The organism is Bacillus bruguierae, from assembly GCF_037104725.1.
Classification (GTDB): Bacteria; Bacillota; Bacilli; order Bacillales; family Bacillaceae_G; genus Bacillus_A; species Bacillus_A bruguierae.
In genome coordinates this window covers 1-57,671 of sequence record NZ_JBAWSX010000013.1, presented here as the reverse complement: position 1 = coordinate 57,671, position 57,671 = coordinate 1, and the positions used below count along the sequence as shown (strand labels likewise).

Below are 57,671 nucleotides of genomic sequence, written 5' to 3'. Positions count from 1 at the left end.
TAGCACCAGTTGTTTCTGCGTTATGGGTAAAACTTTCTAAAACAAAAAATGGCGATTTAAAAATCCCAACAAAAATGGCACTTGGTATGATTCTATTAGGAATCGGTTACCTTGTATTAACATTAGCAGTTTTAAAAACAGGTAGTGATGAAGCTCATATTGCTGCAAAAGCGAACTTACTGTTCATTGTTATCACATATGTATTCCATACAATTGGTGAGCTATTCTTATCACCAATCGGTTTATCTATGGTAAGTGCAATCGCTCCTGTAAAGTTAGCTTCTTTATTAATGGGCGTATGGATGGCTGGTACTGGATGTGCAAACAAGCTAGCTGGTATCTTAGCAGCTTACACACAATCTTTAGGTTATTTAGAAGTATTCTCAAGCATTGGTATTATCGTTATTGTATTAGGTTTAATACTTCTTATGTTCTCTAAGAAAATTGCACATATGATGGAATAAATGTAAAAAGCGGAGAATTTTCTCCGCTTTTTTTAATGCTCTTCTAATGCAGTGATGTCTACTTGTACTGTGTCATGTGGTGTTTTTATATCGTGCACATTCGCAAGCCCATTTGTCTCATCACAGCTTTCAATCCAAACAGGCACACCGTGATATGTAACGTCAATTCTACTTGATGATGATAAAATTTGTTTTACTCGCTTTATATCCATAATCGTTCCCTCCTTATTCTTTTTTATATTGCCGTGTCTGAATGAATTTTATCCTCGCCTCTCTCTTTATTTCTCAACAATCTGGAGATAAAGTCTCACTATCTGCGAATAACGGGCGCATGCCAGCAGTTATCCCCCACCTGTCTTCTTTGCTCCCCTCTCCATCTTGAGATAGAAGTCTTACTGCGCGTTAATGCAGGATAAAAAAAATAGGTATGTACAAGTACATACCTATTTTTTGCATAATATTTCAATTTTAAGAAAATAATGTTTTTAAAATTTTATTTACTTTCTCATTGTGCACTTCATAATATACTTCTAAACCACGTCTTTCAAAACGGACAACTTTATTCTGCTTTAATTTTGTTAAATGTTGTGATACTGTAGATTGTGGAATTTCTAATACTTCCTGCAACTGTGTTACATTACAAATTCCACGCTGCACTAGTTCCATTACAAGACGAAGACGAAGCGGATGAGCTAGTGCTCGTAACATTTGTACATCTTCTTCTGAAATACGACAATCAAATTGATTTTGATACATATTTTCCCCTCATTTTTTCTACTTATTTTATATTTATACATGTTTTATTTTTATATTTCTTATTCGTTATTCCATTCTATATCCAATAACTTCCTATAATAAAAACCACATTCCTCCTTTATATAGAGAGAAAACTCTCTTTTGATGTTTGAATATTATACTATACGACTTAGAGAAAAAGCAAAGTATCTACAAGGCTGTTCATTGCTTTCAAAAATAAATTTCTCAACATTTTTGTTATATTTTTTGTATCCCCTCATGATTCTTATGTTTAATTAAGCACATCTCTGAAATGTATAGTAGAGAGCTAAAAATTATACAAGAATATATAAACAACAGATAACATATCCTATCCGTATACACTTTTTGCTGTATATTAATCCCTTTACTTCTCCTAATTTTTTCATGAAATGTAGCGGAATTTTTACAGTTACAGATTCTATGTAATAATTACGCTTTACCAAGTTGACAATAGTGATTAAGGGGACTATACTAAAAATGTAATTTGATTGTGAAATATTTCACATTTTTTGTGAATTTATTCACAAATTATATATAGGAGATGTCGCAATTATGAATACATGGACACAAATTTATGACCCATTACACAATATTTGGCTATCAGCACTTGTAGCCGCAATACCAATTTTATTTTTCGTATTATGTTTAACAATCTTTAAAATGAAAGGATACGTATCTGGATTTTATAGTGTTATTTTAGCTATCATTCTTTCTATATTTTTCTATAAAATGCCAGCAACTATGGCCGTATCCTCCGCTGCCTTCGGTGTAGCCGCTGGATTTTATCCAATTTGTACAATTGTTATCGCAGCAATTTTTCTTTACAAACTAACTGTAAAAACTGAACAATTTAACGTTATTCGCGATAGCATTTCTAGCATTACAAGCGACCCTCGTCTTCAAGTATTATTGATTGCTTATTCTTTCGGTGCTTTCTTAGAAGGTGCAGCAGGTTTTGGTGTACCAGTTGCTATTACAGCAGCATTACTTGTAGGTATGGGATTTGATCCATTAAAAGCAGCGGGTATATGTTTAGTTGCTAACATTGCCGGGGGCGCGATGGGTGCAATGGGTATTCCAATTACAGTACCTGCTCAATTAACACAACTTGACGCATTAACTGTTGGTCGTCATGCAGTTGGGATTTTACCATTTATTAGTTTCGTCTTACCATTCTTACTTGTTGCAATCGTTGATGGTTTCAAAGGAATTAAAGAAACTTGGCAAGGTATTATTGTAAGCGGCGGTTCTTTCGCTATTACTCAATTCGTTGTAACATATTTCCTTGGTGCAGAACTTACTGATATTTTCGCAGCTGTAGTCAGCATGATCGCATTAGCATTATTCTTACGTGTATGGCAACCAAAATCTTCAACAAAAGCAAAAGCAAATAAACAAGAAAAACATAGTTATACAATGAAACAAATTTTATACGCTTGGTCACCATTTGTATTCTTAACTGCATTTGTAACAATTTTTAATTTAAAAGCAGTAAAAGCCTTATTCCTTCCAAATGGTGCATTAAGTAGCTTAGTATGGAATCTTCAAGTACCTGGCCTGCACAATCACGTGATGAAAACAGCGCCAATCGTTAAAGCAAATACACCGTTTCCAGCAATCTTTAAGTTAGATGTATTCTCATCTACAACTACTGCGATTGTACTTGCAATTATCGTATCTTTACTTGTATTCCGTGTAAGCGGTAAGTTAATAAAAGAATTAACTATTGAAACATTAAAAGAGTTAAAAACACCAATTTTTACAATCTGTAGTGTAATTGCATTAGCATATGTAACAAACTATTCTGGTATGTCTTCAACTCTTGGATTAGCTCTATCATCTACTGGTGATGCATTCCCTATTCTTTCTCCAATCTTAGGTTGGATTGGCGTATTCTTAACTGGTTCTGTAGTATCAAGCGGCTCTCTATTTGCACCTCTTCAAGCTGTTACAGCCGCTCAATTAGATATCGTCCCTTCTACTCTCGTTGCCTTAAACGTAGTAGGCGGTACAATGGCAAAAATGGTATCACCACAATCAGTTGCTGTAGCTTGTGCGGCAGTTGGTATTGTTGGTAAAGAATCAGAGCTATTTAAAATGACAATGAAATATAGCTTAATCTTCTTATTCATTATTAGCTTACTTCAACTTAACGCAGTGTTTAATATTTTCTAATTTAAAAGGCTGATGACTCGTTCATCAGCCTTTTTCTTTCGTTTCCATTTTTTTAATCTCTACTCGCTTAATTTGATGAGTATCTTTTTCAAGGATCGTAAATGTCCATTCCCCAACAACAGTCACATCCCCCTCTGCCATTGGTTGTCCTTGCATCATTAACCATCCTCCAATTGTATCTACATCTTGTTCATTCAAATGTAAACCAAACAAATCATTAATTTCACTGACTAACACTTTTCCGTCAACGATTTTACAATCGTCACTAATATGTTGAATAGGCGGATGTTCATCTTCATCATATTCATCACGTATTTCTCCCACAATTTCTTCTAAAATATCTTCAAGCGTAACGAGTCCTGCTGTTCCACCGTATTCATCATATAAAATGGCCAGTGGAATCCGTTTTTTTTGCATACTTAACAGCAAATCATGTATAGGAATGTTTTCCATTACTTCAATAACCGGCCTTGTATATGCCATAATTGATTTTGCTTCTTGTTTTTCTCCATCCATGTAACGGATAAAGAAATCTTTCACATTCACCATTCCAAGCACTTCATCTTTATCTTCCCCAAATAATGGATATCTTGTATATTTTTCTTGCCGAATTATTTCAATATGGGTTTCAAATAAATCTTCCGCATATAATCCAACAATTTCTGTTCGCGGCACCATAATCTCTTTGGCAAGACGATTGTCAAATTCAAAAATATTATTTACATATTTAAACTCTGCTTGATTAATTTCTCCGCTTTCATAACTCTCTGATAAAATGAGGCGAAGTTCCTCCTCCGAATGCGCTACTTCATGTTCAGAAGCAGGTTTTAATCCAAATAAACTTGTTACAAAACGAGCTGCATGATTTAATGTCCAAATAAATGGATACATAATGCGATAAAAATATATCAGTGGCTTTGAAAACATCAGACTGACTTGCTCTGCTTTTTGGATTGCAAATGTTTTTGGTGCCAATTCTCCAACTACAACATGTAAAAAAGTAATAACAGCAAATGCAATAATAAAAGATACAGTATTAGCAATTGGAGGAGAGATTTGAAGTGTAATCAATACAGGCTCTAATACATGTTTTACGGTTGGTTCACCTAACCACCCCAGTCCTAGTGCTGTAATGGTAATCCCGAACTGACACGCTGACAAATACTCATCTAAATTAGAAGTTACTTTTTTCGCCGCTATTGCTCCCCGTTTTTTTTCTCCGACAAGTTGATCAATGCGGCTACTGCGTACTTTCACAATCGCAAATTCAATTGCAACAAAAAAGCCCGTCAACGTAATTAAAGCTGCAACTAGTATTAAATTCCCTATTTCCAAGTATCTCCCTTAGCTGTAGGCAGCTAAAGTTACACCTCCCGCAATGATAAGTTTAACTTTCTTTATTTTCTCTCATTTCCTCACAAGAAAACCTGTATAAATTTCACAAATTTTTATTTCTCATATAATTCAAGGGGCAAACCATCTGGATCTTGAAAAAATACAAAACGTTTTCCAGTTATCTCATCAATTCGAATGCTTCCAGTTTGTATACCGTGCTTCTGTAAATGCGATACAGCTTCTTCTATAGATGAAACAGAAAATGCTAAATGTCTTAATCCTGTTGCTTCGGGAAAGCTTATGCGCTTCGGAGGGGTAGGAAATGAAAATAATTCAATTTGATATGTATTCCCAACACACAAATCCAGCTTATATGATTCTCTCTCTTCTCGATATACTTCACGTAAAATTTGAAAACCAAGTACTTCTGTATAGAATTTTTTTGATGCTTCATAATTGGAACAAATAATGGCAACATGGTGAACAGCAGTAATATTCATCTTCTCTTTCCCTTTCTTGTATATTCTCCATTGAAATGAAAAACCTATATACAAAGTCACCTATAAAGAGGGTTACTATGAAATTTTTCACATTTGGTCTCGGACCCATTGTCGTTTTTTTCTTGCTTTTATAGCAAGTAATAATAGAAAGCACATTAAGTTCAAACCAATTATTATCATGCTTATTATACAATTAATTTTAACGTTCCTACTATTAAATACACAGGTTGGCCTCATCCTCATTACAGCAATTTCAAATTTATTTAATGAGTTATTAAAGTATGCCGCGGTAGGTGTAAACTTTGTATTTGGTGGCTTATTAAACAAAGGTGAAATGTCTTTCTTTTTAAGTGTTTTACTGCCAATTGTATTTATCTCTGTCTTAATTGGTATCTTACAACACTTTAAAATTTTACCATTCATCATTCGCTGAATTGGTTTTTTCCTTAGTAAAATAAATGGTCTTGGTAAATTAGAATTCTAATTGGAATTATTTCAGGAGTAGTAAAAGATTTACATGAAGAACAAGGAAATGTCGTTGCTAGATTCGGTTTGAAACTCCTATACGGAGCAACATTAGTAAGCATTCTATCTGCGACTATTGTTAGTATTATGATTTAAATTAAATCTTTTTTCCTTTATTTTTTGTATACAATCATTCTTAAACAGATGCCTTTTTTATAAGGCATCTGTTTTTCGTGCAAGAACTTTTCATACAATATAAACATCTTTATAATACAATATATTTCATATATTTCATATATTTCATTTTTATGTCATTTAAAAATTTTTAATGAAAACTAATTGTATTTATGTACAATAGAAAGTGTGTCTTTTTTAAAATTATAAGAAAATATATGAATTGATTGTTTAAAGGAGAAATATTAATGAAACCTGATTTAGAAGCGCTAAATAGAGCATTACAAAAAAAACGCTCTAAGAAAAAACGTATACTATGGTTTGTTCTCATTCCTTTATTCCTCTTGATTATTGGAGGAGGCAGCTATTTCTTCCATATATATAATAAAGCACAAGCTGTTGCTAATGGTGCTTACTCAGAATTAGGACGCGGCGATAAATCGGACAAGCGCGAAAAAGCAGTAAAACCGATGACTGATAATATTTCAATCCTAATTATGGGTGTTGATGAAAGTGATACACGAACAAAAGAATACGGAACTGCAACTCGTACAGATGCATTGTTACTTGCAACTATTAATAAAAACGATAAATCCGTGAAATTATTAAGCATTCCTCGTGATTCTCGCGTATATATTCCATCAGAAAAGAAAGAAGATAAGATTACACATGCACACGTATTTGGTGGCGTTGATAGCACAATTAATACAGTAGAACGTTTTCTAGATGTTCCTGTTGATTATTATGTAAAATTTAACTTTAAATCCTTTATAAAAATTGTTGATTCTCTTGGTGGTATTGATGTAGATGTACCAGTTACCTTTACTGAACAAGACAGTAAAGACCAGCAAGGTGCTATCCACCTTGAAAAAGGTCGCCAACACTTAAACGGCGAACAAGCTCTTGCACTAGCAAGAACGCGTCATATTGACAGCGACTATATGCGCGGTCAACGTCAACAACTTGTTTTAGAAGCAATTGCTCAAAAAGCATTATCTGTGAATTCAATTAACAAACTTGGTGACTTACTTGATGCAGTCGATCATGATATAAAAACAAACTTAACTTTCGACGATATGATGGCAATTACAAAAAACTCAATGGACTCCCGCTTAAAGATTGATAAATTGCAAGTAAAAGGCCAGGATAAATATATTGATGGTAAATACTTTTATGTCCCTGAAGAAAAGAGTGTTCAAGATATTACGAAGGAACTACAAGGCCATCTTGGTGTTACAGGTAAATTAGATCATAAGAAATTATAAAAAAACAGCTGTTGTAATACAACAGCTGTTTTTTTATGTGCTTATCTTTCCCCTATAAAACTTATACTTCATGAGACAATTCAAAGAAAACTTCTCTCACTATTCATAGGCAATAAAACCTTCACATCACGAAGCAAAGAAGACAGATTAGAAAGAAAACTCCCACTAGTGGAATTTTCACTTTACTCTGCTGCATAAACTTTCTAGTTATAGGTAATTATATTACAAAAATGTAACGTTTTTTATCAAAATATTACACATGTAATAAAATTAATAGTATACTAGTGTATAAGAATCACTGCTTTTATCATTTATACATTAGAAATATACATATTAATAATCTAAAAAATTTTCTTTTCGGAGGGAAATAAATGAAATTACGCAATTTGATTATTGGTTCTGCGATTGCTGGTGGAATCATTCTTTGTGGTGGTGGTGTTAGCGCTTATCAATATGTGTCCAAATTAAATCAGCAGTTAGATACCTACGTTTTACCCCACACAACATTTGAAGGTATTTCCATAGATAGGAAAAAGAAAGCAGACGTTCAAAAAATAATTCAACAAAAAATTGATGAGTTAAATAAAAAATCTGTGAATTATGCCTTACAGGATGACAAACATACATATACTTGGCAAGAATTAGGGGTTGAATATAACGGTACAGATGTTGCAGATAAAATTTTTAAAGAACAAAAGGGCAATATTTCTAGTCGTTATAAAATGAGAAAACAAGCTGAAACAGGTGAATTAAAACGCGACTATAAGTTAGAGCCTTCTATAAACGCAGCAAAATATGATGCATTTATTAAGGAAAAATATAATGATTCCTTAGTAGAACCTATTAATGCCGACTTATCTATTTCTGGAACAACAATTAATATTAGCGAAAGTAAAGATGGTGAAAAAGTTGATAAAGAGAAGTTAAAATCCCTCACAACAGAAGCCATTACGACAAATAAACAAGATATCCAAGTTCCAATTACAGCCTTGAAACCCGAGCGCTCAACAGAAGATGTAAAAAATATGGGGATTCAAGAAGTAATCGCTGAATACTCTACCCCACTGGCTGGACGAAACTCAAGTCAAACTTTTAATGTAGAACGCGCTGCCGATACATTAACGGGAGTATTTGTTGCACCCGATGAGACATTTAGTTTTAATGGTCGTGTTGGCATAACAGATGCAGCACATGGCTATAAATCAGCAGGTATATATGTAAACGGAAAAGTAGAACAAAGTGCTGGGGGTGGTGTTTGCCAATTAAGCAGTACATTATATGGCGCCGTATTACGCGCTGATTTAGGAGTTGTAGCTCGAAGTAATCATTCTTTACCAGTCCATTACTTACCTCTTGGTCAAGATGCAGCAGTTGCTGACTACGGTCCTGACTTGAAATTTAAAAATAATACTGGTAAATATATTTATATTCAAGCATTCACGAGTGGCAGTAGTGTAACTGCTCGTATTTTCGGTACAAATACAGGAAAAAATGTAGAGGTTTCTTCGAAAGTTATAAGTGAAACTGACAAAAATATTGTGGCTGTAACATATAAAAAAGTAACACAAAATGGGCAAGTGCTCTCGAGCGGTCAGATTTCAAAAAGCACATACAAAAAGGCGGGATGATTCACGCCTTTTTGTTTTGTAATATAGAAACAAAAGTACCGATATGCGCTTTTGCTTCTTCTATTGTCCACATACGATTTCCATATCGTTCAGCTTCTTGCCTTACTTTCTCCCAATCTTCTTTTTTGTGTATTTGAGCAAATTCTTGTAATAATTTTTCCTGCGTTTCTTGTTCTTCCTGTTCTTTAAATTGTTGCATAAGATTAGTCATTTCTTCTTCATATATACTTAATGTACAATACGCTCTAAGAAAATATTGAAATGTTGAATACATAAATTCCCCGCCTTTCTTATTTCTCAGAAGGATAAGAAGTAATAATTTTAAAACCAAGCTGACTCCCTTTATCTCTTTGCAACACAGTTACTGTATTACGAAGTCCATCTTTTACGCGCATATCCTTTTTTAATACCGTTTTTCCAACTGCAAAGTTATGCTTCGTATTCAATACAAGACGATTTTCCTTCGATTCTTTCAACCATTTTTCAATTTCTTTTTCATGCTGCTTTAAGCTATCCTTTACCGCCTTTGTTGCTGTTTCTTTATCATAATATGTACTTGCGGCAGATACATTATCTGTACGTAATCGTTCTTTCAACTGCTCATCTGTTTTGCCAACGTGACGTTCTAGCGTATGACCATTTTTGGGCGGTCCTTCCATTTCATCTAAAATCTTATCACTAACGTTTACAACTGATGCTGCATTATTTTCTTTCGGCTTAGTCTGACTTGAACATCCGCTTAATACAAGTATCATCATAAGCATGATGCTTATCATAACATTCCCTAATCTTTTCATCGTATCACCTCTTTCATGATTATTGTATTATCTTTAGAAAAAGTCAATTTTATCGTACCTATTGTTATTTCCTAGTAATTCTTTCTATAAAAATATGACTTTTTCTTCAAATAAATCTATGATTTCCCACAATTCTATTGTCCTAATATAAAAACTATGATGTAATGCTATATAAATCAATTTTAATTTTTCAGCATATAAGTCGCTTCTATGCCCGGCCAGATGCTCTTGTCTTCTCCAAAAAGAAAGGGGGTTTTATGTCAGTTTTTTAACTTGTATATAAAAAAAGCAAAGGAAAACTAATTTATATGGCAGAAACGATTCATTCTTTTCTTATAGAGCATCAAACAATGGCAATTCCGCTTAGCATCTTATTCAATATTCTTATTAGCCTAGCAGCTATTATTCCTAGTGTTTTTTTGACTGCTATTAACATTTCATTATTTGGGATAACAACAGGAACACTCATCTCAATTGCTGGAGAAGTATTAGGAGCTATTATCTCATTTTATTTATACCGGCTTGGCTTTCAAAACATTGCTCAAAAAAATATAGATAAATACCCAAAAGTAAGGAAACTTCTTTATGTACAAGGAAAAGAAGCATTCTTTCTCGTTTTATCGTTTCGCCTCATACCATTTATTCCGTCTGGAATCGTAACACTATTTGCAGCCCTCGGAACGATGTCCATTCTGACTTTTAGCATCGCTAGTACTCTTGGGAAAATACCGGCTCTACTTATTGAAGTGTATTCTACTTACCAAGTTATAAACGGAACAAGTGAAGCAAAATGGATTATAACAATTGCTGGTTGCGCGGGCTTATTTTATTTGTGGAAAACATGGAAGAAAAAATGAAAAAAGGAGCATATGCTCCTTTTTCATTATATAAAGGGGAGTGGAACCTAGTTCACACCAACTGCATCATAAGACTGCTTCACAGCTGCCACTTCTGCAGAATTTGCACCGTATAAATCAGCTGCTGCTTGTACCAATCCAGCACGAGCTTGACTAAATGTTGTAGATTCAGTGAAATATTGTGTATTTGCACGATAGTAGATTGCACCTACTTTATCTTTGCCAATACCATTTACCGTTACACCATAATGTGTACCACCATTTGCCAATAAGTAAGCAGCTTTATTAATAATACTACTGTTTGTATGCACGCCGCCGTTATCGTCCGTTCCTGTATAGCGTTTAGAATAATGATCTGGGTCACCATATTTTGTTGGATCACTCATAGAGCGAAGCGCATCCCCAGCTGTACCAGGCGTATAAATATCTTCACCAATTTCCCAATCTGGGTTACGGTTATCAGCGTATTCTATTAATGTTCCAAAAATATCAGAGACTGCTTCATTTAATGCACCAGACTCATCTTGATAAACAAGGTTTGAACTATATTCTGTAACGGCATGTGTTAATTCATGCCCAACAACATCTAACCCACCAGATAATGGAACAAATGTATATCCATCTCCATCACCATACACCATTTGTGAACCATTCCAGAAAGCATTATTATAACCGCTCTTATAATGAACTGTTGATTTTAACGGTGCACCAGCATCGTTATAAGAGTTGCGATTAAACGTGTTTTTGTAATAGTCATATGTTACACCTGCATAATAATGTGCATCCACTGCCGCTGCATCACGGCTAGCATTAAAGATATTATCCACATCTGCCCATAATGTTCCTGGAAGAGTAGTGCGATTTTTTCCATCATAAGTGTAAATTGCCGCACCGCGTGTATTATCTTGTAAATAATAGCTAGATCCAGATAATGTTGTATTAATAGATTTTGTATCTCCTAATACTCCTTTACCTGTTCCAACTTTATTTGTTCCTGTTACAAGTTTAATCGGTGTCTTATTCGTAGCATTAGCACTATGAATTGTATTGTATTTATTCAGTACTTTACCACTATCAGCTTCAACGAAATAATAATAGTTTCCTGGCTCTGGATCTAAGAAGTTCAACTTCACAACATATGCATATGTTGTTTCCTCGCCATTTTGATATACAAATAAGTCCGCTGACGGCTCTGCTTCATATTTTGGATTCAGCCCCAAATCTTTTTGTGCAGCTGCAATTGCTTGTTTTCCGTCAATTTTATTTTTATTTTTTAGCTTCTCTTTCTTATCTAAATCAGGCGCAACAGTTCCTGATACAACTTTTAATACACCATCTTTCCCAATATGAGCTACTTGAGTAGAACCCCACACTGGTACACCTTCATACACTTGCTGTAAGCGTACAACTGTTGCTTCTCCTACAGGATCTTTTACAACTTGTTGCACTTTAAAAGATTCTTCTGCACTTTTTTCGCCTAGTTTATAATCTTTTTTCGCAGCGTTTAAATAATCAAATACAACAGATTCTGCTTTTTTCCCAGACGTACCTGTTAAATCACCTGCTACAAACTCTGGAGACTGGACAGTCTCATTGTATTTCTTTGTAGAAAGTACGTTCTTTGAATCTGCAAACGCAGAGCTTGTCCCCCCGAACGTTGTCACTGCCATTCCCGCTGCTAACACAAACGCTAAACTCTTTTTCTTCATCATTCTTTTCCCCCTAACAAAAATTTTTTAAAGAGTAGATTTATAGTAGCATTAAGTTTTCACTATTAAAATACTGAAAATTAAAAAAATTTTTTTCTCAAGTTTTGTAGAATTTTGACGAACAATTATTTAGCCCTCCTGTTTATCAGGACAGAGGGTTTTGCTGTTATTCTATACTCACATTAACTTGATTCCAATATGATAAACGAGCTGCAATCTTAATATTTAAATATTTTTATTTCTCAAGTTTTGTAGAATTTTGACGAACAATTTAAAAACAGGAATAAAAAAACTGACTCAAAAGGCCGTTTTTTAACGACATTTCGAGTCAGTCTCATTCCCAATGGTCACCTTACATATTTATTGTTTCAACTGTATTAGTAGCTTGTCCAAAAACATCTGGTTTATAAGCATATTGCGTATCAGCCATTACAACTAATGCCACCATTGTTAAAACCATACCTATTACTACTTTTTTCATCCTTATCCCTCCCGTATCGTTTCGAGCGCTTCAATTGCTAACTTATAATAATGATTGCTTTCTGTAAATTGCAAAGAATTCGTGAAATATTCAGCGAGTTCTATATATACTTTCTTTAATTCTTGTATATTTCCTGCATTTTTAAAAAAAGGTATTGCTTCTGTTTCTAAAAATACTTTATATACACTTGGCTCTGTAAAATACTTATAACGAAGCATAAGGAGTAAATACAACTTCGTATTACATCTTTCATCTCTCTTAGCAGAAATAATCCCCTTCTCAATCCACTCTTTTGCTTCTTCTAATTGTTCAAGGTGGATACATTGAAGGGCCATCTCATACAACGTCTCGACGTAGTTCACATCTTCATCTCTTTGATATTGTAAACTTTCTACATAATATTTTTTGGCTTCTTCATACTTTTTCATTTTATAATGTACATTGCCAATATTACTTAATACCATTGCCAGCAATACATCCTTATCAGAAAAAGCGTCTACTTCTCGTAGTATACTCTCATAAATTTTTAACGCTTCATCATACTGTCTTCTTTCAATATAGCTCAACCCAACAATGACTTGACAATTAATCACATTTCGAAATTTATATTCATTTCGAAATCCTTCCATGGCAATATTAGCAAAATGAAGTGCCATATATGGAATTTCCAAATGAGTATATGCAACCGCTAAATTATAATAAATTCCAGTCTCATAATAATTTTGTTCTTTTGCCATTAACTCTGTTTGAATTAGAAACCGTAATCCCTCTTGCCATTTATGCTGTAGGCAATAGCATAAAGCCTGACTATACTGATATAGCAGCTGCTGAAATGGAGAATATTTTTTATAAACCTTTTTTAGTTTCTCCAACTCCTCTTTAAGGGCTGGTATATTTCTCTTCATAATTAAATATCGTGTATATAACAACTTATAATAATTTACAATCTCAAAATCAACAATTTGTTGCATCTCTACTTCTAGTTCTTTATATAACTCTTCAACTTTATATTTATCTAAGTGAACTAGTGCTTTTAACCACTCCTCTAACTTTTCTTTCACCTCAGCTTCAATATCTCTTAAATCCGAAACTGCAATCTCTAATCTCGTACATAATAACTGCAATATTTCTTCTGAGGCCTCAATTTTTCCATTTTCAATTTTACTTAAATATGAGACGGAACAAATGCCTTGACAAAGTTCTTCTTGTGTCATTTTTTGTTGGAGTCGTTTGTAAAAAATTTGCTTACCCATTTTTTCTAGATTTTGTTGCATAGTCCCCTCCTCCATTCTAAGTTATCCCCTAGTACTTTAATAATACATAAATTTTACCAAAATATAAATTGATAAATAAAAATATTCCGAAGGATTTTTTATTTTTAATTTATAACATTTATGATATGTATAGTTTTTAGCAAAAAACTTCAAAAAAGAGGTATACTATAACCAAAATATGGAGGTGTTTATGTTATGGGACATTATAAAGACGATAGCTACGCCTTACACACAGACTTATATCAAATGAATATGGCCTATACATATTGGAAGGATAATATTCATAATCGCCGGGCAGTATTCGATTTATACTTTCGTAAGCTGCCTTTTGAAAATGGTTATGCTATTTTTGCAGGGCTCGAAAAGATTATAGAGTATGTGGAGAACTTTCGGTTTACAGAAAGTGATATTGCTTATCTCAAAGAGCTGCAATTTGAAGAAGATTTTTTACATTACTTACAAAATATGAAGTTTACTGGCTCCATTCGCAGTATGCAGGAAGGCGAGGTTGTCTTTCATAACGAACCCCTTTTGCGTATAGAAGCACCACTTGGAGAAGCACAAATTATTGAAACCGCACTTTTAAATATTGTGAACTACCAAACATTAATTGCTACAAAAGCTGCACGGATGAAGCATGCAGCTGGTGATGATGAACTTCTTGAATTCGGAACACGCCGTGCTCATGAATTTGATGCAGCACTTTGGGGAACAAGAGCAGCATTCATCGGCGGTTTTTCTTCAACAAGTAATGTTCGAGCTGGAAAACGATTTGGTATTCCTGTTGCTGGTACACATGCTCATTCATTTGTACAAGCGTATCGCGATGAGTATGTAGCCTTCAAAAAATATGCGGAAACACATGAAAAATGCGTTTTTCTCGTTGATACATACGACACATTAAAATCTGGTGTACCAAATGCGATCCGCGTCGCAAAAGAATTTGGTGATCACATTAACTTTTATGGCATCCGCCTTGATAGCGGAGATATGGCGTACTTATCTAAAGAAGCGCGTAAAATGTTAGATGCAGCTGGATTTACCAATACAAAAATTATTGCTTCGAGCGACTTGGATGAATACACGATTTTACATTTAAAATCGCAAGGAGCCAAAATTGACGTATGGGGTGTTGGAACAAAACTAATCACATCGTTTGAACAGCCAGCATTAGGCGCTGTTTATAAATTAGTTTGTATCGAAGATGAAAACGGTACACTAAACGACACAATTAAAATTTCGTCCAATCCTGAAAAAATTACAACACCAGGATTAAAGCGTATCTATCGTATTATCAATCGTATCAATCAGCATGCAGAAGGCGATTATATTGCATTAGAAACAGAAGAACCGCAGCAAGAAGAGCGTTTAAAAATGTTCCACCCTGTTCATACGTATATTAGTAAATTTGTCACGAACTTTGAAGCCAAAGAGCTGCATCATGATATATTTGTGAACGGGCAGCTCACATACGAATTACCTGACATCCTTCATATTCAGCGCCATGCACAAAGCAGCTTATCATGCTTATGGGAAGAGTATAAACGGACGCTTAATCCAGAAGAGTATCCTGTCGATTTAAGCCAAGCGTGCTGGGATCATAAAATGAATTATATTCAAACAGTGAGAGAGCAAATTGCAAATTCTATGAAAAAATAAGGAGAGAAGCCTTCGCTTCTCTCCTTTTACAATTCTTTTACCCGTAATACACGCATCGCATTTAACACAGCCAGCAAAGTTACCCCAACATCTGAAAAAACTGCTTCCCACATCGTTGCAATGCCGAATGCCCCTAATAAAAGAACAACTCCTTTTATCCCTAAGGCGAAGATGATGTTTTGCCATACGATACTACGCGTGCGTTTCGCAATTTGAATAGCCGCTCCTATTTTCGAAGGTTCATCTGTCATAATGACAATGTCGGCTGCTTCAATTGCTGCATCTGATCCTAAACCACCCATCGCAATCCCAATATCCGCTCTTGCTAATACAGGTGTATCGTTAATACCGTCTCCAACAAACGCAATTTTTTCTTTCGGATGTTTCGTCGCATCAATTTTCTCAATTTCTTCTACTTTTTGCTGCGGCAACAGTTCTGCATGGACTTCGTCAATCCCCAGTTGTTTCCCAACTGCTTCTCCGACTGATTTTGCATCGCCGGTTAACATAACGGTTCTTTTTACACCAAGTTGTTTTAACGATTGAATTGCTTGCTTAGCATCCTCTTTGATTTCATCAGAAATGACAATGTATCCAGCATACATACCATCTACAGCTACGTGTACAAGTGTTCCAACAGTTTGCGGTTGTTGGAATGGAATATTTTCTTTTCTCATTAACTTTGCGTTTCCAGCAAAGATCTCTTTTCCGTTCACTTTCACAACTGTGCCGTGACCAGAAATTTCATTATACTCTTCAATTATATGCTCATTGATTACTTTTCCATATGCAGCTCGAATGGACTGCGCGATTGGATGATTCGAATATACCTCTGCAAATGCTGCATACTGTAACAATTCTTCTTTCGTCACAAATTCGCTTGGCTGCATATCTGTTACTTTAAAGACACCTTTTGTTAACGTACCTGTTTTATCAAATACGATATGTTTTACATCATTTAATGCTTCTAAATAGTTACTGCCCTTTACTAAAATTCCGCTCTTAGATGCTGCGCCAATACCTCCGAAGAACCCAAGTGGAATCGAAACAACCAATGCACAAGGACAAGAGATAACAAGAAAGACGAGCGCTCTATAAATCCAATCTGAGAACGTTGCCCCCTCTATAATAAGCGGTGGAACAAAAGCTAATACTGCAGCTGTAACGACGACAGCTGGTGTATAATAACGAGCAAACTTCGTAATAAAGTTTTCTGTCGGTGCTTTACGACTACTTGCATTTTGCACTAAATCTAAAATTTTTGAAACAGTAGATTCACCGTACTCTTTCGTTACTTCAATTGTTAATACACCATTTTGATTAACAAAACCGCTCAATACATCACTGCCGACCTCTACTTCACGAGGTACAGATTCTCCTGTTAGCGCCGATGTATCTACCATTGATGTTCCTTCGATTACTTTACCGTCTAATGGTACTTTTTCACCCGGTTTAACGATAATGAAATCACCAATTTGTACATCTTCTGGCGACACTTGTTTCGTTTCATTTCCTAGCTTTAAGTTTGCATAATCAGGTCGAATATCCATTAATGAACTAATCGACTTACGGGAACGATTTACCGCAATGCTTTGGAACAGTTCACCTACTTGATAAAAGAGCATTACCGCAACAGCTTCTGAATAGTTTTGAGTCCCAAAAGCACCAAGTGTCGCAATCGCCATTAAGAAATTTTCATCAAACACTTGCCCGCGTACAATATTCTTTACAGCACGTAAAACTATATCGCCGCCTATAATCATATAAGCAATCACGAAAAGTGGAATTGTGATCATTTGCGGTAATGAAGCTAGTGCAGCAATAGCAGTTAAAATCGCCCCAATCGATAACCGCCAAATCATTTTTTTCGTATTCGCTTCTCCGTGATCATGACTATGATGATGTTCTGTTTGCTCTTTCTCACGCACTACGTTCACTTCGGGTTCTAATTTCTGCACGACTTCTTTTATATGTGCAACAGTTGTCTCTAACTCTTGTTTATTTGCGATTTCTACTCTTAATTTTTTAGAAACAAAATCAACAGATGCCGATGTAACTGCAGGCATTTCGCCTACTTTTGTTTCAATTTTCATCGCGCAGTTTGCACAATCCAAACCTTCTAGTATAAATGTTTCTTTTGCCGCTCTCGTTTTTTGTTCTTCTTTCACATGAATATGCGGTTCTAATTTATTTACAAGTTGCGTTACTTCCTTGACAACATGTTCTTCGTTTTGTTTCGCTGTTTCTACCGTCATCGTTTTCGTGACGAAGTTAACAGAACACGATGATACATCCTCTAATTCTCCTACACCTTTTTCAATTTTCATCGCACAGTTTGCGCAGTCTAATCCGTCTAACACAAGTTTCCGTTTTACCAATGCTTCCCCCATTTTTCTCCCTCCTTGTGCTGCTTCTATTTTTCCTCGTTTACGTGCTCAAATGCTTGCTCGAAAATATGAATAACGTGGTGATCTGCAAGTGAATAGTACACTACTTTTCCCTCTTTACGATTTTTAACAAGCTTTGCTTGCTTTAATACACGTAGTTGGTGGGAAATAGACGACTGCGTCATTCCGAGTAAATATGCTAAATCACATACGCACATTTCTGCCTCAAATAAGGCGTGTAAAATACGTGTGCGCGTACGATCTCCTAATACTTTAAATAACTCTGCTACTTGACTTAAGCTATCATCCTGTGGAATCGTTTGTTGTACTTTTTCTACAACTTCTTGATGAATGACATTTTGTAAACACGTTTCTTCATTTGTTTCTACTTTTTGTTCCGTCACAATAGCTCACCTCTTCACTTGAACATATGAGTAATTGTTCATATATTTTATATTTTTATTATATGAGTGATTGTTCATATGTGTCAATCATTTCCGCTTTTATTTTTTGAACATTATGTAAAAAACGGAGAAAGCATTATGAAAAATAAAGTGAAACTTCCATCAGTGGAGAGTTTTTTTCATCTCCCACTGATGGTTAGTTGAACCAATCGGGCTTTTACGAGCAGTTATCCCCCACCTATCTTCCTCGTTTCTCTCTGAATCTTGAGGTGGGGGTCTTACTGCCCGTTAATGCGGGATAAACGAAACCTAAAGTGGACTTTTGCGCATTCGGTATGTCGAACATTGCCAAAGGATCTTTATATTATGTCGAATCGCCGATATATATTAAAGAACGGTCGATATATTAATGACATGTAAGAAGGAGCTGACTCAAAAGGCATCTATCTCTCTTTTGAATCAGCTCCTTCTTTATTTTATATGTTGATTTTCTATCCAAAAGAAAAACTATGCGTTTTTCCTTTTATTTACGTTTAACCGCATCGACAATCAACGAAACAAAACCAAGTTGTCCATCTTGATTGCGATGATCGAAACGTTTTGAGCGATAAATAAGGCCGTCTTTTTCATTCCAGTCATTATAATGAAACGCTCCGTTTTCATCACAATGCTCCAGTAATTTCACTTCAAAACCAGCCTCTTCAAACATCGAAGTCATCGTTTTATAATTATGAACAATTTTATGACTCGCTGCCGGATGATCTAATGGACCTGGTCCGCCGACTTGTACGCCTGCTTGATAATCTTCATCTGGGAAAAATGCATCTGGTACGGCACAGCGAAGATGACCACCCGGCTGTAAAAATTCATAACAAATTTTTGCTGCTTCTCTTCCTTCTTCATATGTTAAATGCTCCCACACATGCTCTGCTAAGATTGCTGCTATAGAGTTTGGAGCAAATTTTTTCACCCAATCTTCTCTTTTTAATAAATTTAGTTCATTTTCTTGTGTATGTAACCACCCTGGATTGTTATTATATCCTTCTGCACCAACTACAACTTTTACTCCCTCTTCCACAACCATTATTATCCCTCTTTTCCATATTTCGACATATACATTTCTATGAGGTTTCCTAGAATCCCTTCAAAAACATAAAAAAACCTTATGCGCTCCCCAACGCATAAGGCTTTCTTCCCTTTAATTTGCTTGTTTTAAATGATCTTGCGAACTTTTATCTTGTTGCAGGTGGCTGTGTTTCTTAGAGTATACGAAGTATACGATAACTCCTAGTACAAGCCAAGCACCGAAGTATAACCATGTTGTAAGCGGTAAGTTTACCATTAAGAACAGACAACATGCGATTGAAATAATCGGTAATACTGGTACAAGCGGTACCATAAAGCCACGTTGTAATTTCGGATGTGTTTTACGAAGGATCAGTACAGAAACACCTACCATCGCAAATGTTAATAATGCTCCAATATTCGCTAAGTTTGACAATTCTTTTAAATCGACAAATCCGGCAATTAAAGCACTTCCGATACCTGTTAACCATGTTGAAAATACCGGCGCTTCTGTTTTTTGGTTAATTTTCGCAAATGATTTTGGAAGTAAACCATCACGGCTCATCGCAAAGAATACACGTGTTGTCGCGTAAATATAAGCAAAAATTACGGCCATAATCCCAATTACTGCACCAATTGCGATAACACCTGCTACTTTATCTTGCCCAACAACTTCTAATACATAAGACATCGCTTCTGGTACATTTAATTCTTTGTATGACACCATTCCTGTCATAACAAGACAAACTGCAATATAAATAACTGTACAAATAGCAAGCGATGCAATAATACCAATCGGTAAATCACGCTGTGGATTTTTTACTTCTTCAGCTGAAGTTGCTAATGCATCAAATCCTAAGAAAGCAAAGAATACTGCAGCTCCTCCGGCAAAAATCCCACTTATACCATACGGTGCAAATGGCGTCCAGTTTACTGGTTTTACATAGAATACACCCACTGCAATAAACAATACAACAATACTAATTTTAATTAATACCATTGCATTATTAACACGTTTACTTTCTTTCGTACCGCGAGATAGTAACCATGTTAATACTAACGTAATACAAATCGCTGGAAGGTTCACAATTCCGCCGTGAGCTGGAATCGTTAACAGTTGTTTCGGAATTTCTAATCCCAATCCGCTTACTAAATTATTAAAGTAACCCGTCCACCCGCCGGCTACCGCTGCTGTTGTTAAAACATAAACTGACAATAATGTCCATCCCATTAAATGGGCAACAAATTCTCCAATTGTTGCATATGCATACGTATATACACTACCTGATACAGGAAGTGCTGTGGCAACTTCTGCATAACATAATGCTGCAAAGCCACAAACAATTGCTGCAATCATAAACGAGAAAATAACAGCTGGACCAGCATCTCTTGCTGCTACTAATCCAGTTAATACAAGTACTCCTGTACCGATAATCGCTCCAATTCCTAACATCGTTAAGTCAAATGCCCCTAATGTTTTTGTCAAAGTTTTACTTTGACTTTGGCTTAACAATTGTGTCACGGATTTCTTTTTAAATAAGTTGGCCACGACTCTTGCCCCCTTCTAGTTAAAAAGAGCTAAGAGGCACTTCTCTTAGCTCTCATCTTGTTGTATGAAAATATTGTTCGATATTTAGATTAGCAAGATACTGCTTCTGCTTCTAATAATTCTTTTGCTGCTTTATATTCTACACCATGTGCTTCTGCAACAGCTTCGAATGTTACATAGCCTTCTAATGCGTTAATGCCTTTTAATAATGCAGTGTTTTCTAAGGAAGCTTTTTTGTAGCCTTTGTTTGCGATTTGTACTGCATATGGTACTGTAACATTTGTTAATGCAAGTGTAGATGTACGTGGAACCGCACCAGGCATGTTTGCAACTGCATAGTGAACTACGCCGTGTTTTTCATAAGTTGGGTTGTCATGTGTTGTAATACGGTCAGTTGTTTCGAAAATACCACCTTGGTCGATTGCGATATCAACTACAACAGAACCTGGCTCCATAGACTTGATCATTTCTTCTGTTACAAGTTTTGGTGCTTTTGCTCCTGGAATTAATACTGCACCGATTACAAGATCAGACTCTTTTACAGCTTGTGCAATATTGTAAGGATTAGACATTAAAGTTGTCACTTGGTTACCGAAAATATCATCTAATTGACGAAGACGATCTGCGCTTAAGTCGATAACTGTTACGTCAGCACCTAAACCAACTGCAATTTTAGCAGCATTTGTACCAGCTTGTCCACCACCGATAATTGTTACTTTACCGCGTTTTACGCCTGGAACGCCTGCTAATAAAATACCTTTTCCACCTTTATTTTTCTCAAGGAATTGTGCACCAAGTTGTGCTGCCATACGACCTGCAACTTCACTCATAGGCGCTAATAATGGTAGAGAACGATTTTCTAATTGAACTGTTTCGTAAGCGATTGCTGCTACTTTATTTTCAATTAACGCTTTTGTTAATTCTGGTTCTGGAGCTAAGTGTAAGTAAGTGAATAAGATTAGGCCTTCACGGAAATATTTATATTCGCTTGCAATTGGCTCTTTAACTTTCATTACCATTTCCATAGCCCAAGCTTCTTCAGCTGTTTCTACGATTTTTGCTCCTGCTTCTACATATTGCTCATCAGGAAAACCTGATCCTAATCCTGCACCCTTTTGAATGAATACTTCGTGATTGTTACGAATTAAATGTACAACACCCGCTGGTGTCATAGCTACACGGTTTTCGTTATTTTTAATTTCTGCTGGTACCCCAATACGCATAATGAAATGCCCCCTTATAATTAACAGAAAAAAGTAATTCTTTCTTCTTTTTGTAATAGTTAATAACTTATGAACTTATTCTAGCATAACTTCCAATCTATGAAAACGCTATCATATAAAAAAATAAAAGTTTTTATATTTGAAATAGTGTAAATAATGTAAATTAATTTTATTAGGAAATAGATGCTCTTTTTCTTTTTCACCGTTCTATATTTATTATTTTCAGAAAGTTTTTTAACAAATAAATATTATACAAAAATTCGTCAATAATTTCTATAAACTCCTACTTAACGACTTACAAAACTTTTGCAACCTGTTGAATATTTGTTTATCGATATAATTTATGAAGATGGACCATTCCATTTTAATTTTCCAACATATAAGCCGCTGCTATGTAGAACAAAATATGACCGCTACTTGCTTTCTCCTTTTGTTTTAAAACCTTGCATGTAGTAGGAAACTCCTTCATGGCCAAATGCTCTCGTCCCCCTAAAAGGAAAGGGGATTTTTATGTCGTTGTTTCACTTATATATGTTAAAAATCACTCAATAGCAAAGACCTATCCCTGTTGGATATGCCCGATGAAATTGAGTAATAAGACTTGATTGTGAATGCTCTATAAAACAATTCGTTTTTCACTTTCCGTAATACTGTATCATTTTCTGATAATCACTCCAACTATCCACATCATAAAAAAGGGTCGCTTCTTCATACGATATCGTTATCCCCTTTATAAATGACTGTTGAAAAATAGTACGAGCTCCTTGATCACCTTTTAATGTTTGCAAGAAAGGAAATGTTTTCTTTGCAAACAAAACAGGCGGCCTTACAATTCCACGATACTTTGCTGCTACATAATAGACCGTTTTATGTTGTTTATAACAATCTAGTAATTCATTAATTACCTCTGTTTTAATAAAAGGTTGATCAGCAAGTAAGACAACAATTCCATCCGCTTTCATATGCATGGCTTTCTCAATACCACAGCGCAGTGAATGTGATTGTCCTTGACTAGAATCAAAACAAGAAAGAAGGTGTACGTTCTCATGTCGTAATGATTGTGAAACCCAATTTTCATCATTTGTGACAATAATAATACCTGCGAGATTTGAAGACAAAGCAGTTTTGAGGGCTGCATTACCAAGTGGTTCATTGTGTAAAGGAAGAGAAAGTTTATGGATTCCCGGTCCCATTCGTCTACTATTTCCAGCCGCCAAGTATACACCAATGATTTTCATCTCACTTCATCCGTAATTGCCCGATAATTTCAGCCATGATACTAACGGAAATTTCACTTGGACCTTGTGCACCAATTGAAATTCCAACAGGAAAATGGAGATGAGGAGGAATTGGTTTACCGTCTAATAAGCGCTCCGTACGATGACGCGGTCCTAAAACACCTATATAACGAACATTTTTTTCTAATAAAAGAGATAATAATTGTCGATCTTTTTCAAAGTGATGCGTCATAATGACAAGAAAATCGCTTGGATGTAATGAAAGTTTTTGTATCATTTCTACTGGAAAACCAACCACACATGCATCAGCACTTGGAAACTGATCCGTATTACATAAGGCCTCCCGCCAATCGCAAACTGTTACCAAGAAGCTCGTTTCCTTCGCAAAACGAACGAGTGGCTTTGCATCTTCTCCTGCTCCAAAAATAAACAGGCGGGGCTTTGGTATAAAATGTTGGCTATAATATTCATCTTGTAACCCATTTTTCAAGTAAGTTGCCTGTGGAATAGTCCCTTCCCAATTACCGCACGTATTACCATTATTATATATAAGTGCAGTTTGCTCTAACGAAAGATTTTTCACCATCCAAGCCGAGGAACCATTGGCAAGGTGAATATATAAGTCTTGTAAAATCGCTTTATAGGTATCATCTATATGTTCCACTAATACATGAATAACACCATTACATCCTACTCCCCAGGACAAATCATCTTCTGCCTTTGTATTAAATGTATGAATCGCCCAAGTATTTTGCTCCATAACATCTACAGCATAGTAGAAAAGCTCTTCTTCAATGCACCCTGCACTTAGCATTCCTACTTTTGTGCCATCTTCTTGAAAAAGCATCATCGTTCCTTCTTTTCTATATGCCGATCCTTCAACATGAATAATTGTCGCTAATGCACAGCGTTTCTCGCAACATAACACCCCTTCTAATACACCATATGCGGAAGTCATTTTGAATCCCCTCGCTGCTTTTGTAATACAGACTTTACAGCTTCTTCAATCTCTTGATAACTCGTGCATCGGCAAATATTAGAACTTAACCATTCTTCAATAACATGATCATCTGCATCAGGCCTTTGCGACACAAGTCCATGGCAATTCATAATAAATCCTGGTGTACAGTATCCGCATTGGAACGCCCATTTCTCTTCAAAAGCTTGTTGAATAGGAGCTGCTTGTAATCCTTCAATCGTTGTAATTTGCTTTCCAATCGCTTCAACAGCCAGCATAATACAAGACTTGATTGGTATCCCTTCAACAAGAACTGTACAAGCACCGCAATCACCATTTTCACAGCCAGGCTTTGCTCCTGTTAAATCCAGTTCGTGACGTAATATATGTAACAGCGTATCGGCCATTCTTCCAACTACCTCTCGCGTTTCTCCATTGACATCCAAAATGAGCTGGACGTTTCTCATCTTTCGTCCCCCTTTGCAAAATTTCGCAATATATCTTGCAGTACAGATTGAAATACAAATGTCCGATAAGCACGCGAGCCTCTTATATCATCTAATACAGGAGCTGGAATATGGGTTAAGGCGTGTTCAATTCTTTTCTCAAATGGAATGTGCTTATTATTTAAATCTGTCTCCATCTGAAGTGAACGAAATGGAAACACACATAAGCCACTGCACGCCATTCGAATTTCGTCATCATATTTAATCGACGCAACCGTTACAAGGGGATAATCAATTTTTTCTAGTTGGCGTTTTTTTACACTATAATACGGTGCTGTCACATACTGCCGATCTGTAATCATTTGTACAAGAAACGCACCCTTTTGTAATTGTAATTTTTCCACAAAAGCTTGATGAGCAGGTACATATTTCATACCCTCTGTTCCTGCAATAACAAATGTACTATTAGCTAATAAAAACGGCAGCACAGCTTCCTTATAGCGAATCCTTCCCGCAACATTTCCGCCAATTGTAATTTTATTTCTTGCCGTGCGATCTGCGGCCCGGCCAGCAGTTTCCCCAAGGAGCGGAAAGACTTTCGCATCCTGAACATTTGTTATCGTCAATGTTGCACCTAGCAAAAGTTTGTCATCCTGCCATTCACAAACATTACATTCTGGAATATCTTTTATATCAATAACAGCTTTTGTTCGAATGCGTTGCGAACGTCCCATCGTAATAATTTCTGTGCCGCCCCCATAGTAGAGCGGCTTCTTCCCCTCTTGATCTAGTTGGTGAAATAATCGAATAGCCTCTTGAATAGAATCCGGACGATAATACTCAAAATCAAATGGTATCATTCCATCCCTTCTCCTTTTTGCGTCTCTTTCCAAATTAACTCTGGCGTAAGCGGTAAGTTTCGTAATGAAATACTAGTTGCGATGGATAAGCTGTTTCCTAAAGCTGCTGGCATGCCAATAATTCCATGTTCCCCAAGTCCTCTAGAACCAAATGCAGCTTCTTTATGTGGTACTTCTACAAAATCGACAATATATTTTGGCTGTTGCCCGTAATGGATGACTTTATAAGAACGAAACTGATGATTCAAATTTCTTTCTTTCGCATCATAATGAAATGTTTCTCGCGTTGCAAAACTGAGCCCCATACTCATGGCTCCCATAATTTGCGTTTCTGCTCCCTTTCTATTTAAAATGGTTCCCGCATCTGCCACTGTTACAGCATTCAACAATCGGTATGTAAAATCTTTAGGATTATATTCCACTTCGACTGCTTGCGCTCCTACTCCCCACTCCGGCCCTTGTCTTCCTTTCCCTGTTTCATAATCAATATCTGTAATTCCCTCAAGTATGTAACTCCCTCTTCCCACCACTTCTGTTCCTTTTACATTTCCATTTGAATCTACATACCCAAACGCAATTTTCGAAAAGGGCACATGTATATTTGGGTTCGTTTTGACATAGACTCCTTTCCCTGCAACTTCTAACTCTTCTGCGGGGTACCCAAGTAAATTTGAAGCCGTTTGGCAGAGCTGCCTTATTGCGTCTTCTGCCGCCCTTACAACCGCATTTCCAACAAGGAGTGTCGTTCGGCTCGCTGCTGTTTTCCAATGCTTTGGAGCAACTTGTGTATTAACTTCCATCATGATATGCACATCATCAACATCCATGTTCATTTTCTCGGCAACCATTTGCGTTAGCACTGTTTTTGTTTCTTGCCCAATTTCAACGGCACCACAATTGATATTGACACTACCATCACCGTTAAAGGTTAATACCGCACCTGCTCCGGCATTACTTGGCGTAGTCGAATTTTTCCAGAAGCAGCTAACCCCTTTTGCGCGTACCATGCCGTTAGATAGAGTAACTTTATTTCCCTCTTCCCAATTTATAAGTGATTTTAATTTTTGTAGGCACGCTGTCACATCTCCCGTATTACTTGATGTGACAGGTACTTGTGTCGGTGTTGTATCCCCTGGCCCAATTGCATTTTTCATACGAAACATAAGCGGACACATTCCTAATTTCTGAGCAAGAATATCAATTGTTCGTTCCATTACAAACGTATACTCCGAATGTCCAAAACCTCTAAAAGACGTTGCATAAGTATGATTTGTATACATACCGTACGAATCGCACCATACGTTTTCAATCGCATATGGGCCCGTGCAGTCCAGCCCAGCCGCCTTACTCATCGTTACCGCCCGATCAGCATAAGCACCGCCGTCAAATAAATACAAAATCTCTGCCGCTTGCAGCTTTCCATCTTTTGTGCACCCAAGCTTTACTTTTGCTTGTAAACCGATATGAACAGGAGACGTTATGAAATCTTCCTCTCTACTATTTTGAAGAGTAACTCGTCTTCCTCCTACTACTTTTGAAGCAATGTATGCTAAAAATTCAAGCTGAACTGCTGTTTTTCCACCATATGCCCCCCCGACTAACGGCACATGTACAATAACTTTCCCTTCATCAATTTCAAACGCTTCGCTTAACTGCCTCTTTATTTCAAAAGGAGCCTGTGATGTAGAATGAACAATCACATCTCCATTCGGTTTCATTTCTACCCTAGCACACCGCGTTTCCATTGCTGCATGATCAGATTGCCGAAAAGAAAATGTTTCACAGGCAATCGCGTCACTGTTCGTAAATCCTTTTTGAACATCCCCTTTACGAATTTTCGTCCGATTTGCGATATTTGTATGCGGCTTTGGGTACACCTTTTCTTCTAACTTATATCGTTCCACATGCTCATGGACTAAAATGTTTGATTCATTATAGGCTTGCAAAGGGGAACGAATAATCGGGAGCTCGTCATATATAACACGGATCCGTGTTGCTGCTTCTCTTGCAATTGCTTCAGTATCCGCCACAACAAGTGCAACAGGTTCACCAAAATACCGTACTTTCTCAAAGGCTAACAAAGGACGATCAACGATACTAGAGCCGACAAGAATAGGATAATCCGCTCCCGTTACCACAGCATGTACGCCTTGTACTTTCTTCGCTTCACGAATATCTATACTCCTAATATAAGCATGTGCATATGGACTCGTAAGAAGTTTTGCATATAGCGTGCCAACCTCTATTTCATCATTAATATACTTCGCTCTTCCCGTTACTTTATCAGCACTTTCTTTTCGCTTCACACTTTTCCCTATGACACGATACCGTTCCATTCTCGGCCTCCTTTGCTTTGCTCTGCTCTTCTACCATCCTATTTATACGACTAACAATTTAGTACAGATCTCTCCATACAAAAAAAGAGGCTACTAGTGTTTCACTAGCAGCCTCTTTTTACATAAATAGCTTTGCAAATAAGTCTTCTGTCGTTTCCATAATTTTATCAACCATGTCCGTTTCATTTTCCTCTTGCTCTTTAAGTATTTTAATTGTTTCCCTTGCATCTTCTGGATAGTCTGTAATAATTCCATCCACATTCAATTTATAATATCCCCTTAAGTTTTCCATATCATTTACAGTCCATACATAAATCGGTCTATTTAATTTACGAGCTGATTGGACTAAGCGCTTATTCAACATATATTCTTCCGCTACATAAAAATCAGCTGGAACATGTTTTAAATTTGCTACACTTGCATATAGGACATATCCTACTTTTATATCGGGATTTGCACGTTTAAATTCTTTAATAAGCGGGTAATGCAATGTTTGAATTACACATTGCTTTTCAAATTCATTTCTCTCAATGGTTTTTAAAACTTTCTTTACAAAATCCTTTTCATTTTCCTTTCCATGGAGCTTCACTTCTATATTAAGCTTAATCTTCCCTTTTGCAAGTTTAATAATTTCATCAAGTGTACTGATTCCTCCTGAGAATTCACCTTGCCTTAACGTAAGCTTTCGAAGTTCATCCATCGTTAATTCTGACACTTGTACACTTGCATTCGCAAGACGCTTTAATTTCAAATCGTGTATAACGGCCAATTCTCCATCTTTCGTTTGCAATACATCAATCTCCGCATAATCGGCTTTCGCATCAATCGCTCCTTGGACTGACTCTTTTGTGTTCTCTACGCCTTTAGATATGTAACCACGATGCGCCATAATAATAGGCTCTTTATAAGAATTCGTAATAAAGGTTACAATAAAGGCCAAAACCATTCCCATTACAACAACCCCGCAAATATATACACCAATAAATTTCAGTCGATGCTTTTGAAAGAAGCATTTCTCTGCTTTTGTTTTAAAATAGTCAAGGCCCTCTTCTACTAAAACAGCTTCAACGGGAACTTTCTGTAAATACAACCTTATAAGTGCCATAATGTAAAACGGGGTGACAATAAAGCTAAATATATAAAATGTACTCGTTAAAAATACAGATAGAGTAGATTGTGCTAATAAAGCAAATGTTCCTTCTGGATTTGTAAATTTATATACCCCGAGCAGTAACAATAAATAAACACCTGTAAAAAGCAGAAAAACAATGCCTATCGAAATAAAAAATCCAATGAAAAAGAACAGGACCTTCAAAAAGTTTTCCTTTACTAACATTGCACTTTGACGAGCAGCTACGCGAAACGGCTTTTCTTCTAAAACAATGATAGGTAACACAAAAATCCAACGAAGATTTACATAGGCAACTACGGCGAAAAAGAAATAATATCCGACTTGTCCCATTGTTGTTTTCAGTAATTCGCCTGTAATAAAATTAGGAATCTGAATTTCAGGAAGAAGTGCGGATTTATAACCGATGCTTAAAAGAGGTAGTAAAACTACAACATACAAAATAAATCCTGGTAAGCAATATGTGAAAAACGAAGGTAAATACGTTACCGTTTTATATAAAATTGGACGCAGTCTCACCTTTTGTCGTTTATGTGCAAAATACGAAATAATAATAAGCACTGCAAATTCGATAAAAATAAGAAAAAGTGCTAGCACAGATAAAATGAAAATAGCCGCGATTCCATACGGTGTTTTAAAAAACGCAAGCAATTCATCATTTGTCGCATTTGCATATCCACCCCAGTATAATAGCTTATTAAAAATCATACCGAATAGTGGGATAAAGACAATTGCTGCTAGAAGTTTATACATAAGTTGAAACGCTAATACATTTCCAAAGGCAAACCTTACTGTTTGAAAGGAATGTTTCATTACCCCTGGTATAGATAGTTTTTTTCGGTGTAGCATAGATTCCTCCATATTCTGAAACTCTATTTAAGTTAAAATACGACATAAAAACCTTGTTTTTATGGGAGCGAGAGCATCTTGCTTCGCATAGAAACGGTCAAGGCCTTTTTCTGCCACATGCAAGGTTAAATGACAGTCATGTTGTATTCCACTGCTGGAAAATGAAAATGGCAATATATTTAATTTCATCATAATATATTCTACTAAACATGTAAAAGAGCGATAGATTGTAAATCCACCGCTCTTTTTTTTATTATTTCTTCTTTTCTAGCTCTTGACCAAATGCTTTCAAAAAGTTAAATCCGAATGTAATTGCTCGATTTATGTCTGGGTCTCGTAATACTTTAAAGAAATCCATCACACTTGTTTTCTCACCTTTTTTTAATTCATCGGTTGCATATTGTAAACCTGTCACTAAACTGGATGTTACTTGCTTAGTCACTTCTGGGTCTACTGAAGATAGCGCTTCTCCTGCACCCATCATATTATTTAATGCATTTTTTACTGGTTCACGGTTTAGTTGTTCAATCGCAATTTTCGAAACATCTTCTTTCGCTGCCAGCAAGCTTACTGCCGCATCTAACAAACCAGCCTTTTGAAGCTGTGCTAACAAATGAATCGTTTCTTCAATTGCCTGTTGATTCTCTCCTAATTGTTGTAATAATTCCTCAGAAACTTGTTGTTTCTTTTGTTCCTCTGTTACAACCGTTTTTTGAATCATTGTAATTTCTTTTGCCACAATGCTCCCCCCCTAGTTTTCATCCACAAGTGATACATATTGTTTTCGTTGCCATTTCTTCTGCACTTCGACACCATTTTGCGGATGGCGCTTTTTATTTCGCGGGTTGGAAGCAGGAAGTGGACGATTTCCTTTTTCACGCAGCACACGCATTTTGACACGCGTTTGTTTATATGCTGGTGTACATGTATAAAGATCAGTTGCCGTTCCTGTTAAAATATTAATTGCTTCTTCATTTACTGTTGCATGCATCGGTAAATATAGTTCATTTCCAGTTACACGATCTGTAACAAGCGCTGGAACTTTTATTTTTCCAAATGGTGATGCAAGTTCTACAAGACTTCCATCCTTCACATTTCGCTCCATCGCTAGTTCTGGTGATATCTCAACAAACACCTCTGACATTTTCGATAAAATACCTGCCGATTTCTTTGTCATATTCCCCTCATGGAAATGTTCGAGCATTCGGCCATTATTTAATAATAAATCATATTCTTCCGGTGCCTCGACTGGCGGTACCCATTCATCAAGTGATAGACGTGCCTTTTTATCAGGAAAATTAAATCCATCTACATATAATAATGGTGTATCACTGCCGTCATGACTACCCCAGCATAAACTGTTCCATCCTTCTAAACGATCATATGTTGCCTGGGAATATAAAGGAGCAAGTGATGCGATTTCATCCATAATTTCACTTGGATGTTCATAGTTCCAATTTGCACCTAATGCACGAGCTACCTTTTGAAGAATCCACCAGTCTGGTTTTGAATCACCAAGCGGCGGCATAACTTCGTATAAACGCTGAATACGACGTTCTGTATTCGTAAATGTTCCTTCTTTTTCTAAACTTGGCGCTGCTGGTAAAATGACATCTGCAAAACGAGCTGTTTTCGTTAAAAACATATCTTGCACAACAAGGAAATCAAGATTTTCTAAAATGTGCTGCACATGATTCGCGTTAGAATCGACTAATGCCATTTCCTCTCCCATCACATACATACCGCGTAATTTCCCGGCTTCTGCAGCAATCAGCATCGCAATGTTATTTAATCCTGGTTCTTTCGGAATCGAAACGCCGTATGCTCTTTCAAATTTCGCGCGCAGTGCATCATCGGATATTGCTTGGTAACCAGGCAGCCAGTTTGGTAATGTTGCCATATCACAAGCACCTTGTACGTTATTATGTCCGCGCAGCGGGTATGCTCCTGCACCAGAACGACGATAGTTCCCTGTTACAAGAAGTAAATTAGAGATTGCAGCTGATGTCGTACTTCCACCTGTATTTTGCGTCACTCCCATACCCCAAAGTATACATGTGCCATCTGCATCACGAATCATTTTTGCCATTTCTATTAATGTATCTTTCGAAATGCCCGTTACACTTTCTGTATAATCAAGCGTATACTTCTCTAACATTGTTTTATATTCATCAAAGTTCTTTACGTTTTCAGCTAGAAATGCTTGATCATGCCAATCTTGATCAATAATATATTTTGTTACACCTGCTAGCCAAACGTAATCTGTACCTTGACTTGGGTGAACAAACAGATCGGCACGCTCTGCCATTTCATGCTTACGTAAATCAGCCACAATTAATTTTTGCTCATGCAGTTTATGGGCGCGTTTCACACGCGTTGCAAGAACTGGATGACCTTCTGTCGGATTTGCTCCAACAATAATGATAAGTCCTGCCTCTGCAATATCTTTAATTGTTCCTGCATCACCGCCCATGCCTACTGTTTTAAATAAACCATCTGTTGCTGGTGATTGACAGTAGCGAGAACAGTTGTCCACATTATTTGTCCCATATACTTGGCGCGCTAACTTTTGCATTACATAATTTTCTTCATTCGTTACTTTAGAGGAAGAAATAAATCCAAAAGCATCACTGCCGTATCGCTCTTTAATATGACTCATATTTGCTGCAACAACTTCTAGTGCCTCTTCCCAAGTTGCTTCAACAAACATGTCTCCTTTACGGATAAGCGGCTTTGTAATACGTTCTTCACTATTTACAAAATCCCACCCAAATTTCCCTTTTACACACGTTGAAATTCCGTTTACCGGCGCATCCGATGACGGTTGTACTTTTAAAATGTGACGATCTTTCGTCCACACTTCAAATGAACATCCGACACCACAAAACGTACAAACGGTTTTCGTTTTATTGATTTTCGTTTTACGCATCGCTGCCTCTACTTCCGAAACAGCTAAAATACTGCTATAACCCGGTTCTACATCTTTCACAAAATCAATCATTGGATTTAATACATCTTGTTTTAGCCCGGTCATAAAACCAGCTTCTCCAAGCATCGATTTTTCCATTAAGGCATTACATGGACAAACCGTTACACATTGTCCACAACTTACACAAGAGGAATCATTAATTGCTACGCCGTCATCCCAAATGACACGCGGGCGATCTAAGCTCCAATCAATGGATATAGTTTCATTTACTTGTAGGTTTTGACACACTTCTACACATTGACCACATGCAATACATTGATTTGGATCGTAACGATAAAACGGATGGGACATATCGACTTCCGAAGCGCTCACTTTCGGTTCGTACGGATATTTCTGTTCTTCAATTCCCATCATATGCACTGTATTATGGACTTTACAATTTCCGTTATTATTATCACAAACAGTACAATATAATAAATGATTTTCAAGTAAGCGATCCATCGCCTCTGTTTGGGCTTCAACCGCTCGCTTCGATTTTCTTTCAATATGCATACCTTCTTCAAGGTTTGTTGAACAAGCGCGTATCAACTTTCCGTTTACTTCAACAATACATGTATCACATGTCTGAATTGGATCTACTTCTGGTACGTGACAAATTTGCGGGTGTTCAAGTTCTCTTTCGTTTAATAACTGCAATATCGTTTTCTTACTAGATGAAATATACTCTGTACCATCGACAGTTACACGAATTTTGTGTTCCGACATCTTTACCCTCTCCTTACAACCAACCATACAACACATTTTGAATACGTTTTCAAAACGATGTTGCTATACGCTCTTTTTCAAAACAAAAAAAACTGTTCTTAGAAGTAGATTCTTGATGTATAAAATAAGCTTACAATTGATGTATATGACTACGATTCTATTATATCGTAGAATACAAATAATAACCAAGGAATGTATGGAAGTACAAAATGAAAAAATGACTTAAAAAACCCTTTCTTTTTTTTGGGGACGAGAGCATCTGGCCATGCATAGTAGCGGTCAGGGCTTGTTTCTGCCACATGCATGGTTTAAAACAAAAGGAGCAAGCAAGTAGGAGGCCATGTTTTTTCTGCATAGCTGCAATCTATCTGTCGAAAAATTAAAATGGATATATATAAAACGCATGCTTTTCTTATTTTATTATCTTATGATAAATATGGGAGAATAATTGATAAAGGGGAAAATCGTATGGAGTCTGTTCAAAGCACATATACAATGGTTCGTTACCAAGGTGGGACATTTCATCAAAAGGATAATGAGGTTGTAACAGAATATCCACTTACAATTAAACTAAACGGTGAAGAATATGTAACAATTGTCTGTACACCTGATCATGTTGAAGATATGGTCGTTGGCTTCTTAGTATCAGAAGGTATTATTCCTTCCTATAAACATATTGAACAATTATGGATCCAAAAAGAAAAAGGATTTGCGCATGTCACAACAACGCAAACAAATCCACTCTATCAAACTTGCTATAACAAACGATACGTGACATCGTGCTGCGGGAAAAGCAGACAAGGCTTTGTCTTTGTAAATGATGCGGCAAAAGCCAAAACGATGCACGATATTCAGATTACCTTGGGACCTGAAGATTGCTTTCGCCTCATGAATGATCTGCAGCAATCCTCTACTACTTTCCAAGAAACAGGTGGTGTACATAACACCGCATTATGTGATAAAAAACAAATTCTCGTTTCACGAATGGATATTGGTCGTCACAATGCTTTAGACAAAATTTACGGTTATTGCTTACGGAACAACATTTCGATAACAGGAAAAGTAATTGCCTTTAGCGGACGCATTTCATCTGAAATCTTACTTAAAGTTGCAAAAATCGGCTGTGAAATTGTCCTATCAAAATCCGCTCCGACAAAATTAGCTCTAGAACTTGCTCATGATTTAGGAATTACTGTCGTTGGCTTTATTCGCGGTGATTCTTGTAATATTTACACGCACCCAGAGCGAATTGAAGGGTATCAGTAAGCGTAAATAAAGCGACCAAAAGGTTTCTCGTATGAGAAATCTTTTGATATAAATTCATTTTATTTTTCGACATCTTTGTCTAGCTCCCTTTGTTTAAAACATGGCACGTGGCAGAAAAGGGCACTGACCGTTTCTATGCACGGCCAGTTGCTCTCTCCATCCCTAAAAAAGAAAGAGGGTTTTCATGTCACTTTTTTACTTATATACGTATAGTTATAAAAATGTAACATATATACCTATTGAATAGTTAATAAAGTTAATATATAATTTCATTACATAAAAACCATTAGGAGGGTAACTGATATGAACATTCGTGTATTAACAAAAGAAGATGCAGATATATATTTACCGCTTTGCATAGAAGGATTAACTCAAAATCCAGAAGCATTTGGTTCCTCTTATGAAGATATTATGAAACAAAAAGATCCCGTTGCTGCCATTGCAAAACGGTTAGATAACCCTGAAAAGTTTACGATAGGTGCTTTTCAAGAAGATGAATTAATCGGTATTGCCACTCTTGAAATAAAACCACTTGTCAAACAAGAGCATAAGGCGAAAATTGGCTCTGTATATGTTTCTCCAAAAGCACGCGGTCTTGGTGCTGGAAGAGCGTTAATTGAAACTATCATTGAAAATGCCCCTAGATTAGATATAGAACAAATTATGCTTAATGTGGTTTCCGGAAATAAACCGGCAAAGAAACTATATGAATCACTGGGGTTCCAAACATTTGGTGTAGAAGAACGTGCTTTAAAATATAACGGACAATATTGGGATGAAGAGCATATGATGTTATTTCTCAATGCTTAAATCTTCTTTTAACATAAAATCACCCACTCTCCTGCAAATCTTGAAGTGGGTGTTTCTCATGTATCATTATTTTTACATTACAAAAGCCTCACACAATCGGTGTGAGGCTTTTTATCTATAACAAATCAATTTATTTTATAACAACCAAAAAAACTTTCTAGCACAAACAACGATAATCATCATTGATACCGCAATGCAGATTATAACTACATTTCGTTCTTGTTTCTGCTTTTCAAGGTCTTTTTTGTTCACTATCCAAATCCCCTTTATCTACATTCAAAAAAAAAGCCGTGAGATAGAAATTTTTCTTATCCGATGCGAGGTGAATACGAAAAATGTTCTCTATCTCACGTACACAATAGAATGGAATTTGTCATTTTGAAATCAAAATGACATGACGTTATGTCGCAACATAGGGTATTTTTGTGCTGCTACATTGCTTATTATAAAAAAAAAATGTGCAAAAGTAGTGCATTTTTTATGGCAATTATCCTTTTCTTTACCATATGAACAGTGTTTTTTATAAAGTTCATGTAGAATAATATAAAGGAAACTTCTATTAGTGAGAGTTTGATTCTCTTACCTTTTCCTTCTAACTCTTAATACAGGATAAACATAAATAATGAAAACTTGAGGTGTACATCGTTATGGCAAAACTATTATTAGTGGATGACGAAGAACGCATGCTTCGCTTATTAGATTTATTCTTAAGCCCACGTGGACATTTTTGTATGAAAGTAACATCAGGACAAGATGCTCTTGAACTCGTTCAGCAAAAAGAATTTGATCTTATTTTGCTAGACGTGATGATGCCAAAAATGGACGGCTGGGAGGCTTGCTTTCAAATTCGCCAAATAAGTAACGTCCCCATTATTATGCTAACAGCGCGTAATCAAAATTATGACATGGTGAAGGGGCTTACATTAGGCGCTGACGACTATATTACAAAACCATTTGATGAGCAAGTATTAATTGCTCGTATAGAAGCTGTACTCCGCCGTACGAAGAAAGAGGGATTTGTAAACTTTAACGGCATTGAATGGGATAAAACTAGACATACCGTAACTGTATATAATGAAAAACTCTCTCTTACGCCAATTGAGTTTTCCTTACTTGGACTCTTTTTACAAAATATAAACCGTGCTTATAGCCGTGATGAACTTATTGAAATAATATGGGGATTTCAAACAGATATTGAATATCGTACCGTTGATTCTCACATTCGTAATATACGTGAAAAGCTTCGAAAAGCAGGATTTCCTATCGAAGATTACCTAGAAACTGTTTATAAAATAGGTTACAAATGGAAAGGTGAATCCTCATAAAGTGAAACTTCCATCAGTGGGGGTTTTTCTTCATCCCCCACTGATGGAAAGCCCACCCAATCAGGCTCTTACGGGCAGTTATCTCCCACTCATCTTCTTTGTTTTTTCAGAATCTTGAGGCGGGAGTCTTACTGCCCTAAAGTAGCGGGATAAAAATAAAGTTCAACTAATCAGGCATATACTATATATATTCATTTTAATTTTTCGACAGCTTTGTCTAGCTCTGCCTCCTAGGCCCTCATGTCTAAGAACCTTCCACGCAAGAAGGTAAAAAACACCTTCTGTGTGAAAGAACCTTAGCCAATGGGCCTAAACAGTCGGCTCCGCTTTTCTTTAAGATCCAGCTCCAGCGGCTAGAACAGTCGGTGGCTTCGCGTCTTCCGCCGAGGCAAAAAGCGGCCTCTATGTCAGAAGCTCCATCCCCCTCTTGTTCTAAGCGAGCCGCTTCCGCTTTTCTTTGTAAGTCGCTGCTATGCAGAATACAACATGACCGCTACTTGCTTTCTTCTTTTGTTTTAAACCTTGCATGTGGCAGGAAAAGGTCCTGACCGTTTCTATGTATGGCCAGATGCTCTCGCCCACTTAAAAAAAAGAGGATTTTTATGTCGATTTTTTATTTGTATTTATATAGCAGTTTTTCTTCTATCGAATTTCGTTGTTTCTTCATAACTTTACGGTAGAGAGCTTACTGCCTGTTAGTACAGGAAAAGGTTGTGAATCATAATGAATAAACTTTCTATAAAGCTTGGGACGTACTTTTTATTATTAGCTTTTTGCATTGAATCCGTACTATTTGTATCTTTTCATACAACACTAGCACAAATGCGTGTAGACGAAGAAACTACGGCCTTATTAGAAAAAGGAAATTGGTATTGTAACATTATAGAAAAACGCTATAGAGAAGGAATTTTTGAACGTGTAGCAGCGATGGAATCTAATTCTCCTGCTCATACAAAACTTGTCATAACAGATGCAACAGGTCACATTATAGATTCCTCTGATGCCGTTACAAAAGACATGCGCAAACAACTTGAACAAAAAATTACGTACATTCCTAGGGATGGAATGATAACAGAAGATCGCTGGAAAGAATCAAAATATATTTCAACAGTTAGCCCTATTGTGAAATATGGAGTAGTAATTGGCTATGTCCATATGTTTTTAGAAACTACATCTATAAAAGAAATGATTTTTCGATTAACAAAACAATTTGTTACCGTTGGTGCATTAACAGTAGCTCTCACAACAATTTTAGTATTTTTATTTTCAAGGGTCATTACAAACCCACTTATTAAAATGAAGCGAGCAGCTGAAAAAATGATGAAACAAAATGAGCCAATTACTTTAGGTATTAAAAGTAAAGATGAATTAGGAAGCTTAGCAGAAACAATTGAACGGCTTTCTAGTGAGTTAACATACATGAAAAAAGAACGAAACGAGTTTCTTGCAAGCGTTGCACATGAATTGCTAACCCCGCTTACATATGTAAAAGGATACACAAAAGTTGCAAAAAGAGAGTCTTTATCTAAAGAAGAACGGGAAGAATATTTACAAATCATTGAAGAAGAAACTGAAAATATTACTGAACTCGTACAAGACTTATTTGAACTTGCGCAGCTTGAACAACACCAATTTACGATAAAGAAACAGTCAATCGTACTGTTACCATTCGCCGAGCGTATGGTTGAAAAAATAAAACCATCTCTTAAAAAAAAGCAAATAGATATCTCTTTATATTGCCAAGAAGATTTATATGCTTGCATAGATGACCGTCGCATGGAGCAAGTCATGCTAAATTTATTACATAATGCATATCAGCATTCCCACGAAAATTCTCATATTACAGTACTTGTATTAAAAAAGGAGCATACTTTTCTTATACAAGTACAAGATGAAGGAGAAGGAATTCCAAGTGAAGACTTACCACATATTTTTGACCGCTTCTATCGAGTTGATAAATCTCGAACACGAGCAACTGGCGGAAAAGGTATTGGTTTAGCTGTTGCAAAAGAAATTGTAGAATTACATGGTGGTTCTATACATGTAACAAGCGAAGTCGGAATCGGAACTACATTTACTATAGAATTGCCTATCAAGTAGCTATTTTTATTTATATAAAATTTTAAAAATCAACATAAAAACCGTTTTCTTTTTAGATGGGCGAGAGCATCTGGCCATGCGTAGTAGCGGGCAGGGCCTTTTCCTGCCACGGGCAAGGGTTAAAACAAAGGGAGAAAACGAGTACAGACCACTTGTTTCTCCATAGCAGTGGCTTTTATGTTAAAAAATTAAAATGGATTTTATATATAAATACCAATTGAAACACCAACATATAAACCTTTTTCTTTTTAGATAGACGAGAGCATCTGGTCATGCGTAGTAGCGGGCAGGACCTTTTTCTGCCACGGGCGAGGTTTCAAACAAAGAGAGAAAACCAGCGCAGGCTACTTGTTTCTCCATAGCAGCGGCTTTCATGTAGAAATATTAAAATGGATTTATATATCGAGCCTATTTTTTGAAAGTATGATGATTTTAATATAAAATATAGCATTACCACCAAAGAATTGGAGGACGATACAATTGGAAATTCGTGTATTAACGAAAAAAGATGCAGAAATTTATTTAGCACTTCGTGTCGAGGGATTAAAACAAAATCCAGAAGCGTTCAGTTCTTCTTATGAAGATATTATTAATATGGAAGATCCTGTTGAATATAAAGCGCAAATATTAGACCAAAATGAAAATTACACGCTCGGTGCTTTTAAAGACGACGATTTAATTGGCGTGGCAACTTTAGAAACAAAATCATTTTTAAAGCAAGAACATAAAGCGAAAATTGGTTCTGTTTATGTCTCTCCAAAAGCGCGTGGAATGGGCGCTGGGAAAGCACTTATGCAAGCAACAATTGAAAAAGCAAAAGAATTAGAAGTAGAACAACTTATGCTTGATGTTGTCGTTGGCAATGAAGGTGCAAAAAAGCTCTATGAATCGTTAGGCTTTAAAACATTTGGCGTACAAGAACGTTCGTTAAAATATAATAACCAATATTGGGATGAAGAGCATATGGTGTTGTTTTTACATGAAGAAAACAAATAGGGAAAAGGGACTTGTTTTTAAAAGTCCCTTTTCCTATACCTTCAACTAAACCATGCTTTTCCAAGCAATTGAACTGCTTCCTCAATTTCTTGGTCCAGTTCTTATTACTATTTACGTTGCGCTGCAGCACAAAAGACTTCCTTGCACTATGCAATTCATAGCAATCATAGCTGCATTAGCGGGTACGTATTTTCTTATTACCAACGGATCAATTGAAAATATTATTCTTTCTAAACAAGCAATAGTATTTGGTATTTTAACAGCAATCGGCTTTGCTTTTTACACGCTCCATCCTGCTTCTCTTATTAAATAGTGGGGGACATCGGTAATCGTTGGTTGGGGGATGTTACTCGGAGGAATTTCCTTGTTTCTACATAATCAAAAATTCCATTTTCAGCATATAGCAAATACATTAACGATAAGTACATTTTCTATACTTATTCTTATCATTATAAGTGGCACACTTTCTTTTCTTCTCTATATCGGTAGTCTAAAATATTTATCTGCAACAGAAACGAGCATTTTATCAAGTATTGAACCACTCGTAGCAGCTATTGTTTCGATTATCTGGTTGAATGAGTCGTTTGGAACATATCAATTATTAGGCGGTGCTTTCATTATTGTCGCAGTCATTTTTTTGACCCTGCCAGAAAAAGAAGTAAAACCAAAATTAGCAACCGAACGCATGTAAAAGAAAGTAGCAAAACATAGTATTTTCCTTCCAGTCACAAAAAAGAGATAAGGTTTCATTATTGTTTTAATCCCTTATCTCTTTTGCTTTCCTACATTAATAGCTGGATCTTTCTTATTTCACTGAATATACTTTTTGACCTGGCAATTCTAAACAGTTCAGCTGGCCGCCGTATACAGCCCCGCCATCAATACCAATGATACGATTTTCGCCAAAATACACGCCAAAATTCTCGTTATTACCGTGAAGAAGTTTCGTTTCTGTATGCCCAAAGACAACGGTCTTCTCACCATTATATCCATTATGAAACTCATTTCTAATCCACATCAATGTATGCGCATCTGTTTCAGAAATAGGTGTCATTGGTTGTACGCCCGCATGAACAAAAATGTACTCATCTGTTTCAATATAGTGGTCTAATCCTTGAATAAATTCTAAATGTTTCTCTAACACTTCAGAATGTAACTGCGGTCTTATAAATTCCTCTTCATTTACAGCAATATCACTTTCAGAAAAACCGTAGCTATGTAACGTTTGATCCCCTCCATTTCTCTTTACCCAATGATTCCAAAACTTTTCTTCCTCTGTCGTTAAAGCTTTTATCATCATATCTTCATGATTACCTTTTAAGACAAACGCGCCGGCTTCTTTTAATTGCATCACTTTTTCAATTACTTCTTTAGCATTCGGACCACGATCTACATAATCTCCTAGCAAAATGAGTTGATCCTCTTTTGAAGTGTATTCAACTTTTTCTAATAACATTTCAAATCTCTCTAGTTCACCATGAATATCACTGATCACAAGCGTCCTTCTCATATGTATTTCCTTCTTTCTAATTTATAAAAGTTAATTTATATTATAGAGAGACTTTATTAATATCGCAATTTTCCAACTAGAAAGACATTATTAAAATAAAAGACTAGCATCTATTTAGATGCTAGTCTTTTCCACATACTTCTTGTATGATTGGTGTTTTGATCTTTACAGCAATCATACAATTTAATTGTTTTGCGTCCTGTAAAACAGTATTTTTCATACAATCCGCCAAAAATAACTTAACTTTTAAAAGGAAGATTATACTTTGTCAACCATTCCTTCATAACATTCAATAATTCCTCTTGAATCCCTTTATTCACAAGCCCTTTATATTCTTTCATTAGCCCTAGCATTGTATGATCTTTATCAACTTCTCGTAAAATGTGGTTCATATTAGGGATGATATGCCACTCCGTCTCACCTGCTGCATATTCCGCAATATCCCTTGCCTGCTCTGGCGGTACTTGTATATCCTTATCTCCAGTAATCGCTAAAACAGGACATTCAACTCTCTCTAAATACTCTACGACATTGTATTGAAATTGTTCACGTATCCACTTTGCATTTACCTTTACTCCTTTAATTCGCGTAACAGGCTTTGAGGATTGTTGTATTTTTTCCATAACTGCTTCATTTTGTTTCTGCATACGTTGTGGAAGTTTTAAAAAACGGTATAGCCATCCTCGAAATCCGGATGCTGCTTCTAATTCTTTAACTGCCATTTTCATTTGTTTTGACAGTAATGTTTTTGAAGGTTCAGCCGCACCGCTAAGTAGAATTAAATTGGCCACCGATTCTCTTACATAAATAGCGGGCGCAAGTAAAGCTCCTTCACTATGACCTACAATTACAATTCGCTTTGGATCAATTTGTGGATGCTCCTTTAAAAAACGTACACAAGCAACTCCATCATCAATTAAATCTGTAACACCTGTTTCATAATAATTCCCTTCACTTTTATGCGTACCACGCTTATCATAACGAAAAGTCGCAAATCCTAACGAAGTGAAATAGTCCGCTAAGTCTTTATATAAACGTAGTGGTAAACCGCGAACATTTCCATCCCGGTCCCCTTTTCCCGTTCCACCAATAAGTAAAATAGCTGGATATGTTGCTGCATCATATGCTGGAATTGTTAACGTTCCTTGAAGTGAAACTATACTTTCAATTGTAACGAACAATTCTTTCCCCATATTGTTTATTCTCCCTTCTTATTTCTTTCAGGAATAATAATTGTTGAAATCGTTCTTCGCTTTCGCTCTGGAGATGGTTTACGCTCCATCGCTTTAAAAAATACTCCACTCATTTCCTCTACAAACTCTTTAAATTCCTCATCACTCATATAAAAACTTGCTTGCCGATATCCGACTCCATCTTTTTCGAAATCTACATGATCTTGCTGCAAGTAATCTTTAAAACTTGCCATAATATGGGTGACAAACATCATAAAATATTGCATATGTTCTTCTTTCGTTACGTCTTGTAAATCCTTTTGCGAAACACTAGCCATACTGTGATTCAAGGCATATAACTTTTCAACCGTTCCTCGTATTTGTGTTTCCTGAGCAACTTGTAATATATGTGCTGTCGTTAGTTTTTCTAAGTGGCGATATAACGTCGCTTGTGGAATATGCGGTAACTTTTTTGCAAGCTGCTTTGCTGTTAATTTCTCTCCTCCGATAAATTCTTGAATCAATTGAAAACGGATTGGATGAAACAGAATATCCATCTTTTTTTCTTTCATGTATCTACACCTATCCCTTTTATTACATCTTATGATTATATTATCAAAAATGATAACAAAAATACATACAAAACAATCTTTAATTAATATTAAAAATATTGATCGATAACAACAAATAGAACCCTTCGGTATATCATTTTTCATTACAAAAAAAACGAGTACTTGTATACCTACACACATACTCGTTTTTGTCTTTTTTATATTTTAATAAAATAAAACTTATTCACAGCCCGTTATTAACAAGTCATCTTCTACTTTACACAATACTGTATTCGTATCTACTTCCTGTCCAACTACTACATCTACAGACAATACATTTCCACTAATCCCAACCGCTGCTTCTTCTAATATCCCTTTATTATTTCTAATAATAAGTAGCTTTTCCCATTCATATACATAAGACTTTTCATTAATTAACACTTCTTCTACTACTCCATTACATGGGCTATAAATGCTTTCAATAACTGCTTTCATACGAGCTCTACTCCTTGCTTTCCTATTCAAAATCTCATTTTCCTCACCCATTCTATCACCGTTATTTCAGATCTTTTATATTTTAAAAGATTTGAATTGTATTACATTTTCTAGTTAGCTATACTAAAATAGTAAACCCTCTAGACACACTAGAGGGTTTACTATATAAATCCATTTTCATTTTTCAACATATAAGTCGCTATACCGAATACAGCATGCCCTGTACTTTTGTTTTAAACATCGCATGTAGTAGGAAAAAGCCTTGACCGCTTCTATGCACGGCCAGATGCTCTCGTTCCCCTAAAAGGAAAGGGGATTTTTATGTTGCTTTTTAACCCGTATATATTTTTTTACTGCTCACTATTTTCCTTCTTACTTTCTTCCCCTACTTGTACAACGGACTTCTCACTAACAGGTTGCTGTGTTGTACTTTTTCCCGCAAAACTTTCCAGCAATTCTTTTAAATCAATACCGGAAGAAGCCTTCAAAGTTTCTTGCATCGTTGCCATCAAGTCAGTCGCATAACCTGCAACTTTACCAGCACCGCTGTTTTTTCCACCGCCGCCGGTATCCACAACAGTAATTTTATCAATATTACTAAGCGGGCTTGCAATCTCCTTCGCATAGCTTGGTAACATTTTCAATACCATATCCATAATTGCTGCTTGGCCGTATAGTTCAAATGCTTCAGCAATTTTTTGTTTTGCTTCCGCTTCAGCAAGACCTTTCAGTTTAATAACATCTGCTTCTGCTGTACCTTGTGCTTTTTGTACTTCTGCTTTTGCTTGTCCTTGTGCTTTTTCAATTTCGGCTTTCGCCAAACCTTCTACTCGTACTTCTTCTGCACGCGCTTTTGCTTCTGCTTCAATTTTATATTGCTGGGCATCAGCTTGTTTCATTTGTTGCACTTTTTCTGCTTCCGCCGCTTGCTCAACTGCATAACGATCAGCATCTGCTTTTTTCTTCACTTCTGCATCGTATTGTTTTTCACGACGCGCAATTTCTTTTTCCTCTAATTCAATTTGTTTTTCACGCTCAATAATTTTCACTCGCATTTGCTCTTCTGTTACACCTTGCTGCGCCTTTGCTTGCTGTAATTCATAGGAAAGGTCCGCATCGGCACGTGCTTGTTCTTGTTCTCTTTTATATGATTGCACCTTTAATTCTTTATGTTTCTCTGCTTCAGCAATTTGTGCATCACGCTGATACTCTGCTTCTTTTGCTTCTTTTTCGGCACGCGCTTTCTCAATTCGTGCTTCTTTTTCTCGTTCTGCGTTTGCAATTTGCGCATCACGTTTTACCGTCGCAATTTGCGGCTGACCAAGCGCATCTAAATATCCATTTTTATCACTAATTTCTTTAATCGTAAATGATACAATGCGCAGTCCCATTTTTTTCAAATCAGTAGAAGCAACTTCATGTACTTTCTGGGCAAACTGTTCCCTGTTACTATACGCGTCTTCTACTGTCATCGAAGAAAGAATTGCTCGTAAATGTCCTTCTAACACTTCTTTTGCCTCTACCTTCAGTTCTTCTGTTTCTTTTCCTAAATATTGTTCTGCTGCTGTTGATACTTCCTCAATTGTAGAACCCACCTTAATAATAGAAACACCATTTACTGTTACCGGAACACCTTGCTTCGTATATGTATCACGTGTTCCTACTTCTAACTTATAGTTTAATAGGCTAAGAGGTTCTGCTTGTTGCATAATCGGTACAACAAATGTACCGCCGCCGCGAATAATTTTAATCTTCTTGCCATCATCTGTTGTAACAACATTTTTCCCGCTTCCTAAACCACTTCCCGTTACAATCAACGCTTCATCGGGTCCAACCGTTCGATATTTCGTAATAAAGACTAAAATCAGAATAGCTAATATCGCTAACAAAACACCACCAATAATTAATGGAACCATAGTAACTCCTCCTTATCATTTCGGTTTCTTTAAAGAAATTGCTAAATTTTGTACAAATAAAACACCGTCTTGCACTGCCTCAACAATGACATAAGATCCTTGTAAAATATCTTTCTTTCCTATCGTCTTAGCTGGCATCGCATTACTGCCAAATTGAGAAGCCAGCAAAACCTCACCTAGCCCTTCTTTCGGAATCGTTATAATCACTTCTCCCTTGCAACCAATAAATTCTTCCATGCGGTGCATTGTATTTTGCTCCGCTTTAGAAATTGGAGCTAAAACAAGCATTTTCATTGTAATCACACCAACAAGTGCAAGAAAAAAAGAAATAACAAAAATAGAAATACTGCTCCATGGAAATATATATTCTAATATGTAACCAAATCCACATAGCATCGCAAGAAAACTAAATAAAAGTGTAAAAGGCGAAGTGGCTCCGCTTGATATACTAAAAAGGGATTCTAAAATATCACCGAAAAGCAAATAAAGAATGGCAATAGCTGCAGTTATAATAAGCCCATATAAATAGATTGTTTCAATTGGAAAGTTAAATAACATACTGCTTCACTCCTTTCAACATAAGTGAAACTTGTTAACAGGTTCTTATTTAATATATATTCTCCCCCCTTTTTTGTTATCTTAATTTTCAGTTATTTTGTTTTTTGAAAAAAGAGCCTTATACTGCAGACTCCAAAAAAGAACAGGAGAAAGCTACGTTGACAGCCTCCTCCTGAAAATAAACTACTATATTATATATTTATATAATATAAAATTTTACACAAAAAGTAAAGTCATATATATATTGGAATTTTCCCTTACAATCCACTCGCCTTCTCCTTTTGTTTTAAACCTGGCATGTGGCAGAAATAGGCCCTCACCGCTTCTATGTACGGCCAGATGCTCTCGCCCTCCTAAAAAAGAAAAGGGGTTTTTATGTTGATTTTTAAATTTGTATTTATATAGCCTCTTACTCGATAATTTACCACTTGGCTGTTACTTTGTAGACGAACTTCTTTTAAATACAGAATCAAAATATGGTGAGTAACTTTCTTATTATATGAAAGATTTTGTAATAGAAGAAAATAATACGACAGATGGTTTATTATTTAATCACATACAAACAAAAACCCCTGTATTTAGGGGTTCAAGCCATCTTTTCATTCGATTCTTCACGGAAAAAGCTCTTCATCGCATGAAACACATCAGCTTTTTGTTTTAAAATATAATAGCGAAACTTCTCATCTTTCACATTTTTATATGCTGACATGAGTGTACTGTGGCGATTGTACTGGTTCACCTCTCCATACCCAAACATATTAGATACTTTCATCAACTCCTGCACAAGTTTGACACAACGTGCATTATCAGATGTTAAATTATCCCCATCCGAGAAATGGAATGGGTATATATTATAGCGGTCTGGAGAATATTTTGTTTCGATCAATTCTAATGCTTTTCTATATGCTGATGAACAAATCGTTCCACCGCTTTCACCTTTTGAGAAAAATTCTTCTTCTGTGACAACTTTTGCTTCTGTATGGTGTGCGATAAATTCAATATCAACTGTTTCATATTTTGTACGTAAAAAGCGAGACATCCAGAAGAAAAAGCTACGAGCCATATATTTTTCCCAAAGGCCCATCGAACCGCTCGTATCCATCATTGCTAACACAACAGCTTTTGATTCTGGTTTCAAAACTTCGTTCCACGTACGGAATTTTAAATCTTCTCGTTTAATTGGATGAAAGGTTGGATTGCCACTCATTGCATTTCGTTTATACGCAGACATCATCGTCCGTTTTTTATCAATGTTCCCCCAAAGACCCGTTTTGCGAATGTCGTTAAATTCAATGTGTTCAATGCGATTTTCATCCAGTTCTTTCCTCTTCAAATTAGGGAGCTCTAACTCTTTAAAAAATGCTTGCTCAAGCTCTAAAATCGATACTTCTGCCTCGTAGTAATCTTCTCCTGCCGAGTCTCCTGCGCCTTTTCCTTTTCCTGCTCCTTTTTGTTTTTGACCGCTAGATCCATCTCTCGCTACAACATCACCCACTTTACTATCACCTGTTCCTTGACCAACATGCTTATTTTTATCATAGTTATAACGAATTTTATATTCATCTAGTGAACGAATTGGTATTTTTACAACATCCCTGCCATTGGACATGATAATACTTTCTTCTGTAACAAGGTCTGGTAAATTATTTTTTATTGCCTCCTGTACTTTTTCTTGATGACGTTGCTGATCATCATGTCCTTTACGATGGAGGGACCAATTTTCCTGTGAAATCGTATAATTGGATTGATTTTCTTCTGTCATTCCTTTCCCTCCTTACATAGTTTTTTATGCTTTCATTAAAATACATCCTAAAACATAAGCTTCTTAGTTAGAACATAAGCAACGAAAAAATACACTTCCATAATTAAGAAAGAAACACAATGCATTGTTGCACACTTTACAGCTAGGCAACATATTGTATTGTGTTGACTTTTTTCTGTATGAATGGTTGGTTACTCTATCATATGCTCATTGTGAAAATAATTGACAAATAAATTCATAAGATTGCATTTTAATTTATTCATAGTGGACAAGCATGACCTATATATAAATTCCAGTTAAAAACGGCATAAAAACCTTTTCTTTTTAGGGAGGACGAGAGCATCTGGCCATGCATAGAAGCGGTCAGGGCCTTTTTCTGCCACTTGCCATGTTTTAAACAAAGGGAGCAGGCGAGTGCAAGTCATTTTGTGTTCTATATGGCAGTGGCTTATGTGTCTGAACATTAAAATGGATTTATATAAAGTTACGTTGAAAAACGGCATAAAACCTCTTTCTTTTTAGGAGGACGAGAGCGTCTGGCCATGCATAGAAGCGGTCAGGGCCTTTTTCTGCCACTTGCCATGTTTTAAACAAAGGAAGCAAGTAGCGGGCATGTTTTGTTCTGCATAGCGGTAACTTATATGTTGAACAAAAGATACAAAAAAACTGCCTCAAATAAGAGACAGCTTTTCTTTTTCTACAACTATGACTATTATCGATTTAATAAGCTACCTACATAGCGGAGCAATTCGTTTGCCGATGTGGAATTGTAGCCATGTTCATCAATTAACCTTGCTACAACATCATTAATTTTCTTCAATTGATTCTCATCCGGTGTTTTCGTTGACGTCGTAATTTTGACAACATCCTTCAAATCAGCGAATAATTTCTTCTGAATTGCCTCGCGAAGACGTTCATGCGAATTATAATCAAATCGCTTCCCTTTGCGAGCATATGCAGAAATGCGAATTAAAATTTCTTCACGGAACGCTTTCTTCGCGTTTTCAGAAATACCAATTTGTTCTTCAATAGAACGCATAAGTTTTTCATCAGGACTCATTTCTTCTCCAGTTAACGGGTCACGCAGTTTCGACTTATTGCAATATGCTTCTACGTTATCTAAATAATTATCCATAAGTGTCTTCGCTGATTCTTCATATGAATATACAAACGCTTTTTGTACTTCTTTCTTCGCAATTTCATCATACTCTTTACGCGCTAATGAAATGAAATTCATGTAGCGTTCACGATCTTCATTACTAATGGATGGATGTTGATCTAATCCATCCTTTAAAGAACGTAATACATCTAAGGCATTAATTGACGCTACTTCTTTACGAATAATCGTAGAAGAAATACGGTTTATTACATAACGCGGATCAATTCCACTCATACCTTCATCTTGATATTCCCGCTGTAATTCTTCTACATCAATAGAATTGTATCCTTCCACCATCTCACCATCATATAAACGCATTTTCTTAATTAAATCGATGTCTGGCCGCTTCGGATCTTTTAAGCGCGTTAAAATTGTAAACGTCGCTGCAACGCGAAATGTATGCGGTGCAATATGCACATCAGAAACATCACTTTCATGAATCATCTTCTCATAAATATGCTCTTCTTCACTTACCCGTAAATTATATGGAATTGGCATTACAATAATCCGTGAATGAAGTGCTTCATTTTTCTTATTAGAAATAAAGGAACGATATTCTGTTTCATTCGTATGAGCAACAATTAGCTCATCTGCGGAGATTAATGCAAATCGACCTGCTTTAAAATTTCCTTCTTGCGTTAGTGATAATAAATGCCATAAAAATTTTTCATCACATTTTAACATCTCTTGAAATTCCATCATTCCGCGGTTTGCTTTATTTAACTCCCCGTCAAAACGGTAAGCACGCGGATCAGATTCTGAACCATATTCAGCAATAGTAGAAAAATCGATACTACCTGTTAAATCAGCAATATCTTGTGATTTCGGATCAGATGGACTAAATGTTCCAATCCCCGTTCTCCGATCTTCCGAGAAGAAAATACGCTCGACAATTACATCTTCAATTCTGCCGCCGTATTCTTTTTCTAAACGCATTAAGTTTAGTGGTGATAAATTCCCTTCAATCCGCACTCCATACTCTGCATAAAAATCATCACGTAAATGATGCGGAATAAGATGAAGCGGATCTTCATGCATGGGACAACCTTTTATTGCAAAAACCGAACCGCGATCAGTATGTGAATATGCCTCTAATCCACGCTTTAACATTGTAACTAATGTAGATTTCCCGCCGCTAACTGGTCCCATTAATAATAAAATTCGTTTTCTTACGTCTAATCGTTTTGCAGATGGATGAAAATATTCTTCTACAAGACGTTCTAATGCTTCTTCTAACCCAAATAATTGATTACTGAAGAAATTATATTTTCTTCTGCCATCTACTTCTTCAATTCCAGCATCCTTTATCATATTATAAATACGAGAATGTGCTGTTTGTGCTACCCATGGTCTTTCTTTTAGAATTTCTAAATAGTCAGCAAATGTCCCTTCCCACTTTAAACGCTCTTCTGCTTCCCGGTGCTGTTCGATTTTCTTTAAAATATCCATTATAGCTCCTCCCCCATCTCCTTGTTCAAGCGGATTATTATAAAAGTATGCGAGGATGTCCTTAAACATTCATACGAATCAAAATGAAATCATACACAAACTTTTATAAAGTTTATTACCTAAATTGATAGAAAATTCGATATAATAAAAATGATAGAGATAAATATGAATGGGGGCTATTCTCATGAAGCTTTTATTAATTTTAGGTGTTATGCTCACATTTCTTACTGCTATTTTTACATCAGGATACAATGATAAACCAAGAACAAAATAAAAAGTGATGAGCTTGCTCATCACTTTTTACCTGTTATAAAATAAAGTCTCTCCATATGACAGCTTTTAATAAACAATTTCTACATCTAATCCTGGATAATTTTGTTGACGTAATGCCTCATAAATTAAAATAGCGGCAGTATTAGATAAGTTTAAAGAACGAACTTTATCAGTCATTGGAATGCGTAAGCAACGATTAAAATTATGTTCAATAACATTTGCTGGAAGACCATTTGTTTCTCTTCCAAATACAAAATAATAATCTTTTTCTACGTTACTATAATCAAATGTTGTGTGTGCTTTCTCTCCATACTTTGTTAAGTAGAAAAACTCACCATTTTCATTTTTCTCATAAAATTCCTCAATAGAGTCATAATACGTAATTTTTACGTGTTCCCAATAATCTAATCCAGCACGCTTTAACGCTTTATCGTCAGTAGAAAATCCAAGCGGTCTAATTAAGTGTAATTCTGCACCTGTTGCTGCACAACTACGCGCAATATTACCTGTATTCGCTGGAATTTCTGGTTGATATAAAACAACATGTATTCCCACAATGTTCACCTCAATCTTTTTCTACTACGTATTATACCACTTGGATAAAAAATCTCTAGTCATTATCAAGAATATGAAAAAACTTATATTTCATTTGCGGTGTATACTTACTTGAATCTTCATAATCCCAATAACGTCTGCGACTATTGGCAGAATGTGCATTTACAAGAGGCATACCATTAGCATCTTTTGCCACGACAATTGTCGTATGATTCCATCTTCCATCATTTTCAAAATCGTATACAATGATATCTCCAAGCATTAGATCCTGTGGCTTCTCAACTCGCTTTGCTCGAAGTCCTAGAGAATCACTTGATAAGTACCAATGAAAAGAATGAGCTACCGCCCAGCTCCAGCTCCATTGGCGATTTTGCTGCCACCATCCACTGCGAATATTCGGATATCCAGTCATTGGTGTTTTACCAGCATGCAGACATTGCGAAATAAAATTTGTACAATTATCTTGGAAGTTCTGATAAGCTGGATTCCGATCATCCCACCACCGCTCTGCATATTTCACTGCCTCTAAGCGATTATAACTGTATGGAATATATTGTCCTTTTCCCTTTGTTACTTCACGTTCTAACGTTCCAACTTTCTGTTCATCTATCGGCGTTCCAATTGCTATATCTTGCTTGATACATCCATCTTCTAATCGTAAACGCCTCTCCATTTGTTCTTCCTCTACATAAAATAAATGATGATGACGAATAAAATACTGAAAATGAATTTGATAATCTACTTCATCATAGTTCACACCTTTTAACTGTCTAAGAAAAGATACGTTAGCATTGCTTTTTACAATCTCAGCATTACGTCTTTTAAAGAGCTTCTTTTTACGGTGTAACATGTCAACAATATCATCTGAAATTTCTGCTTCATTCATACGTTTATTTGTTATATAATCCAATTTCCTTTGCAGACACTGTTGAAGATGCTGTTTTACAGACATAGAGTCTCCCCTCCCCTTATTACAATATGAGGGACTGAAGGATAATCTGCTATTTTTTCTTAGCTAATAGTTCAAGGCCACGATTCATCTCATGAAGCACTTCTTCATCTTTTTCCCGCTCTTTCGTTTTTTCAATCGCCTCTTGCACCCCTTCTCCGCCAATTTTTCCTAATGCCCATGCCGCTGTGCCGCGAATAACAGGACGAGGATCTTCTTTCATTACAGCAATTAAATCAGGAATGGCCGTTTCGTCTTTAAAATGAGCCAGTGCCAAGATTGCATTTCGTTGTAACGGCTTTTTCCCTCGCCACGATCCAGACATGATCCCATACTTTTCTTTAAAATCGCGATTACTAATGGTCAGAAGGGGTTTTAATAGCGGCTTTACAAGTTCAGGGTCAGGTTCCATTTCTGGATGATTATGAAAATCTATCCCTTTGTTTTTCGGACAAACAGTTTGGCACGTATCGCATCCGTAAATGCGATTTCCAATCTTGTCTCGATATTCTTCCGGAAGAAATCCTTTCGTTTGCGTTAAAAACGCAATACATTTTTGAGAATTTAATTGTCCGCCTTGGACAAGCGCCCCTGTCGGACAAACATCAATACACTTCGTACAGCTCCCGCACTGATCTTCAATTGGAGTATCTGGTGGAAAAGGAATATTTGTAATCATCTCGCCCAAATAAACATACGAACCAAATTCCGGCGTAATAATGGAACAGTTCTTTCCGCTCCATCCAATGCCTGCTCGCTCTGAAACAGCACGGTCGCTTAATTCTCCCGTATCTACCATAGATTTGACTTCTATATTGGGTAAACGTTCAATTAAATATGCCTCCAGCTTCTCTAAACGATCACGCAAAACAAGATGATAATCTTGTCCCCAAGAAGCACGGCAAAAAATCCCTCGTCTCTCTCCTCGTTTGCTTTGTGGTGCATTTTTTAACTTCGAAGGATACGCCAATGCAATAGCAATAATTGATTTTGCACCTGGCAATAACAATTCCGGATTCGTTCTCTTTTCTATATCCGATTCTTCAAAACCGGATTGATATCCTAATTGTTGCTGCTGAATAAGACGTTGCTTTAATTCCTCAAATGGCGTGGCACTCGCAAACCCTATCTTATCAATACCAATTGTTTTACTATACGCAATAACATCTTGTTTTAATTGTTCAAAATTCACATTTACTCTCCTTATAACATGCATATTTATTTTATTTCACAAGCAGTCATTTTGCTTCCATTACTCATTAGTCAAAAGCATTTGCAATATATCATAACGAATTACACATTACTATTTTTACATATATCCATGCACTCAAAACATAAAAAAACGCAATGCCTCGTTTATCTAAGAAACGAAACACTGCGTTGATCACAATGATTATAAAAATACGAAATAATTTCTGGAGCGGGTGAAGAGAATCGAACTCTCGACCAGAGCTTGGAAGGCTCTTGTTTTACCACTAAACTACACCCGCAAATATTAAGAAAATATTAATTTTCGGTTAACTTATGTTAAGAAGTATAGCATGTAATATAAGGCGGTGCAATAATTTTATCGAAAAAAGTCGAAAAAGTGATGAATATCTCATCACTTTTTCGTAACTTTATCAATTGCCGCCTTAATACTATCATAATCTGGATTAACAAGTTTACCATTTATATATATAGATGGTGCACCTTGTACTTTTAATTTTTGAGCAAGGTCAAAATCTTTCTGTACTTTATCTTTTATTTCCTTACTCTTTACATCTTTTTTAAACTTCTCTACATCAATCGTAGGTAGCTTTTGTTTTACTATATCTAATATTAAATCCTCTGTAATCCACTCTTCTTTTTCATTCTTTTGATTTTGATATATTTCATCATAAAATGTCCAAAAAGCTTTTGGATCTTGCTTATAAATCGCTTCTCCAGCTGCTGCACCTAAATCAGAGTCTTTCCCGATAAAAGGAAAATTAATGAAATGAAGCTGAACTTTCCCTTTATTAATATACTCTTCCTTTAAGCGTGGCAATACAGTTACATCCCATGTACGACAAGCTGGGCATTTAAAATCTCCAAATTCAACAATATGAATCGTAGCATCTTTCTCTCCTAAAGATTGCTGCGAGCCATATAAAAACGTATCTTTTCCTTTTTCCTTCTTATCGTTCACAATACTATATACAATTGTCCCAATTACAATAAGCACTGCAACAGAAAAAATAACACCGAGAATCATAATATTTTTTGACTTCATATACATTCCTCTTTAATGTTTTATTCTTTGTATGCCACTATACATACAATATTTATGATATCAATTCTCATATAAACAGTCCATTGAAGTAGCTCATAAAATAAGCAAAATCAAACAAATGTGACAATATTGTGTCTCAATTCGTTTCTATTCATTCACATAAAAAGAGTAAGTTCTTTTTGAACTTACTCTTAACTCACAGCTTTCACACGCTCTGCTGGTTGATTATTAGGAATATCATGACGAATAACAAGTTTTTCACTTGCAGCTTGTACATATTCAGCATGAGTAATATATCCTTCTCGCTCCATGAGCTTCAACACAATATTACGTCTTTCTACAGCCTTATCATAATTTTGTATTGGAGAATAATAAGCTGGTGCTTTCACAACAGCCGCTAACATAGCACTTTCACTTAATGTTAATTGATCTACCTGCTTATCAAAATAAAGTTTCGCAGCTTTCTCAATGCCCCATGCTCCTTCTCCATAATAAATATTGCTTACATAAAGTTTTAAAATCTCATTTTTCGTAAATGTTCGCTCTATTTTTTTTGCATAGAAAACTTCATTCCATTTACGAGAAAATGTTCGGTCACTTGTTAAAAAAACATTTTTTGCAAGTTGCTGAGTAATTGTACTGCCACCTTGTACAACACCACCAGCCTTTATATTTTCTACTGTAGCTCTAACAATTGCAATATAATCTAATCCATTATGATGATAGAACCTCTTATCCTCAGTTGCGATAAATGCATTCCCTAATTGCTCTGGTAACTCAAATTGAGCAGGTACTGTCAATTTACTTATATCCTTACTTTCAATCATTTTATTTCCAGCAAACACTAGCATACAACTTAGCAATAATAATAATATAAGGGCTTTATAAAAAATCTTTGCTATCGGAGTTAAAGAAATATTATGATGCAAAGTGCGATATGCTGTTCGTTCCTTCACAACAGACACCCCCATTCCTTTCAACATTCATTACTCTTAATTTAAGAATACCTTTCTTTTTAAAAATATCCAATTGATTTCTCTTACAACTTCCTTACAAATTTGTAATTTTAAGGACTAGAAAGAAAAAAGCGCCTTCTACTACAGTAGAAAACGCTTAATATAATCGATTTATTTACGTTCATAAAAAAAAACGAGTAACCTCGTCTAAACAGTACCGATGGTCGGGGTCGAACCGACACTCCAGAAGGAACACGATTTTGAGTCGTGCGCGTCTGCCAATTCCGCCACATCGGCATAATATGGAGGCGGCAACCGGATTTGAACCGGTGGTAAAGGTTTTGCAGACCTCTGCCTTACCACTTGGCTATGCCGCCATATTAAATTTGGAGCGGAAGACGGGATTCGAACCCGCGACCCCAACCTTGGCAAGGTTGTATTCTACCACTGAACTACTTCCGCAAAAATGGCTGGGCTAGCTGGATTCGAACCAGCGCATGACGGAGTCAAAGTCCGTTGCCTTACCGCTTGGCTATAGCCCACCGAGTTATTAATACATTATATGATGCATTAATTATTTTATTCCTTAAAATATCCGAACCGGACATTTAGTATATTATCACAATCAATTTGTTTTGTAAAGTTATATTTAAAAATGGGGCGACTGATGGGAATCGAACCCACGAGTGTCGGAGCCACAATCCGATGCGTTAACCACTTCGCCACAGCCGCCATATTGTGTTGGCAGGGGCAGTAGGAATCGAACCCACACCGGAGGTTTTGGAGACCTCTGTTCTACCGTTAAACTATGCCCCTATATAAAATATAAATGGTGGAGGGGGGCAGATTCGAACTGCCGAACCCGAAGGAGCGGATTTACAGTCCGCCGCGTTTAGCCACTTCGCTACCCCTCCGAAACTTACATGGTGCCGGCTAGAGGACTTGAACCCCCAACCTACTGATTACAAGTCAGTTGCTCTACCAATTGAGCTAAGCCGGCTTATTTATTTTAAAATGGTGGCTCGGGACGGAATCGAACCGCCGACACGAGGATTTTCAGTCCTCTGCTCTACCGACTGAGCTACCGAGCCTTTATACAAATGGCGGTCCCGACCGGGGTCGAACCGGCGATCTCCTGCGTGACAGGCAGGCATGTTAACCACTACACCACGGGACCATTGGTTGCGGGGACAGGATTTGAACCTGCGACCTTCGGGTTATGAGCCCGACGAGCTACCAGACTGCTCCACCCCGCGATGATACTATTCATTATTTTATATGGTGGAGGATGACGGGATCGAACCGCCGACCCCCTGCTTGTAAGGCAGGTGCTCTCCCAGCTGAGCTAATCCTCCAAAGTGGTGACCCGTACGGGATTCGAACCCGTGTTACCGCCGTGAAAGGGCGGTGTCTTAACCACTTGACCAACGGGCCAAATTTTTTATGGCGGAGAGCAAGGGATTCGAACCCTTGATACGCTTATGACGTATACACGATTTCCAATCGTGCTCCTTCGGCCATCTCGGACAGCTCTCCAATTGGCTCCGCAGGTAGGACTCGAACCTACGACCGATCGGTTAACAGCCGATAGCTCTACCACTGAGCTACTGCGGAATATTGTAAGCCTGGCAACGTCCTACTCTCACAGGGACAAAGTCCCAACTACCATCGGCGCTAGAGAGCTTAACTTCCGTGTTCGGTATGGGAACGGGTGTGACCTCTCTGCCATCATTACCAGACTTATGAAGGTATATTCCTTCAAAACTAGATAACATTTGCTTCATATTATTTGGTTAAGTCCTCGATCTATTAGTATTCGTCAGCTCCACGTGTCACCACGCTTCCACCTCGAACCTATCAACCTGATCATCTTTCAGGGATCTTACTAGCTTAACGCTATGGGAAATCTCATCTTGA

48 protein-coding genes, 16 tRNA genes, 2 rRNA genes and 3 pseudogenes (1 of these 69 running past the window's edge) are annotated in these 57,671 nt (G+C 36.4%); 15 read left to right on the top strand and 54 right to left on the bottom strand.

The window, feature by feature from the left end; all coding sequences use genetic code 11:
• Positions 1–464, top strand: the end of a protein-coding gene (locus WAZ07_RS19145) for a peptide MFS transporter (RefSeq protein ID WP_336473701.1). 928 nt of this gene lie to the left of the window's left edge; 464 of the gene's 1,392 nt are visible here — the last part of the coding sequence; its start codon lies off the left edge, out of view; it ends in the stop codon at positions 462–464.
• A gap of 32 nt (positions 465–496) precedes the next feature.
• On the opposite strand, the gene WAZ07_RS19140 is transcribed toward WAZ07_RS19145, so the two are convergent.
• Both WAZ07_RS19140 and WAZ07_RS19135 read right to left on the bottom strand, forming a co-directional pair.
• Positions 497–676 (bottom strand): acid-soluble spore protein H, encoded by a 180-nt coding sequence (locus WAZ07_RS19140; RefSeq protein WP_336473700.1) that lies wholly within the window; start codon positions 674–676, stop codon positions 497–499.
• Between the two features lie 256 nt (positions 677–932).
• A complete protein-coding gene (locus WAZ07_RS19135; protein WP_090917559.1) occupies positions 933–1,220 on the bottom strand; it encodes an ArsR/SmtB family transcription factor in 288 nt (95 codons plus the stop codon).
• 573 nt (positions 1,221–1,793) lie between these two features.
• Here WAZ07_RS19135 and WAZ07_RS19130 point away from each other — a divergent pair.
• Entirely contained in the window at positions 1,794–3,416 is a 1,623-nt protein-coding gene (locus WAZ07_RS19130) for a lactate permease LctP family transporter (RefSeq protein ID WP_336473699.1), read from the top strand.
• A 24-nt stretch (positions 3,417–3,440) separates the two neighbouring features.
• Here WAZ07_RS19130 and WAZ07_RS19125 read toward each other — a convergent pair whose 3' ends face one another.
• A complete protein-coding gene (locus WAZ07_RS19125) occupies positions 3,441–4,751 on the bottom strand; it encodes a hemolysin family protein (RefSeq protein ID WP_336473698.1) in 1,311 nt (436 codons plus the stop codon).
• A 113-nt stretch (positions 4,752–4,864) separates the two neighbouring features.
• Positions 4,865–5,251 carry an SMU1112c/YaeR family gloxylase I-like metalloprotein gene (gene gloA2, locus WAZ07_RS19120; RefSeq protein ID WP_336473697.1) on the bottom strand — a complete coding sequence of 129 codons (387 nt, stop codon included), beginning with the start codon at positions 5,249–5,251 and terminating at the stop codon, positions 4,865–4,867.
• Positions 5,252–5,333: 82 nt separating this feature from the next.
• Between gloA2 and WAZ07_RS19115 the strand changes: the two are divergent.
• From WAZ07_RS19115 to WAZ07_RS19100, 4 genes and pseudogenes are all read left to right on the top strand, one after another.
• Positions 5,334–5,681, top strand: a pseudogene (locus WAZ07_RS19115) (Na+ dependent nucleoside transporter N-terminal domain-containing protein); the annotation flags it as partial.
• A gap of 41 nt (positions 5,682–5,722) precedes the next feature.
• Positions 5,723–5,872 (top strand): nucleoside transporter C-terminal domain-containing protein, encoded by a 150-nt coding sequence (locus WAZ07_RS19110; protein WP_413788921.1) that lies wholly within the window; start codon positions 5,723–5,725, stop codon positions 5,870–5,872.
• A 266-nt stretch (positions 5,873–6,138) separates the two neighbouring features.
• On the top strand, positions 6,139–7,155 hold the full coding sequence (locus WAZ07_RS19105; protein WP_090917567.1) for an LCP family glycopolymer transferase: 1,017 nt from the start codon (positions 6,139–6,141) through the stop codon (positions 7,153–7,155).
• A 371-nt stretch (positions 7,156–7,526) separates the two neighbouring features.
• On the top strand, positions 7,527–8,783 hold the full coding sequence (locus tag WAZ07_RS19100) for a VanW family protein (RefSeq protein WP_336473696.1): 1,257 nt from the start codon (positions 7,527–7,529) through the stop codon (positions 8,781–8,783).
• A gap of 1 nt (position 8,784) precedes the next feature.
• Here WAZ07_RS19100 and WAZ07_RS19095 read toward each other — a convergent pair whose 3' ends face one another.
• Together WAZ07_RS19095 and WAZ07_RS19090 are read right to left on the bottom strand one after the other, a co-directional pair.
• On the bottom strand, positions 8,785–9,057 hold the full coding sequence (locus tag WAZ07_RS19095) for a hypothetical protein (protein ID WP_336473695.1): 273 nt from the start codon (positions 9,055–9,057) through the stop codon (positions 8,785–8,787).
• A gap of 16 nt (positions 9,058–9,073) precedes the next feature.
• Positions 9,074–9,580 carry an RNase A-like domain-containing lipoprotein gene (locus WAZ07_RS19090; RefSeq protein WP_336473694.1) on the bottom strand — a complete coding sequence of 169 codons (507 nt, stop codon included), beginning with the start codon at positions 9,578–9,580 and terminating at the stop codon, positions 9,074–9,076.
• Between the two features lie 308 nt (positions 9,581–9,888).
• Here WAZ07_RS19090 and WAZ07_RS19085 point away from each other — a divergent pair, with 308 nt between their 5' ends.
• Positions 9,889–10,437: a TVP38/TMEM64 family protein gene (locus tag WAZ07_RS19085; RefSeq protein ID WP_336473693.1), complete on the top strand. Its 549-nt coding sequence runs from the start codon at positions 9,889–9,891 to the stop codon at positions 10,435–10,437.
• Positions 10,438–10,484: 47 nt separating this feature from the next.
• On the opposite strand, the gene WAZ07_RS19080 is transcribed toward WAZ07_RS19085, so the two are convergent.
• From WAZ07_RS19080 to WAZ07_RS19070, 3 genes are all read right to left on the bottom strand, one after another.
• Positions 10,485–12,146, bottom strand: a complete 1,662-nt coding sequence (locus WAZ07_RS19080) for a M4 family metallopeptidase (RefSeq protein WP_336473756.1) — start codon at positions 12,144–12,146, stop codon at positions 10,485–10,487.
• Positions 12,147–12,498: 352 nt separating this feature from the next.
• Entirely contained in the window at positions 12,499–12,627 is a 129-nt protein-coding gene (locus WAZ07_RS19075) for an NprX family peptide pheromone (RefSeq protein ID WP_336473692.1), read from the bottom strand.
• A gap of 2 nt (positions 12,628–12,629) precedes the next feature.
• Positions 12,630–13,901, bottom strand: coding sequence for a helix-turn-helix transcriptional regulator (locus WAZ07_RS19070; RefSeq protein ID WP_336473691.1), 1,272 nt, complete (start codon positions 13,899–13,901; stop codon positions 12,630–12,632).
• 195 nt (positions 13,902–14,096) lie between these two features.
• On the opposite strand from WAZ07_RS19070, the gene WAZ07_RS19065 reads away from it, so the two are divergent.
• Positions 14,097–15,560, top strand: coding sequence for a nicotinate phosphoribosyltransferase (locus WAZ07_RS19065; RefSeq protein ID WP_336473690.1), 1,464 nt, complete (start codon positions 14,097–14,099; stop codon positions 15,558–15,560).
• Between the two features lie 26 nt (positions 15,561–15,586).
• On the opposite strand, the gene WAZ07_RS19060 is transcribed toward WAZ07_RS19065, so the two are convergent.
• The 14 genes from WAZ07_RS19060 to fdhF form a co-directional block, all read right to left on the bottom strand.
• The gene (locus WAZ07_RS19060; RefSeq protein ID WP_336473689.1) at positions 15,587–17,950 is read right to left on the bottom strand and encodes a heavy metal translocating P-type ATPase; all 2,364 of its coding nucleotides are present in this window, start codon (positions 17,948–17,950) and stop codon (positions 15,587–15,589) included.
• 23 nt (positions 17,951–17,973) lie between these two features.
• Complete coding sequence (locus WAZ07_RS19055) at positions 17,974–18,351, bottom strand: ArsR/SmtB family transcription factor (protein WP_020061255.1); 378 nt, start codon at positions 18,349–18,351, stop codon at positions 17,974–17,976.
• 523 nt (positions 18,352–18,874) lie between these two features.
• Complete coding sequence (locus WAZ07_RS19050; protein WP_336473688.1) at positions 18,875–19,435, bottom strand: class I SAM-dependent methyltransferase; 561 nt, start codon at positions 19,433–19,435, stop codon at positions 18,875–18,877.
• A gap of 114 nt (positions 19,436–19,549) precedes the next feature.
• Positions 19,550–20,965, bottom strand: coding sequence for an amino acid permease (locus WAZ07_RS19045; protein WP_336473687.1), 1,416 nt, complete (start codon positions 20,963–20,965; stop codon positions 19,550–19,552).
• Between the two features lie 89 nt (positions 20,966–21,054).
• Positions 21,055–22,188, bottom strand: coding sequence for an alanine dehydrogenase (gene ald, locus WAZ07_RS19040; RefSeq protein ID WP_336473686.1), 1,134 nt, complete (start codon positions 22,186–22,188; stop codon positions 21,055–21,057).
• A 635-nt stretch (positions 22,189–22,823) separates the two neighbouring features.
• Positions 22,824–23,426, bottom strand: coding sequence for a nucleotidyltransferase family protein (locus WAZ07_RS19035; protein WP_336473685.1), 603 nt, complete (start codon positions 23,424–23,426; stop codon positions 22,824–22,826).
• Between the two features lies 1 nt (position 23,427).
• Complete coding sequence (locus tag WAZ07_RS19030) at positions 23,428–24,384, bottom strand: XdhC family protein (RefSeq protein WP_336473684.1); 957 nt, start codon at positions 24,382–24,384, stop codon at positions 23,428–23,430.
• Positions 24,381–24,851, bottom strand: coding sequence for a (2Fe-2S)-binding protein (locus WAZ07_RS19025; RefSeq protein ID WP_336473683.1), 471 nt, complete (start codon positions 24,849–24,851; stop codon positions 24,381–24,383). The genes WAZ07_RS19030 and WAZ07_RS19025 overlap by 4 nt, the downstream gene beginning before the upstream one ends.
• Positions 24,848–25,690, bottom strand: a complete 843-nt coding sequence (locus tag WAZ07_RS19020) for an FAD binding domain-containing protein (protein ID WP_336473682.1) — start codon at positions 25,688–25,690, stop codon at positions 24,848–24,850. The genes WAZ07_RS19025 and WAZ07_RS19020 overlap by 4 nt, the downstream gene beginning before the upstream one ends.
• Positions 25,687–28,026 (bottom strand): xanthine dehydrogenase family protein molybdopterin-binding subunit, encoded by a 2,340-nt coding sequence (locus WAZ07_RS19015; protein ID WP_336473681.1) that lies wholly within the window; start codon positions 28,024–28,026, stop codon positions 25,687–25,689. The genes WAZ07_RS19020 and WAZ07_RS19015 overlap by 4 nt, the downstream gene beginning before the upstream one ends.
• A 118-nt stretch (positions 28,027–28,144) precedes the next feature.
• Positions 28,145–30,004 carry a glycerophosphodiester phosphodiesterase gene (locus WAZ07_RS19010; RefSeq protein WP_336473680.1) on the bottom strand — a complete coding sequence of 620 codons (1,860 nt, stop codon included), beginning with the start codon at positions 30,002–30,004 and terminating at the stop codon, positions 28,145–28,147.
• A 27-nt stretch (positions 30,005–30,031) separates the two neighbouring features.
• A complete protein-coding gene (locus WAZ07_RS19005; protein ID WP_336473679.1) occupies positions 30,032–30,196 on the bottom strand; it encodes a hypothetical protein in 165 nt (54 codons plus the stop codon).
• A 61-nt stretch (positions 30,197–30,257) separates the two neighbouring features.
• On the bottom strand, positions 30,258–30,743 hold the full coding sequence (locus WAZ07_RS19000; protein ID WP_336473678.1) for a helical membrane plugin domain-containing protein: 486 nt from the start codon (positions 30,741–30,743) through the stop codon (positions 30,258–30,260).
• 12 nt (positions 30,744–30,755) lie between these two features.
• Positions 30,756–33,698 carry a formate dehydrogenase subunit alpha gene (fdhF, locus tag WAZ07_RS18995; RefSeq protein WP_336473677.1) on the bottom strand — a complete coding sequence of 981 codons (2,943 nt, stop codon included), beginning with the start codon at positions 33,696–33,698 and terminating at the stop codon, positions 30,756–30,758.
• 468 nt (positions 33,699–34,166) lie between these two features.
• On the opposite strand from fdhF, the gene fdhD reads away from it, so the two are divergent.
• From fdhD to WAZ07_RS18965, 6 genes and pseudogenes are all read left to right on the top strand, one after another.
• Positions 34,167–34,964: a formate dehydrogenase accessory sulfurtransferase FdhD gene (fdhD, locus tag WAZ07_RS18990; RefSeq protein WP_336473676.1), complete on the top strand. Its 798-nt coding sequence runs from the start codon at positions 34,167–34,169 to the stop codon at positions 34,962–34,964.
• Between the two features lie 303 nt (positions 34,965–35,267).
• Positions 35,268–35,774 carry a GNAT family N-acetyltransferase gene (locus WAZ07_RS18985; protein ID WP_336473675.1) on the top strand — a complete coding sequence of 169 codons (507 nt, stop codon included), beginning with the start codon at positions 35,268–35,270 and terminating at the stop codon, positions 35,772–35,774.
• Between the two features lie 647 nt (positions 35,775–36,421).
• Positions 36,422–37,099: a response regulator transcription factor gene (locus WAZ07_RS18980; protein WP_336473674.1), complete on the top strand. Its 678-nt coding sequence runs from the start codon at positions 36,422–36,424 to the stop codon at positions 37,097–37,099.
• A gap of 723 nt (positions 37,100–37,822) precedes the next feature.
• Positions 37,823–39,199, top strand: coding sequence for a HAMP domain-containing sensor histidine kinase (locus WAZ07_RS18975; RefSeq protein WP_336473673.1), 1,377 nt, complete (start codon positions 37,823–37,825; stop codon positions 39,197–39,199).
• A gap of 480 nt (positions 39,200–39,679) precedes the next feature.
• On the top strand, positions 39,680–40,195 hold the full coding sequence (locus tag WAZ07_RS18970) for a GNAT family N-acetyltransferase (protein ID WP_336473672.1): 516 nt from the start codon (positions 39,680–39,682) through the stop codon (positions 40,193–40,195).
• An 82-nt stretch (positions 40,196–40,277) separates the two neighbouring features.
• Positions 40,278–40,886 (top strand): annotated as a pseudogene (locus WAZ07_RS18965) (DMT family transporter); the annotation flags it as partial.
• Positions 40,887–41,000: 114 nt separating this feature from the next.
• Here the strand turns inward: WAZ07_RS18965 and WAZ07_RS18960 are convergent.
• The 6 genes from WAZ07_RS18960 to WAZ07_RS18935 form a co-directional block, all read right to left on the bottom strand.
• Positions 41,001–41,705: a metallophosphoesterase family protein gene (locus WAZ07_RS18960; protein WP_336473671.1), complete on the bottom strand. Its 705-nt coding sequence runs from the start codon at positions 41,703–41,705 to the stop codon at positions 41,001–41,003.
• A 239-nt stretch (positions 41,706–41,944) separates the two neighbouring features.
• The gene (locus WAZ07_RS18955) at positions 41,945–42,898 is read right to left on the bottom strand and encodes an alpha/beta hydrolase family protein (protein ID WP_336473670.1); all 954 of its coding nucleotides are present in this window, start codon (positions 42,896–42,898) and stop codon (positions 41,945–41,947) included.
• 5 nt (positions 42,899–42,903) lie between these two features.
• Positions 42,904–43,449, bottom strand: coding sequence for a helix-turn-helix domain-containing protein (locus tag WAZ07_RS18950; protein ID WP_336473669.1), 546 nt, complete (start codon positions 43,447–43,449; stop codon positions 42,904–42,906).
• A 219-nt stretch (positions 43,450–43,668) separates the two neighbouring features.
• Entirely contained in the window at positions 43,669–43,923 is a 255-nt protein-coding gene (locus WAZ07_RS18945; protein WP_090918813.1) for a hypothetical protein, read from the bottom strand.
• A gap of 350 nt (positions 43,924–44,273) precedes the next feature.
• Positions 44,274–45,839: a flotillin family protein gene (locus WAZ07_RS18940; protein ID WP_336473668.1), complete on the bottom strand. Its 1,566-nt coding sequence runs from the start codon at positions 45,837–45,839 to the stop codon at positions 44,274–44,276.
• A gap of 15 nt (positions 45,840–45,854) precedes the next feature.
• The gene (locus WAZ07_RS18935; RefSeq protein ID WP_336473667.1) at positions 45,855–46,397 is read right to left on the bottom strand and encodes a phosphate ABC transporter permease; all 543 of its coding nucleotides are present in this window, start codon (positions 46,395–46,397) and stop codon (positions 45,855–45,857) included.
• Between the two features lie 397 nt (positions 46,398–46,794).
• Between WAZ07_RS18935 and WAZ07_RS18930 the strand changes: the two are divergent.
• A pseudogene (locus tag WAZ07_RS18930) lies at positions 46,795–46,959 on the top strand (S-adenosylmethionine decarboxylase related protein); the annotation flags it as partial.
• Positions 46,960–46,983: 24 nt separating this feature from the next.
• Here WAZ07_RS18930 and yhbH read toward each other — a convergent pair.
• From yhbH to WAZ07_RS18805, 25 genes are all read right to left on the bottom strand, one after another.
• A complete protein-coding gene (gene yhbH, locus WAZ07_RS18925) occupies positions 46,984–48,159 on the bottom strand; it encodes a sporulation protein YhbH (protein WP_336473666.1) in 1,176 nt (391 codons plus the stop codon).
• A 712-nt stretch (positions 48,160–48,871) separates the two neighbouring features.
• Positions 48,872–50,767, bottom strand: a complete 1,896-nt coding sequence (locus WAZ07_RS18920; protein ID WP_090918788.1) for a PrkA family serine protein kinase — start codon at positions 50,765–50,767, stop codon at positions 48,872–48,874.
• 339 nt (positions 50,768–51,106) lie between these two features.
• Positions 51,107–51,595: a tRNA (uridine(34)/cytosine(34)/5-carboxymethylaminomethyluridine(34)-2'-O)-methyltransferase TrmL gene (gene trmL / locus WAZ07_RS18915; protein WP_336473665.1), complete on the bottom strand. Its 489-nt coding sequence runs from the start codon at positions 51,593–51,595 to the stop codon at positions 51,107–51,109.
• Positions 51,596–51,650: 55 nt separating this feature from the next.
• Positions 51,651–52,547, bottom strand: a complete 897-nt coding sequence (locus tag WAZ07_RS18910; RefSeq protein ID WP_336473664.1) for an amidase domain-containing protein — start codon at positions 52,545–52,547, stop codon at positions 51,651–51,653.
• Between the two features lie 49 nt (positions 52,548–52,596).
• Positions 52,597–53,736: a tRNA epoxyqueuosine(34) reductase QueG gene (queG, locus tag WAZ07_RS18905; RefSeq protein WP_090918779.1), complete on the bottom strand. Its 1,140-nt coding sequence runs from the start codon at positions 53,734–53,736 to the stop codon at positions 52,597–52,599.
• 224 nt (positions 53,737–53,960) lie between these two features.
• Positions 53,961–54,034, bottom strand: a tRNA-Gly gene (locus WAZ07_RS18900).
• 113 nt (positions 54,035–54,147) lie between these two features.
• Entirely contained in the window at positions 54,148–54,798 is a 651-nt protein-coding gene (locus tag WAZ07_RS18895) for a DsbA family protein (protein ID WP_336473663.1), read from the bottom strand.
• Between the two features lie 191 nt (positions 54,799–54,989).
• On the bottom strand, positions 54,990–55,754 hold the full coding sequence (locus WAZ07_RS18890) for a transglycosylase domain-containing protein (RefSeq protein ID WP_396549320.1): 765 nt from the start codon (positions 55,752–55,754) through the stop codon (positions 54,990–54,992).
• A gap of 215 nt (positions 55,755–55,969) precedes the next feature.
• Positions 55,970–56,051 (bottom strand) — tRNA-Leu (locus WAZ07_RS18885).
• 6 nt (positions 56,052–56,057) lie between these two features.
• Positions 56,058–56,131 (bottom strand) — tRNA-Cys (locus WAZ07_RS18880).
• 10 nt (positions 56,132–56,141) lie between these two features.
• Positions 56,142–56,216, bottom strand: a tRNA-Gly gene (locus tag WAZ07_RS18875).
• Positions 56,217–56,221: 5 nt separating this feature from the next.
• Positions 56,222–56,296: transfer RNA gene (locus tag WAZ07_RS18870), tRNA-Gln, on the bottom strand.
• Positions 56,297–56,410: 114 nt separating this feature from the next.
• A tRNA-His gene (locus tag WAZ07_RS18865) sits at positions 56,411–56,486 on the bottom strand.
• A gap of 10 nt (positions 56,487–56,496) precedes the next feature.
• Positions 56,497–56,570: transfer RNA gene (locus WAZ07_RS18860), tRNA-Trp, on the bottom strand.
• A 14-nt stretch (positions 56,571–56,584) separates the two neighbouring features.
• Positions 56,585–56,668, bottom strand: a tRNA-Tyr gene (locus tag WAZ07_RS18855).
• Positions 56,669–56,678: 10 nt separating this feature from the next.
• Positions 56,679–56,754: transfer RNA gene (locus WAZ07_RS18850), tRNA-Thr, on the bottom strand.
• A 15-nt stretch (positions 56,755–56,769) separates the two neighbouring features.
• Positions 56,770–56,845: transfer RNA gene (locus tag WAZ07_RS18845), tRNA-Phe, on the bottom strand.
• Positions 56,846–56,855: 10 nt separating this feature from the next.
• Positions 56,856–56,931: transfer RNA gene (locus WAZ07_RS18840), tRNA-Asp, on the bottom strand.
• Between the two features lie 2 nt (positions 56,932–56,933).
• Positions 56,934–57,010, bottom strand: a tRNA-Met gene (locus tag WAZ07_RS18835).
• 23 nt (positions 57,011–57,033) lie between these two features.
• Positions 57,034–57,109, bottom strand: a tRNA-Val gene (locus WAZ07_RS18830).
• A 4-nt stretch (positions 57,110–57,113) separates the two neighbouring features.
• A tRNA-Glu gene (locus WAZ07_RS18825) sits at positions 57,114–57,188 on the bottom strand.
• Between the two features lie 10 nt (positions 57,189–57,198).
• Positions 57,199–57,290: transfer RNA gene (locus WAZ07_RS18820), tRNA-Ser, on the bottom strand.
• 3 nt (positions 57,291–57,293) lie between these two features.
• Positions 57,294–57,368 (bottom strand) — tRNA-Asn (locus tag WAZ07_RS18815).
• Positions 57,369–57,377: 9 nt separating this feature from the next.
• Positions 57,378–57,493, bottom strand: a 5S ribosomal RNA gene (gene rrf, locus WAZ07_RS18810).
• 50 nt (positions 57,494–57,543) lie between these two features.
• Positions 57,544–57,671: ribosomal RNA gene (locus WAZ07_RS18805) — 23S ribosomal RNA — on the bottom strand; the annotation flags it as partial.

Bases quoted from the DNA above. Each gene is read 5' to 3' on its own strand.
- WAZ07_RS19140 (WP_336473700.1), bottom strand. From the start codon at position 676: ATGGATATAAAGCGAGTAAAACAAATTTTATCATCATCAAGTAGAATT.
- gloA2 (WP_336473697.1), bottom strand. From the start codon at position 5,251: ATGAATATTACTGCTGTTCACCATGTTGCCATTATTTGTTCCAATTAT.
- WAZ07_RS18935 (WP_336473667.1), bottom strand. From the start codon at position 46,397: ATGTTATTTAACTTTCCAATTGAAACAATCTATTTATATGGGCTTATT.
- WAZ07_RS19075 (WP_336473692.1), bottom strand. From the start codon at position 12,627: ATGAAAAAAGTAGTAATAGGTATGGTTTTAACAATGGTGGCATTAGTT.
- WAZ07_RS19070 (WP_336473691.1), bottom strand. From the start codon at position 13,901: ATGCAACAAAATCTAGAAAAAATGGGTAAGCAAATTTTTTACAAACGA.
- WAZ07_RS18960 (WP_336473671.1), bottom strand. From the start codon at position 41,705: ATGAGAAGGACGCTTGTGATCAGTGATATTCATGGTGAACTAGAGAGA.
- WAZ07_RS18955 (WP_336473670.1), bottom strand. From the start codon at position 42,898: ATGGGGAAAGAATTGTTCGTTACAATTGAAAGTATAGTTTCACTTCAA.
- WAZ07_RS19005 (WP_336473679.1), bottom strand. From the start codon at position 30,196: ATGATGAAATTAAATATATTGCCATTTTCATTTTCCAGCAGTGGAATA.
- WAZ07_RS18940 (WP_336473668.1), bottom strand. From the start codon at position 45,839: ATGGTTCCATTAATTATTGGTGGTGTTTTGTTAGCGATATTAGCTATT.
- WAZ07_RS19025 (WP_336473683.1), bottom strand. From the start codon at position 24,851: ATGAGAAACGTCCAGCTCATTTTGGATGTCAATGGAGAAACGCGAGAG.
- ald (WP_336473686.1), bottom strand. From the start codon at position 22,188: ATGCGTATTGGGGTACCAGCAGAAATTAAAAATAACGAAAACCGTGTA.
- WAZ07_RS19095 (WP_336473695.1), bottom strand. From the start codon at position 9,057: ATGTATTCAACATTTCAATATTTTCTTAGAGCGTATTGTACATTAAGT.
- WAZ07_RS19085 (WP_336473693.1), top strand. From the start codon at position 9,889: ATGGCAGAAACGATTCATTCTTTTCTTATAGAGCATCAAACAATGGCA.
- fdhD (WP_336473676.1), top strand. From the start codon at position 34,167: ATGGAGTCTGTTCAAAGCACATATACAATGGTTCGTTACCAAGGTGGG.
- WAZ07_RS19080 (WP_336473756.1), bottom strand. From the start codon at position 12,146: ATGAAGAAAAAGAGTTTAGCGTTTGTGTTAGCAGCGGGAATGGCAGTG.
- WAZ07_RS18950 (WP_336473669.1), bottom strand. From the start codon at position 43,449: ATGAAAGAAAAAAAGATGGATATTCTGTTTCATCCAATCCGTTTTCAA.
- WAZ07_RS19010 (WP_336473680.1), bottom strand. From the start codon at position 30,004: ATGCTACACCGAAAAAAACTATCTATACCAGGGGTAATGAAACATTCC.
- WAZ07_RS19035 (WP_336473685.1), bottom strand. From the start codon at position 23,426: ATGAAAATCATTGGTGTATACTTGGCGGCTGGAAATAGTAGACGAATG.
- yhbH (WP_336473666.1), bottom strand. From the start codon at position 48,159: ATGACAGAAGAAAATCAATCCAATTATACGATTTCACAGGAAAATTGG.
- WAZ07_RS18910 (WP_336473664.1), bottom strand. From the start codon at position 52,547: ATGTCTGTAAAACAGCATCTTCAACAGTGTCTGCAAAGGAAATTGGAT.
- WAZ07_RS19130 (WP_336473699.1), top strand. From the start codon at position 1,794: ATGAATACATGGACACAAATTTATGACCCATTACACAATATTTGGCTA.
- WAZ07_RS19030 (WP_336473684.1), bottom strand. From the start codon at position 24,384: ATGACTTCCGCATATGGTGTATTAGAAGGGGTGTTATGTTGCGAGAAA.
- fdhF (WP_336473677.1), bottom strand. From the start codon at position 33,698: ATGTCGGAACACAAAATTCGTGTAACTGTCGATGGTACAGAGTATATT.
- WAZ07_RS19135 (WP_090917559.1), bottom strand. From the start codon at position 1,220: ATGTATCAAAATCAATTTGATTGTCGTATTTCAGAAGAAGATGTACAA.
- WAZ07_RS19020 (WP_336473682.1), bottom strand. From the start codon at position 25,690: ATGATACCATTTGATTTTGAGTATTATCGTCCGGATTCTATTCAAGAG.
- WAZ07_RS19050 (WP_336473688.1), bottom strand. From the start codon at position 19,435: ATGGTTGTGGAAGAGGGAGTAAAAGTTGTAGTTGGTGCAGAAGGATAT.
- WAZ07_RS19065 (WP_336473690.1), top strand. From the start codon at position 14,097: ATGGGACATTATAAAGACGATAGCTACGCCTTACACACAGACTTATAT.
- WAZ07_RS19105 (WP_090917567.1), top strand. From the start codon at position 6,139: ATGAAACCTGATTTAGAAGCGCTAAATAGAGCATTACAAAAAAAACGC.
- WAZ07_RS18975 (WP_336473673.1), top strand. From the start codon at position 37,823: ATGAATAAACTTTCTATAAAGCTTGGGACGTACTTTTTATTATTAGCT.
- WAZ07_RS18980 (WP_336473674.1), top strand. From the start codon at position 36,422: ATGGCAAAACTATTATTAGTGGATGACGAAGAACGCATGCTTCGCTTA.
- WAZ07_RS19090 (WP_336473694.1), bottom strand. From the start codon at position 9,580: ATGAAAAGATTAGGGAATGTTATGATAAGCATCATGCTTATGATGATA.
- WAZ07_RS18945 (WP_090918813.1), bottom strand. From the start codon at position 43,923: ATGAAAGCAGTTATTGAAAGCATTTATAGCCCATGTAATGGAGTAGTA.
- WAZ07_RS18895 (WP_336473663.1), bottom strand. From the start codon at position 54,798: ATGAAGTCAAAAAATATTATGATTCTCGGTGTTATTTTTTCTGTTGCA.
- WAZ07_RS19015 (WP_336473681.1), bottom strand. From the start codon at position 28,026: ATGGAACGGTATCGTGTCATAGGGAAAAGTGTGAAGCGAAAAGAAAGT.
- WAZ07_RS18985 (WP_336473675.1), top strand. From the start codon at position 35,268: ATGAACATTCGTGTATTAACAAAAGAAGATGCAGATATATATTTACCG.
- WAZ07_RS18920 (WP_090918788.1), bottom strand. From the start codon at position 50,767: ATGGATATTTTAAAGAAAATCGAACAGCACCGGGAAGCAGAAGAGCGT.
- WAZ07_RS19060 (WP_336473689.1), bottom strand. From the start codon at position 17,950: ATGGGGGAAGCATTGGTAAAACGGAAACTTGTGTTAGACGGATTAGAC.
- WAZ07_RS19100 (WP_336473696.1), top strand. From the start codon at position 7,527: ATGAAATTACGCAATTTGATTATTGGTTCTGCGATTGCTGGTGGAATC.